The following is a 57,671-nucleotide window of genomic DNA, read 5'->3' as shown; positions in this document are numbered from 1 at the left end:
AGCCCTTTGCAAGCAAATATACCCCTCGGCCGCCCGCTTGGGCTGCAAAGGGGTATATCGCAATAACCGAATAGTGCCGATTACTTCCAGAATCGGTTGATGATCTGTTCGCGATCGGCGCCGACGCCAATGAACGTCACGCGGGTGTGTGCCAGATCCTCGATAAACGCCACGTAATCCTGAGCCTCCTGCGGCAGCTCGTCAAAGCTGCGGCAACCGGTGATATCGCACTTCCAGCCCGGGAGCTCCTCGTAGATGGGCTTGGCATGCTCAAAGCGCACCTGATGCTCGGGCACGCTCGTGTAACGCTCGCCGTCGACGTCATAGGCCACGCACACCTTGATGGTGTCGAAGGCCGAAAGCACGTCGAGCTTGGTCAGGGCGATATCGGTGAGACCGTTGACGCGCGAGGCATAGTTGGCAATAGGGCCGTCGAACCAGCCACAACGACGACGGCGACCGGTGGTCACGCCGTACTCATAGCCTTCCTCGGTCAGCGTGTGGCCGGCCTCGGACTCATAGGAAAGCTCGGTGGGCATGGGGCCCGAACCGACGCGGGTGATATAGGCCTTCATGACGCCCAGCACGCGGTCGACATTCTTCATGCCGACTCCGGAGCCGGTGATGGCGCCGCCAGCGGTGCAGTTAGAAGACGTCACGTACGGATAGGTGCCGTGGTCGATGTCGAGCAGCGTCGCCTGGGCACCCTCGAACAGCAGGTCCTTGCCCTCGTCGATCATGTTGTTGAGCAGCAGGCTCGTCTCGGTGATGTAGGGGCGCAGGCGCTCGGCCATGGGCAGGTACTCGTCGCAGATCTGGTCCACGGTGTAGGTGGGCAGGTGGTAGATGAGCTCGAGCTCGGGATTCACGCGGGCAAGAGCGGTCTCCAGCTTGTCGCGGAACAGCGTCTCGTCCAGCATGTCCTGCATGCGCAGGCCGATGCGGGCCATCTTGTCCTGGTAGCACGGACCGATGCCGCGCTTGGTGGTACCGATGTTCTTCTTGCCGAGCTTCTGCTCAAAAGCACCATCCAGATCGATGTGGTACGGCATGATGATGTGCGCGTTGCCACTGATCTTGAGGTTCTTGGTGGTGATGCCGTCGGCCTCGAACATGTCAATCTCTTCAAGGACAACCTTGGGGTTGACGACGCAGCCGTTACCGATCACCGACACATGGTCGGAATACATGATGCCGGAGGGCACCTGGTGCAGGCCGTACTTCTTGCCGTTGACGACGATGGTGTGGCCGGCGTTATTACCGCCCGAATAGCGCACGACGGCATCGAAGTCGCCAGCGACCAGGTCGCAAATCTTACCCTTGCCCTCATCGCCCCACTGGGCACCGACCAAAACGGTTGACGGCATGTTTACTCCTTACATTCATGGACTGTCTACGTGCCACGCCGGCACGCAGAAGCACAAAACATTCCCAGTATACCCGTGCAACGGGCGCCTGTCCTACTCCTCGGTATGCGCCCCATCAAGCTCATAGAACTTGGTGGATGCCGGCAGGAACATCAGGTCGACGTCACCGATCGGGCCCGAACGGTTCTTGGCCACGACGATACGCGTAACGCCCTCGTCGGGTCGATCGTCACGCGAGGCCTCGGCCTCATCGGCGGAGCGGTCCAAGAACATAACAATGTCAGCGTCCTGCTCGATGGAGCCCGATTCACGCAGGTCGGACAGCTGCGGGCGCTTGCCGGTACGGGATTCAACCTGACGCGACAGCTGCGACAGCGCGATCAGCGGAATCTTGAGCTCCTTGGCCATAATCTTCAGACCTCGCGACATCTCGGAGACCTCGACGGTGCGGCTCTCGGAACGACGTCCCGGCGGAGGACTCACCAACTGCAGGTAGTCCAGGATGATGATGGCCTTCTCCTTGTTGTGGAGCATGCGGCGGCTCTTTGCGCGAATCTCAGTCACTGTGGTGCCGGGCGTATCGTCAATCAGAATGTCGAGCTTAGACAAGGTCTGCGTGGCCTCGTTGATATTGGCCCACTGCTCGGGGCTAATGCGGCCCATGCGGAAGTCACTGATCGAGATCATCGCATAGGCGCAAATCAGACGCTGGGCAATTTCCTTACCCGACATCTCCAGCGAGAAGAAGCCGACGGTATAACCGGCAGCGGCAGCGTTGAGCGCCAGATTCAGGGCGAACGACGTCTTACCCACAGCAGGGCGAGCGCCGATAATGATGAGCTGACCCTCGCGGAAACCCATGAGCATGCGGTCGAGCGACGGGAAGCCCGTGGGCACGCCCGCAGCCTGGCCACCGGCCTGGCACACTTCCTCGGCCTCGTTATAGGCCTCGACCATAAACTCGGTCAACGTCTTGTAGCTCGACTTGACCTCGCGTGCCGTGACCTTGAGCAGCTTGCTCTCGGCCAGCTCCACGACCTCTTTGGTGTCGGTAGGGGCGTTATAGGCCAGCGCGTTGATCTCGTTGGTGGCACCGATCAGCTCGCGCAGCATCGAGTCGCGGCGAACGATGGCGGCATGGTGCTGCCAGTTCACGAGCGACAGGGTCTGACCCATCAGCTCCAAAATGTAGGCCTCGCCGCCCACGGCATCAAGCTTGTTGATGCTGCGCAGGTAATCGATCAGCGAGATGGAGTCGATGGGAATGCGGCTGTTGTACATATCGACCATCGCGGTGTAGATGGTCTTATGAATGGGCCGGTAGAAGTCATCGGGCTGCAGCTCGACCTGGGCCTCCTCGACCACCTCGGGCGACAGCAGCATAGCGGCCAGTACGTTGGCCTCTGCATCTTGGTTTTGAGGGAGACCCAACTTGGAGCCGCGGTCCTCAACCGTCAGCCCCGTCTCCCTATCGTCGTATGCCATGAGCATCCTCATTCATATCGCTTGCGAGCATCCATAGTATCAGCCACGGTCCCAAAACGGGCCACGCGCCGCCAATCATCACCGAACGAAACGGATGAACGGTCCCGTATATAGGACTTCGACGCAACGTTCACCATGACACTCACTCAGCGCAAAAAACAAAAAGGGCGCCCCGGTTTCCCAGAGCGCCCTTCTTAGAACAAGATTGTTGCGTTGCAGCAAATGCTACTCGGCAGCAGCCTCAGTCTCGACCTCGGCGGTCTCGGCCTCGGCGACCTCAGCGGCCTCCTCGACCTCAGCCTCGGCAGCGAGCTCCTCGGCGGTAACGCCGACGAGAACGACAACCTCGGCCTTGATCTCGCGGTACAGCGAGATGGCAACGGTGTGGGCACCGGCAACCTTGATGGGCTTACCGAGCTCGACGCGCTTGCGGTCGATGTCCATACCGAGCTGAGCCTTGATGGCGTCAGCGATCATAGCGGCGGTAACGGAGCCAAAGAGGATGCCCTCGTCGCCGACCTTGACGTCAACGGTGACCGTCTTGCCCTCGAAGGCAGCCTTGGTCTCGTTGGCGGTAGCCAGACGGACGGCCTCGCGCTTGGCGATGTTGTTGCGACGCTCGTCAAGCTGCTTGAGGTTGCCCTTGGTGGCGGCAACAGCGAGCTTCTTGGGGAACAGGAAGTTCTCAGCGTAACCCTGAGCGACCTCTACGACGTCACCCTCGCCGCCCTTGCCCTTGATCTCATCGAGAAGAATAACCTTCATGATGCGTCTCCCTTCTTAGCCGCGGTCGCGGTTGCCACGAGAGGAAACCACGGGGACGGTGTACGGCAGGAGAGCCATCTCGCGGGCGCGCTTGATGGCGTTGGCGATGTCATGCTGATGCTGCGTGCAAGCGCCAGTGACGCGACGGGGCTTGATCTTGCCACGGTCGGTCATGTACTTACGGAGAAGCTGAGTGTCCTTATAGTCGATGAACTCAGTGTTCTCCTTGCAGAACTGGCAGTACTTACGACGCGGCTGACGTGCAGAATAATCATTAGCCATGTCAAAATACCTTTCATTTGGCAACTTCGGCGAGCCGAAGCCGCCTCTCACTCAAAAATAGGTGAACAGCCCTTAGAACGGGATGTCCTCATCGTAGACGTCGACCGCGGGCGGCGTAGCCACCGGTGCGGCAGGACGTGCTGCGGGCGCGGGAGCTGCGGGGGCGTAACCGCCCTGATCGTAGCCACCCTGGCCACCACGGGAGCTCATAAACTCGATCTCATCGACGATGACCTCAAGCTTGCTCCGGCGCTGGCCATCGCGCTCCCAAGAGCTGTAGCGCAGCTTGCCCTCGATCGCGACCTTGTTTCCCTTTGCCAGGAAACGGCTCACGGCCTCGGCGCGCGTGCCGAACATAGTGCAGTCGACAAAGTTGGGATAGTCCTCCCACTCGCCAGTCTGCGGGTTGCGGCGACGATCGTTCACGGCGACGCCAAAGGACAGAACCTGGGTTCCGCCGGCGGTGGCGCGCAGCTCGGGATCACGCGTGAGGTTACCGGTGATGTTCACTCGATTGATGCTCATAACTCACTACTTCCTCTTGGGGCACAAGCCCAGTCCAAAACGACAGTCTTACTCCTGGTCGTCGCGACGGACGATCATGTGGCGGACCACAGCGTCGGTGATGCGCAGGACGCGATCAAGCTCGGCAATCTGGGTAGGATCTGCGTGGAAGTTGATGAGGGTGTAGTCACCATCGGTGAGGTCGTTGATCTCGTAGGCGAGCTTGCGCTTGCCCCACTCGTCAACGGAGTCGACCTTGCCAGCGCCCTCAGCGATCGTGGTATCGATACGCTTCATAACGGCGAGACGAGTCTCGGGGTCGAGCGACGGGTCAACAAAGAACAGCAGTTCATAAGCCTTCATATTGTCACCTCCTCTGGGCAAATGTGGCTTCAGGTCGTGAAGGTGCGCCTGAAGCAGGAAAAGACTTGGTAATAATATCTTTCAACCTCCTAGGCTGCAAGAATATGCAGCTACAACCTCATGACCTCCACATATGTCCATGCTCACACGGCACTTCATGCGCATTCCAACCAAATGCTGACCAAATGCTTGACGGATCTGTGTTCAAGATACGGTGCCGTGGGGACAAGCTGAGCCAAGCCGCAGGTCAGCGGGCACAAGGCTGTGGTCGCAAAATGCATACCAGTGGCCCACAGCACCACCCAAAGATTTTTAAATTCATTGCCAAGTCGCTTATGAATACCCTTTTTTGAACAATTGAGTTGATCAACCACGCTGGTCGGAAGCCGTTTTTTGGGACCTCAAGCCCCACTGCAGCGCCAAGCACGGCCAAGCGTTTTAAAAAATGCCAACTTTTCTGTTTGCACTTTGCGATTCCTCGTGTATACTGACTTTCGCATTTAACGGAGAGTTGTCCGAGTGGCCGAAGGAGCACGATTGGAAATCGTGTAGGCGTCAAAAGCGTCTCCAGGGTTCAAATCCCTGACTCTCCGCCAGTTAATTCCAAAGCAGGCCTTCGAGCCTGCTTTGTTTTTACCCCACGCGGAGGGGTGGCAGAGTGGTTGAATGCGGCGGTCTCGAAAACCGTTTGGCCTGTATAAGGTCACGAGGGTTCGAATCCCTCCTCCTCCGCCATTTTGGTTGAGAAAGCTCCCGAAAACGGGGGCTTTTTTGTTTAGAGTCCCTTACAAGCAAATACGGCGGAGGAGGAGGGATTCGAACCCGTCAGGACGCGGAGCGTAAAGAAAACGCGCCAGTGGCGCGTTTTTAGCGCAGCGCGGTCGGCGTAAGCCGACCGGATAAATTTTGAGCGCTGCTCAAAATTTAGACATCCCTCCTCTTCAACCCACACCCCCATCACGTTCAATCCCAACCCAACATCCCAAACATGTACATCACCCTCCAAAGATGTCAAAAAATGTCGTTTTTGGAGGGTGGTGTACACGTTTGTATATGACACACGCCGTGCATGAGTCGGCTTACTCGCATTCGGTATATTTCCCCACCTCAACGGACATAAGAGTTGGGTATCGACTCAGAGCGAGAGGTCCCCAATGGATACCCCTGTTCTCATTTCGCATAAAACTGCATGGCTCGTCCATCACGCGCCGCAAGGCCGGGTTCAAGCGGTCGCGCAACACGACTACCAGATAGGCGCAAGAGGTCTCTCCACCCAGCAACGCATCGCGCGCATACGACAGGCCCTCACCGACTGCGGCATTCCGCCCGATATGTTCAAGACTATCGATATCTCCGTAGTGTTTGCTTTCGAGCGAATTCGCACCAACGGCGTCACTTGCCATGTTCTCGGCCAAAGCCTACCCTATGGCCATATTGACGAGCTTACGCCCGGCATCTTTATCACCGACGAAGCCTTCACCTTCGTGCTCGCCGCCGAGTGGATGGATAGAATCGAATACCTCGAGTATGGCTACGAAGTTTGCGGCGACTATCGCATGGGCCTTAATCCCTCTGACCCTTATACCGAGCAACCAGCAACCACCTCCAAGGACGAAATTGTCGAACTGCTCGATCAACACCCTGGCAAACCCGGTGCCACACGCGCGCGACTCGCGCTCAGACATGTCTACGACCACTCGGTCTCGCCTATGGAGGCTGCATCGGCAATCGCACTTTCACTTCCAACAAGCGAAGGCGGCGTTGGCATTCGAGGCATCGAGCTCAACCGACCGCTCGAGATCCCTCAACGTCTTTGGCATTGCACCAAAGCCCGAACACTCAAAATCGATGCCCTCATTACCTATAAGCGCAGAGAGCTCGGCATCGAATATAAGGGTGGCTTTCACGACGAGACTGGCCGTAAGGGAGCAGATGCGGAACGCGAAGCTGTGCTCGCCCAAATGGGTTATCGCATTGTCACACTCACCTCAGCGCAATTTGCCAGTCAACTCGCTTTTCACCGTGCCATGAACAATATCCGCGAAGCACTCGGTATGCCCCGCTGCACGGATGCCGAGCATCAGCGAAAGCAAAACGAACTGCGAAAGGCACTTATCCGCAACTGGAAGGGCACGAAGGACATAGAGACGCCCTCCGAGTAACGTCACCCGCTCGGCGCGCGCCAAAACATGTACACCATCCTTCAAAAACGACATTTTTCGACATCTTTGGAGGCTGATGTACATGTTTGGGACCTATGGCCGCGCCCAGTCCCTACCGTTTGCCGAGCAATGGGGTCGCAATCGCCGCCAACCATGTACTATGTACGGGCATTGTCTAAACTCGCAATCAGAAGGATTCCATCTTGCCCGTCGTCGCCGCTATGACCGTTACCTCACATGCCTCGGATGCCATGGTCGCTATCCCCTTTTGGCTCGAGATGTTCGCTGTTGTCGCGGCATCGATCTCGGGCGTGCTGGTCGCGCGCGAGCATAAGCTCGACCTGGTGGGCGCGGTCGCACTCGCCGTGGTCTGTGGCCTGGGCGGCGGTCTATTACGCGACATGACACTGCAAGTGGGCAACGTCTACATCCTCAACCAGCCGATGGCACTACCACTTTCCATTGCCACGGCGGCCATCATCTACATCTTCCCGGCAATCGTCGATAAACCCGAGAAACTCATTCCCCTGCTCGACATCATCTCGGTCGGCATCTACGCCGCCACCGGAGCGGACAAGGCACTGGTCTACGGCTTTGCGCCGGCCGTATGCATCATGATGGGCTTTTTCACCGCGGTGGGTGGCGGCATGTTGCGCGACGGCTTTATGGGCGTGGTTCCGGGCATTTTCCAACGCACCAACTTTTATGCCATCGCGGCCATCGCCGGATCGGCAAGCTATGTAAGCCTCGTTATGAGTGGCTTGGTCAGCAATGTCGCCGCGCTAGTCGTATGCGTTGTCGTGACCATGGGTCTGCGCTGGCTCTCGCTGCGCTTTGACATCAAAAGTCCCACCGAGGACGACATCGCACGTTTTTTGCATCGCAAAAAGTAGACAGCACGGCACAGCCCTCCGAAATGCAACCGAGAGGTTCTTTTAGAGCACCCGCGCGTTGGGTACCCTGTTAGATACATGTCGAGTATCTAACGAAGGATTCACTATGCCTTGCAACCTAGCACCGTCGTCGCGGCGCCGTAAAGCGCGTGGCCGCATCACCCTCCTATTCGCACTGATTGTGCTTGCGCTGACCGTACTTCCCACGGCTTCGTTCGCCGGCACAGACACCGCCGGCAACGTACTCACGACCGACGAAGGCTCCACCCCGTCCGGGGTCGAAGGCGACCTGTACTGGGCCGGTCAGAGCCTCAACCTGGACGACACCTCCATCGGCCGCGATATCATCGCGGCGGGCGAGACCCTCTCGATTCGCGACTGCACCGTGGGTGGCGCCGTTCGTCTTGCGGCACGCACCATCGACATCGCCAAAACCACGATCGATGGCAGTGTTACAGTGGCCGGGCAGCACGTTGTACTCAACGCCGACAGCACCGCCAGCTGTTTCTATGCGATAGGCGAGACGGTTGCCCTGCGCGGTTCTACCAAGTCGGCAGTGCTCGCGGGCGACACCGTGACCATCGATGGCACCGTCGATGGCGATGTTGAGGTCTGGGCCGACAAGCTCATCCTGGGCAAAAACGCCTGCATCACCGGCACGGTGAGCGCCCACGTCTCACAGGATCCCGAGCGGGCAGAGGGTGCCCGGGTCGGAGCCCTCAAGATCGACCGAACCGAAAACGAGAACACCTCTACGGTTAACGACACCATCGGCGGCATCGTCGCCGCAGCGCTCTCGACCTGCCTTATCGCCCTGTTGCTCGAGCTCGTCTTTCCGCGTGCGACCGCCAGCGCCGCCGGAATGCTCCACCAACGTCCCACGCCCCTGTGGGTGAGCGGTCTTTTGGGCACGATTGCTATCGTCCCCACCGTCCTACTGCTGATTATCTCTATCGCCGGCCTGTCGCTTGCCGGAACCCTCATGTGCGCCGTGATCGGCATCGCGCTGGTCTCCACCGCTTTTGCTGGCTGCGCGATCGCCCGCATGGTCGGACACAACCAGAACCGCTATGCCATGGCAGCCGTCGGCGGTGTGGCCGCAGGCGTCCTCACAGGACTCCCCCTCATCGGCGACTTCATCAGCGGCGTGGCCTTCGTCTTCACGCTCGGCTACGTCATCCAGATCATCTGGCGCAACGCCCACCTCAAGCCGCAGCAGCCGGCTAACACGCCAGGACTCCCCACCGCCTAACCACCAATCACCGCAAAGGGGACAGGCACCTTTGTGGTTGTGAAGGCCTTCTCAATCCCCGTGCACCAAAAAGGGCGCCGACCATTGCGGTCGACGCCCTTTCTTATTGGCAGTTATAAGCCCCAGCGCTTATTTGTTGACCTGGCCGGCGCGAACGGCAGCCTTCTTGCGGTCGGTGGCGTTGAGCAGACGCTTGCGCAGGCGGATGTTCTTGGGAGTGATCTCGACCAGCTCGTCGTCGGCGATGTACTCCAGCGCCTCCTCCAGCGAGAAGGTGCGGGGCGGCACCAGCTGGACGGAGATATCGGAGGTCGAGGAACGCTGGTTGCCCAGGTTCTTGGTGCGGGCGATGTTGACGACCATGTCGCCAGCCTTGCTGCGCTCGCCCACGATCATGCCTTCGTAGCACTCGGTACCCGGCTCAACAAACAGCTGACCGCGCTCCTGCAGCGTGCCCAGAGCGTAGGCAACGGCCTTCTCGGTGGTCATGGAGATCATGGCGCCGTTCTGGCGGTTGCCGATCTCGCCAGCGTAGGGGCCATACTCCAGGAAGGTGTGGTAGAACACGCCCTCGCCGTGGGTGACGTTCATGATGCGGTTCTTAAGACCCATGATGCCGCGCGTCGGGATCTTGAACTCAAGATGGGTCACGATGCCCGAGGTGTCCATGCTCGTCATGATGCCACCGGAGGTACCGAAGACCTCGACGACCTTGCCCGAGTACTCGTCCGGGCACTCGACAACAGCCTGCTCGACGGGCTCCAGCTTGTTACCGTTCTCGTCCTTCTTAAACAGAACGCGGGGACGGCCGACCTGGAACTCAAAGCCCTCGCGGCGCATGGACTCCATCAGGACGGACAGGTGCAGAATGCCGCGGCCAGAGACCTCGACGCCGCTCTTGTCCTCGAGCTCCTCGATCTTCATGGTCACGTTGTTCTCGGCCTCGTTGAACAGGCGCTCCTTGAGCTGACGGGCGCCCACAATGTCGCCATCACGGCCGACGAGCGGGGAGGTCGAAGCCTCAAAGACGATGGACAGGGTCGGCGGGTCGATCTCGATGGGCTCGAGCTCGACGGGATTCTCGGGGTCGGTGTAAACATCGCCGATATCGGTGCGGTCAATACCCACGACAGCAGCGATATCGCCGGCACCGACTTCCTGGCACTCGGTGCGGCCCAGGTAGTCGAAGGTAAAGAGCTGCTTGACGGTAGCGGTAGCGCTGGAGCCGTCGTTCTTGACGACCAGAATCTGGTCACCCTGGTGAATGGTACCGGAGTACACGCGACCGATACCGATGCGGCCAACGAAGTTGGAGTGGTCGATGGTCACACACTGCATGGCCAGGGGCGCGGTCTCGTCAACCTCGGGCGCGGGCATGTCGTCGATGATCATATCGAGCAGCGGGTACATGTCCATGTTGCCGTCCTCGGGATCATGGCGGGCAAAGCCGTTGACGCCGCTGGCGTAGATGACGTGCTCCATGGCAAACTCGAGCTGATCGTCGGTAGCGCCCAGGTCGGCCATAAGGTCCAGGCAGTCGTTGTAGGCCTTCTCGGGGTTGGCGCCCGGACGATCGATCTTGTTGATAACGATCATGATCTTAAGGCCGGTGTCGATAGCGTGACGCAGCACGAAGCGGGTCTGGGGCATGGGGCCCTCAAAAGCGTCGACCAGCAGCAGGGCGCCGTCGGCCATACGCAGCACGCGCTCGACCTCGCCGCCAAAGTCGGCGTGCCCCGGGGTGTCGATGACGTTGATCTTGACATCCTTGTACTCGATAGAGATGTTCTTGGCGAGAATCGTAATGCCGCGCTCGCGCTCCTGGTCGTTGGAATCCAGGACACGGTCCTCGACCTGCTGGTTGGCACGGAAGGCGTCCGTGGCACGCAGGAGCTTGTCGACCATCGTCGTCTTGCCGTGGTCGACGTGGGCGATGATGGCGATGTTCCTCAGATTGTCTACGCGCATGTAGTTCCCCTATCTTCTATCCATATACAAACGGCACGCGTATGCGGCCCGCCCAGCGACACAACGCTCAGCGGGAATATTGAGCCTTTTACCGAAAACTCGTTTATTTTAGCGATTTTAGATGAGAGGGGTTTCCTCACCTGCAGGTTCAGGGTCGCTCCACATAAAACCATCGCCGGCACCCATGCCCTCATACAGCACGTATGCCGAAAAACCGCTCTCGAGCGTGGTTTCGAAGAAGCTCACGAGCAGGGCGTCGTGATAGCCGCCGTCAATTTCGACACAACCGGTGTAGCCGATGGCATAGCGGGCGATGCGGCCCAGGCCCTCGTCCTTAAGACCCATCTTGTGCTCGGAGATAAAGTTGGTGGCCGCCTCGAGGCACGCCTCCTCGCCATCCTCATCGAGCGCCGCCAGATAACGGTTGGAAGCAGCGTCCTCGATCGCCACAACTACACCCGGATTCTCGCCGGCGGCAAGGTCGTCCAAGAACGCACCAATCAGGTCACACACCATGGCGTCGAGCTCGGCGGAGACGTTACCGGCGTCCTGCATATCCTGTGCCATCTTTAGACCTTCCCATCGAGTCTGGCGTCGTTACAGTTCTTGTGCCTCGGCAGCGATCTTGGCGGCAGCGTCGCGGGCGCGCATCATATCCATCGCGCGCTTGTCGAGCACCTTGATCTGGTTGGTCAGCATTACTGCATCGACCACACCCCAGATTACCAAGCCTGTTGAAATCGAAAACCCAAGCGCACCAACTGTACCACGAAGGCGCGAGCAGATTGCCGCGACAAGGGCGGAGACGACAACCATCTTGATAAACGAGCCGCGGCGCTCGCGAAGCGTGCGGGCCTGCGTCACATAGGCAATGCGTGCCGCCTCAGAAGCCTCCGAGCGCATCTGGGCCTCGCGCGCAATGGCCGCCGCCTCAGCCGACATACCGCCGGCCATCAGCGAACACTCCGCAACTCTGCCGCCCCGCATTTAGAAGTCATCGGGGGAGAGCGTATGGACGAACTCGTCGAACTTCTCGAACTCCTGCTCGTCGTCGACATCCTCGGCGTGGGTGGAAACAGTGCCCAGGCGATTCATGATGTCGTCCTCCACAAACATGGGGGCATTGCTGCGCACGGCAAGGGCAATGGCATCACTGGGGCGGGCGTCGATCTTGCGTTCCTCGCCATCGGCCAGTACGACGATCGTCGCGTAGAACACCGGCGACTCGGCGCGAACGATCTCGATGCGCTCGAGTTTGGCGCCCAGGGCGTCAACGGTATCGAGCAGCAGGTCATGGGTAATCGGGCGCTCGGCGCGGCCGCTATCGATGCCGCGGCTGATGGCAGCAGCTTCAAACGAACCAGTCTGAATGGAAAGGGAACGCAGCGGCGCGGGCGAGTCCGATTTGCTGCTGCGCTCACGAAGCACGATAAGCGATGGCACGGGACCGGCGGCCATGACGATGGTCTCTATGTCGACACGAACCATGGAACACCTCCGGTACGTAGCGGTTAACACGCGGCAGCCCGCCGCATTGAATAGCTATACTACCCAAACTTTCGCACAGCACACAAAATCAAAGTAGTTAATTTGGGACGGGGCTTTTTGACTACTTTCAGTAGGTAAGAAAAAAGCCCCGAGGCAACGCCCCGGGGCTCTTCACAGTTTTGATGGTGGACCTGACAAGATTCGAACTTGTGACCTCCCGGTTATCAGCCGGACGCTCTAACCAACTGAGCTACAGGTCCATCATGGTGGAGGTTAGGGGGATCGAACCCCTGACCTCAGGCTTGCAAAGCCCGCGCTCTCCCAGCTGAGCTAAACCCCCACGGAGACAGTAATAAACACCCCAGCGGCGACTCGGCTCTCGCTGGGGTGTTTATTGCGAAAGAAAGTGGTGGACCTGACAAGATTCGAACTTGTGACCTCCCGGTTATCAGCCGGACGCTCTAACCAACTGAGCTACAGGTCCATCGCGCAAGGGATATATTAGACGAGTCGTTACGCGCGCGTCAACAACTTTTTTGAAAATCTTTGAGAGGGGTGGTCGCCGGGCTGACGAGATGGTTTTGGTTTGCTGCTCGGACAGTCCTGCGCAAGACGAAGGCCACATTAAGTGGCCTTCTTTGCGTGCGGAACTCGCGACAAACCAAAACCATCTCGTCAGCCCGGCGACCATGGGGTCCCAAGGTTTTCAAAAAAGCGGTCGGCGCGCAGGTGCGCCGACCGCCGATATATGGGGTCTGATATTTTCTATCAGCTAGGGCCTCTTACTCGTCGAGGAGATCTTCTGGCATGTCGTTGCCGTCGCCTAGATCGACAGGGGTTTCTTCGGGGGCAGAGCCGTCTTCTGTGGCTTCGGCTTCGGGCTTCTCCTTGGCGGCTGTCATGCGGGCTACCGCGCATACGCGGTCGTTGTCGTCGACGGTCATCATCTTGACGCCCTGGGTAGCGCGGCCGGTCTGGCTGATCTCGTCGGTCTTGACGCGAATGACCGTCGCGCCCTCCGTCACGATGAACAGCTCGTGCTGCGGGCCCACCGTCTTCATGGCCGCGAGGTTGCCCTTACGCTCGGTCATTTGGATGGTGTAGACGCCCTGGCCGCCGCGATTCTGCTCCGGGTAGTCCGCGACCGGCGTGCGCTTGCCGTAGCCGCGCTCGGTGATGACGAACAGATCGCCGTTGCCGTTAGTGACTTCCATGCCCAGAACGCTCACGCCGTCCTTCATACCGATACCGCGAACGCCGCTGGTATCGCGGCCGGTGGCGCGCACCTGTTCCTCGGAGAACATGATCGCCTTGCCCGCGGTGGTGGCCAGGATAATCTTGTCGCCCTCGCGCACGCGGCGCACGTTCAGCAGCGCGTCGTCGTCACGCAGGTTGATAGCGATCAGGCCGTCGCGACGGCTGCGGTCATACGCGCTCATCACGGTCTTCTTGACCATGCCGCTCTTGGTGGCAAACATCAGATACTCGTCGGCAGGGAACTCGCGGCAGCTGATGACGCTCGCGATCTTCTCGCCCTCCTCGAAGGGCAGCAGGTTGACGATCGCGGTACCGCGTGCCTGGCGCGTACCCACCGGCAGCTCGTGCACCTTCAGGCGATAGACCTTGCCCTTGTTCGAGAAGAACAGCACGTACTCGTGCGTGGACGCGATGAACATCTCGTCGATGACATCGTCCTCTTTGAGGTTGACGCCCGACACGCCCTTGCCGCCGCGCTTCTGGGCGCGGTAGGCGGCAACCGGGATGCGCTTGACATAGCCGGTGTGGGTGATGGTCACGACCATGTCCTCGTCGGCGATGAGGTCCTCAACATCCAGGTCCTTCTCGACATGGCTAATCTCGGTGCGGCGCTTATCGCCAAACTTCCTGGAGATCTCGCGCATCTCTTCCTTGATGACGCCCAGAATCTTCTCCTCGTGCGCCAACAGGTCCTCGTAGTAGGCGATGGCGCGGCGCAGGCCGTCCAGCTCTTCCTGAATCTTGTCGCGCTCCAGGCCGGTCAGGCGGCGCAGCTTCATCTCGAGGATGGCCGTGGTCTGCTCGGGCGTAAAGCCAAAGCGCTCGATCAGGCGGCTGCTGGCCTCAGAATCGGTCTGCGAGGAGCGAATGATGCTAATGACCTCGTCGATATGGTCGAGAGCCATCAAGTAGCCCTCAAGGATATGCGCGCGGGCCTGGGCCTTCTTAAGGTCGAAGCGGGTGCGGCGAGTGACGACGTCGACCTGGTGGTCGATGTAGTGCTGCAGCATCTCGCGCAGGCTCAGGCATTTGGGAACGCCGTTGACAAGCGCCAGGTTGTTGGCGCCAAAGGTCGTCTGCAGCGAGGTGTACTTATACAGGTTGTTGAGCACGACCTGCGGAATGACGCCCTTCTTGAGTTCGATGACCAGACGGATACCCTTCTGGTTGGACTCATCGCGCATATCCGAGATGCCCTCGATGCGCTTGTCGTTGACGAGCTGGGCGATCTTCTCCTGCAGGGTGCCTTTGTTGACCATGTAGGGAATCTCGGTAAAGACCAGGCGGCTGCGGCCGGTCTTGGTGGACTCCACGTGAGCCTTGGCGCGCACGGTAATGGAGCCGCGGCCGGTCTCGTAGCTCTGCTTAATACCGGCACTGCCCATGATGATGGCGCCGGTGGGGAAGTCCGGACCGGGCATGATCTGCATGAGCTCGTCGACAGTGGCGTCGGGATTATCGATCAGGTAGCAGGTTGCCTCGATCGCCTCGGTGAGGTTATGCGGGGCGATATTGGTGGCCATGCCGACGGCGATGCCCTGGCTGCCGTTGACCAGCAGGTTGGGGAAGCGCGCGGGCAGCGCCACGGGCTCGGCGAGCGATTCGTCGTAGTTGGGCTGCCAGTCGACGGTATCCTTCTGCAGGTCACGCAGCAGCTCCATGGCGGGCTTTGCCAGGCGGCTCTCGGTGTAACGCATGGCCGCCGCGCCGTCGCCGTCGATGTTGCCGAAGTTGCCGTGGCCGTCGATGAGCGGCGTGCGCATGGAGAACCACTGCGCCAGGCGAACCATTGCCTCGTAGACCGCGGAGTCACCATGCGGGTGATACTTACCGATAACTTCGCCGACCGTCCAGGCCGACTTCTTGTGTGGACGGTTGGGGTAGATGCCGCTCTCGTTCATCGCGTACAGGATGCGGCGGTGCACCGGCTTTAAGCCGTCGCGCACGTCCGGCAGGGCGCGCGCCGTAATGACCGACATCGAATACTCGATAAATGACTGCTTCATCTCGCGGCCAAACTCCGAAATCTGGAGCTGGCCGCCGTTGATATCCTCGCCGGCCGAGGCGCCACGGTCGACTTCGCCAAAGCTCTCCTCGAGCTCACCGTCGTCGTCCTCTTCCTCATCATCATCGGCATCGGGGTTATAGGCGTCCGGATCGCCGTCCTCGCCCTGCTCAGCACGGGCGAGCAGGCGCTTCAAATCGTCGGGCATGCCGGCATCGCCGGCCTCGCCCATACCCTCGTTATTGCTGATATCGTCTGCCACGTTACCTCCTCATGGTTTGCGTGGTCCATTAGTTCCCTGCCACGGAGACGAATTACCGGGAACACCGGATAACCCTCCTAGGTTTTCCAGGTGCCCCAGGTTGCCCTGAAGGATGAGGGCGCGCGCCTTGCGTGCGGCGCCCGAAATCCTGAAGGGCAAGATGGGGTGCCTGGGAAACCTAGGCGTCTAAGAAGCGCGCATCGTGCGCGTGTTTTTCAATGTACTCGCGGCGATAGCCGACCTCGGAACCCATCAGCTCGCGCACGGCGCGGTCTGCCACCACGGCATCCTCGATCGACACGCGCTGCAGGATGCGGGTCTTGGGATCCATCGTCGTCGAGGCGAGCTGCTTGGGGTCCATCTCGCCCAGACCCTTGTAGCGCTGGACGGTATAGCCCTTGCGCTTCTTGGTGATCTTGCCATCCTTGGCCTTGCCGTCTTCGTCGTTATCGTCGGGGTTCAGGCCCAGACTCTGGATGGTGTCGCGCAGGATCTCGTCTTCGGGCTGGCGGCCGTTGGGATACACGTAGTGGATCTTGTTGCGCACCTTAATGCCAAAGATGGGCGGACAGGCAACATAGACGTAGCCGGCATCGATCAGCGGACGCATGTACTTGTAGAAGAACGTCAGCAGCAGGATGCGGATGTGCGCACCGTCGACGTCTGCATCGGTCATGATGATGATCTTGTGGTAGCGCGCCTTGGTGATATCGAAGTCGCCGCCGTCGCCGGCACTCGTCGTGACGCCGCAGCCGATCGCGGTAATCAGCGACTGGATGGTGTCACTCGAGAACGCGCGATGGTCACCAACGCGTTCGACGTTCAGAATCTTGCCGCGCAGGGGCAGAATCGCCTGAATGTCTCGGCGACGGCCGTCCTTGGCCGAACCGCCTGCCGAGTCGCCCTCTACGATGAAGAGCTCGGTCAGCTCGGCATCGCGCACCGAGCAGTCAGCGAGCTTACCGGGCAGGGACGCCGTCTCGAGCAGGCTCTTGCGGCGGGTCGCCTCGCGCGCCTTGCGGGCGGCATTGCGCGCCTTGCAGGCCTGTTGCGCCTTCTTGACGATCTCGCGGGCAGGCTTGGGATGCTCCTCCAAGTAATCGGCAAGGCCGTCGGTCACGATCTTGAGCGTGAGCGCGCGCATATAGGAGCTGCCGAGCTTGGCCTTGGTCTGGCCCTCAAACTGCGGATCGGGCAGCTTGACCGAGATAACGGCCGAAAGGCCCTCGCGCACATCGTCGCCGGTCAGATTGGCGTCTTTTTCCTTGAGCAGGTTCTGCTTGCGCGCGTAGTCGTTGATCACGCGGGTGAGCGCGGTGCGAAAGCCCTCAAGGTGCATGCCGCCCTCGGGAGTGTAGATGTCGTTGGCAAACGACATGACGTTCTCGCCGTAGCCGCTGTTCCACTGCAGGGAAACCTCGACCTCGCCCATCTTGGCCACGGGCGCATCCGGGTCCGATTTGCCCTCGATGTAGATGGGCTCCTTAAAGGCCTCGGGGACGTCCTTACCCTCGTTGAGGAACTTGACGAAGTCGATGATGCCGCCCTCGTAGCAAAACTCCTCCACGTGGGGAGTCGCCTCGCGCTCGTCGGTCAGCACGATTTTGAGGTTCTTATTGAGGAACGCCGTCTCCTGCAGACGGTTGTGCAGCGTATCGAAATCGTAGATGCAGGTCTCGAAGATCTCGTCGTCGGGCCAGAAGGTGACGGTGGTGCCCGTCGAATCCGAGGTGCCCACGACCTCCATCTTCTTGACGGTCTTGCCGCGCGAGAACTCCATCTCGTAGGTGTTGCCATCGCGACGAACCTGAACGACCACGCGCTTGGACAGCGCGTTGACGACGGAGATGCCCACGCCGTGCAGGCCGCCCGAGACCTTATAGGCCGAGTTATCGAACTTACCGCCGGCGTGCAAGATCGTCATGACGACCTCGAGCGTCGGGATCTTTTTAACAGGGTGCTCGTCGACGGGGATGCCGCGCCCGTTGTCGACGACCGTGATGGAGTTGTCGGCGTGGACCGTCACCTGGATCTCGGTGCAGAAACCGGCCATGGCCTCGTCGACGGAGTTGTCAACGATCTCCCACACCAGGTGATGCAGACCGCTGGCGCTCGTCGAGCCGATATACATGCCCGGGCGCTTACGAACGGCCTCGAGACCTTCGAGAATCTTAATCTCGCCGCCATCGTAATCGTTTTCGTTTGCCACACGTCCTCCTTCAGTCAAGAAAATGTGTACAGCCTTACTAGTTTATCGTAAAAAAATACCCTCGGGAACGAGGGTATTTGGCTCTACAAGGCCACCAGATGCGATTTAAGGCTCTTTTTTGCTTTGCACGCCCTTGGCCCACTCGGCGCTGGCTCTCATGGCATTCTCGAGGGCCTCGCGCAGTTTTTGGTCTTCGATGGGCGCCACCTGGCGCTCGATCTCGGTGCGCTCGGCCTCACTTAGGTCGGCGTGCGGGGCCGGCGGGCGCTCGGTCGGCACCGGGCGCAGGCGTTTCTTGGCGGCGGGCGGCGTGTGACCGGGCGCGGTGGTTTTGAACGCCAGGCCGTCCACATGCGCGCCGGCGCGCTCCATGCGCGCGCGGATGATCTCGCGCAACAGCGTCATTTCCTGCGTCCACGAGGGCGAGTCGAGATACACCAGCAGCTCATTGGACTCGGGCAGGTAGCGCAGTCCCGTCACATGCCGTCCCTCGCGCGTGCCCGAGCACACCGCGTTCCATGCGCGATAGACCGTACGCGACTCCTCGGCGGCCTCCATCTGCGCACGGCGCTTAGGCGTTGCAGCCGCCAGGATGCGCTGGCGCTCTGCGTTCAAAAATCCGCTGAAGGCGACTGTCTCGCTCTCTCGCTCGTAATTAGCACGTCTCACCCATGCTCACCACCTTGGCTCGATCAAGCAGGTCATCGGTAAAGTACCCCAGGTTGGTCGTAGTTATGACCGTCTGGATATCATCGCCGATCAGCCGCAGGAAAGCGCCGCGACGCTCGCCGTCGAGCTCGCTCATCACGTCGTCCAGAAGCAGCAGTGGGGCGGTGCCCAGGACATCGCGAGCCACGGCAACCTCGGCCACCTTCCAGGACAGCACCAACGTTCGCTGCTGTCCTTGGCTGGCAAATGAACGGGCGGAGCGACCCGCCACGGTAAATTCAATCTCGTCGCGATGCGGTCCCACCAACGTCACGCCGCGGCGAATTTCCTCGTCGGCATGCTCGTCAAGGGCGGCCAGCATGCGCTCGTACGCCCAACCCTTCAGCTCTTCGCGATCCTCGACCTGGGGCAAAGCCCCCAGCGTGGACGCATAGGTCACGTTGGCGGCCTCACCTGACGCTACTTGCCCGTAGGCAGTGTGCACATGGCCCGCCAGCCGGTCGAGCAGGGCCAACCGGTGCACGAGCAGGGCCGAGCCCGCGCGGGCAATCGATTCGTTCCACGCGCCGAGCATCTCGCGGCAGCACCAGGTCTCCTTGAGCAGGGCGTTACGCTGGGTCACGCAGCGCCCATAGGTGTTCGCAAGATCGGCATAGCGTGCGCTCAGTTGCATGCCAAAGTCATCGAGGGCGGCGCGGCGCACACTGGCGCCCCGCTTAACCATGTCCAGATGGTCGGGGCAAAACAGCACGCTCGGCAGAACCCCGCGCACACCGGCGGCAGAGCATCTCTTGCCGTTGCGGCTAAACGAGCGCTTACCGTCCTCCGCGCTCAGTCCCATATCAAGCACGCGGCCGTCGCCCTCGAGTCTCAGCTCGACCTTGCACGAGCCCACGCCGTCATGGACGAGCTCAGCTGCGGTCGGATGCCTAAACGAGGCGCCGCTCGTCAGCAGCTGCAGCGCCTCTATGAGATTGGTCTTTCCCGCCGCGTTGGGTCCCGCAAGTATCGTCACGCCCTCGTCCAGGGCAAGGCGATAGCTATCGAAGCTGCGGTAGTGCGCAACGGAAAGATCGCGGGCGAATATGGTCATGGCGCAGCGCTAGATGCGGACCGGCATGACTAGGTACAGGTAGTTGATCTTGTCGTAGGACTTGAAGATGCCCGCCTGCGAGTAGCTCTTGAGCTCCAGCGTGATCTCCTTCTCCTTGGACAGGGCATTGAGGCAGCCGAAGATGTAGTGGTAGTTGAAGGCGATGGTACCCGACTCGCCCTCGGCCTCGACATCGATCGTCTCCTGCGCAAGGTCCTGGTCATTGGAAATGGAGGACAGGCCCATCTGCCCGTTCTCGACATCGATCTCGAACTTGACGGCGGGGTTGGCGCTCGCGATAACGGCCACGCGCTTGAGGGCGGCGTTAAAGGCGGCGACGTCGATCTTGACGCTCGTCACGCACGAATCGGGGATGAGCTGCTTGTAGTTGGGGTACACGCCCTCGATGCGGCGCGACACGTAGGTAGTGTTGCCGGCCTCGAAGACGACCTGGGTGTCGGTAGCCCCGATCATAATGGTCGCCTGGCTGGCCATGATGTTCAGCGCGTCGTTAAAGGCGTCGGCTGGAACGTTGAGCTCAAAGGAGCCCTCGAGGGTCGAGGTCTCGACCTGCGTATCGCACACGGCCAAGCGGAAGGAATCGGTCGCCACCAGGCGTACGGTGTTGTTCTCGACCTTCATGTGCACGCCGCCCAGGATGGGGCGGGCCTTGTCGGTCGAGGTGACGCGCCACACGCGGCCGACCATTTCGGACAAGATATCGGTCGGCAGCTCCACGGCGCTCTCGATGGCATAGGCCGGAAACTCGGGGAAGTCATTGGCATCGAGCGTGTTCAGGCGGAACGAGCTCTTCTCGCAACCAATCAGTACCTGGCGCTCGGACAGCTCAAAGGTGACCGGGGCATCGGGGAGGGTCTTGGTGATATTGGAGAGCATCTTACAGGGGATAACCATCTCGCCCTCTTCTTCGACATGCGCCGCGATGCGATGACGGATCGAGATGGTGTAGTTAGAGGTTTGGAATTCCAAGATGCCGTCTTGGGCCTTAACGAGCACGCCCGACAGGATGGGAAGGGTGGATGCCGAAGCGACACCCTTCATAACGACGCCGATGGCTTGTGTAAGCGAGCTCTGGCTGACGGTGAACTTCATCTTTTAATACCTTTCTATAGATATAAATATCTTAATAATAGTAATAGCACTGACGAAACTGTTGATTACTCCCAAAGACGCAGGTCAGACTTAGAAAGAGAATCGACAGCAACCTGTGTGCAACAGGGGTGGTTTTCCACGTTCAAAACCTGCGCAAAACTTTTCATCACCGCGGGTTGGGTTTTAGACACCTTATGCCCGTGGTTTCGACAAGTTTTCAACAGGTGTCTCTATTTCCCTACGAGCGCAGTGTAATTTTATCGCGCAGCGACTTGAGGTCTTCGGTGACGGTGCGGTCTTCCTGGATCATCTTCTGGACCTTTTTGTAACTCGTGCTGACGGTCGAGTGGTTGCGATTGCCAAATTCGGCGCCCACCGCCGTGGTCGTCATCTCGCACATCTCGATGGCCAGATAGATGGCAATGTGGCGTGCTTTGGCGATATTGGCGTTGCGACGCGGGCCGATGAGCTCCTCGTGCGTCACGCCGTACTGCTCTTCGATGACGGACTGAACCGTCTGGACGTTGATCTTTTTGGCCGATGTGTCGAAGTACTGGCTGGCGATGGCGTCGATATCGTCAAAGGTGAGCTCCCCGCCCTCGCGCTCGCGGTCGCCCGCCTCGCCGGCGCAGCGCTCGCAAAAGCTCTCGAGTTCGCGGATGTTGGTGCCCGACACCTCTGCCATGTGTTTAAAGTGCTCGTCGGTCAGGTGCCCGCCGTCGCCCCCATAGGCCGCCAGCAGCGAGTCGTCGCCTGCCTCGGGAGCGGCGACGATGGTGTTCTCGTAATAGCGCTGCAAGATCTTGTATTTCATCTCGTAGCTGGGCTCTGCGACCAGGCAGAGCATGCCGGCGTTGAAGCGGCTGGTCAGACGCTCGTCCATGCTCAGGTCCTTGGGGGCGCGGTCTGCCGCGATGACGACCTTCTTGTTGTTGCGGATGAACTCGTCCATGAGCTGGAAGAAGTAGTCCACGCTCGCGCGTTTGCCGATGATGTTTTGGATGTCATCGATGATGAGCACGTCCACGCCGTGGTACGCCTGCATGATGGGGGCGTTGCTCTTCTTTTGGCGGTCGAACTCGGTCATCAGGTCGTCCAGATATGCCTGGGAGTTGGCATACTTGACCTTGATCTCGGGCGACTTCTCGGCGAGCTCGTTTTTGATCGCAAGCAGCAGGTGCGTCTTGCCCAGGCCCGATTTGCCGTAGATGAACAGTGATGTGCACGTGCCGCGTTCGTCCGCGAGGGCGGCAAACTTGAGTGCCGAGCGATAGGCATGGCTGTTCTCGGGGCCGTAGACAAAGTTCTCAAAGGTAAATTTTGAGTTCGCGGCGAGTGGGGCTCCATCCGTATTCTGCTCGGCCGGCGCGGTCGGTGCTGGCATGGGTGAAGCGGGGGTCGCAGCCTGCGTGGATTTAGTCGGCGCTCCGCCCTTCATCTGGTTCATCATGCGACGAAAATCATCGGCCGAGAGCGTGTTCTTGATTGCAATGCCCGAATCCGCGCCCGCCGCTGCGTCGTGAGCGATGGGCATGTGCGTGACGGGCGCGTTCGTTGACGTCGCCGCCGCGGTCGGCAATGGTGTCATGGTTTCACGGGAAACATCGCCGTGCTGGTGCTCGATTGTCGGCACGTCGCCCGCGGAGGCCGGCGCCGCCGGGGAAGCAGCGGGAGCCGTGGCGGGCGCCGTCGCGGCAGCGGATTCCGTCGCGGCGCCTTGCGGTGCCACGATGTCGAGCGCAATCGGTGCAAAGGCGATTTCTTCCAGATAAGCCTCAATAGTCGGCTGATGCTTTTTGAGCTGCGCGATGGCAAAGCGCGAGGGCGCCTCGATCGTGAGCGTGTCTTCGGTCAGGCTTATGGCGCGCGATTGCCCCAGCATGTTGATGAGGCGTGCATCTTGGCCGTCGCGCTGGCAAAAGGCGATGGCATCCCCCAGGATGATGCTTGCTTCCTCGTCCACTGTTTCTCCCGTTCCTTAGCTTTGGGCTCGCACGCGAGCGCTGCCTATTTCGGTCAGATGATATTTCTGGCCATGTTTGATTACCAAGCCGGCCTGTGCCAAGTCGTTGAGCGTTCGCGACCACGTGGGCGCTGAGTTTCCAAACGCTCGTGCCAGGTCGGTTGCGCCACACTCTTGGTTTTGAGCCAGATAGCCCAGCGCCGCTTCGCCGCGCTCGCTCACAAATACGTTTTGCTGTGGCTGTGCATATTGATTCGCCGCATTAGGATACATCATTTGAGCTGCTGGTTGTTGAGAACTCTGCATAGGCAGCGGCTGTTGTTGAAAACTTTGCGGCCACTGTTGGTAAGGCTGCGGAGGCATCTGCTGGGCCCATGGGTTGTACTGCGCCTGGGGCATTTGTTGGTACGGCTGCTGGTACCCCTGAGGATACTGTTGGGGATACGGCTGGGCGTATCCCTGCTGCGGCATATATTGGGGAGGATACCCTTGCGGGTACGGTTGATAGCCCATTTGCGGGGCGTTTGGCATGGCCGCTGCCTGCTGCACGGTGCCTGTGTCCAGATCTGCCGAGCCTATGCTCTCCGGCATGTTTTGCATTGCGTTGCCCAGCGGTGCCTGGGAGTCTTGCATGGGGAAACTTCCAGGCTGCTGCATCTGCTGCGCCGCAGGCTGCTGTGCAAACGTGTTGGTTAGGGGATATGCCTGCTGCTCTGCTTCGGGTCGCACGGCTGCCCCGCGCCCGCCGGCACGCTCGATTTCCTGCACGCGCTTGGGGTTTAGACTTACCGTCACGACGGTGCCGTTGCCCATGTTGTCCTCGATGGAGACGGCGCCGCCGGCGTTTTCCAAGTACTCCTGTACCATGGGAAACCCGGCGCCGGTACCGCGGATATACCGTTTCATCTTGCTGTTTGCGCTGGTTACGCCAAAATCGAAGGCACGCTCTTTGTCGTCGATGCCAGGACCCTGATCGGCAAAGCGGATGGTATCGCCACCGTCGAGAATCGAGATGATGGGCTCTGCAAAATGAGCGTGGATAAAGTTTTCGACAATCTCGCGGATAACCATCAGCGAGATGCGTCCTCCCTGTTCTTTCATGCACTGGTAGACGGTGTTGGTCGTCTCTTCCAAATACGTGCGGACATCTTGCGGATCAATGACGATCACACGCGGTGTCGACAGCATGTCGTCATAGACGGCGATGCGCGCGGCGTACATGGCTTTTGGCGCCTGCGTGGTCGTCTGCTCGCCTTCCTCACGCTCTTCGCGCACGCCGGTGATGTGCTCGTTGTCGGGTGCCGGGTCTCCGGAATCGACCATGGTGTAAAAGTCGTCAGACATGCCGCTCGCAATCTTTCAAAAGGTTTCGAACAAATAGTAGCTCACCGTGCAATGTTTCTCATCTTTCGACAACTTTTCAAAACCTGTTGAAAACTTTGGAAAACGGACAAAAAGTTCTCAACATTGCCAACATGACCTGTTGAAAACTCGATGAAATATCGTGAAAAGTTGCCATGCACCGCTAAATCGAGCTCGGCTTATGGGGGAACCGTGTGAACTGCGCAACCTTTTACCTTTGATTTCTTGACATTTGAACATTGATTTCCCTACAATCTTCAAGCTCACGTGTCTATATCTGCGTCCGCGCCCCCGCGGACACTCGAAATGCAGCAGGAGGAACTTAAGATGAAGCGTACGTATCAGCCTAATAAGCGTAAGCGTGCCAAGACCCATGGCTTCCGTGCCCGTATGGCCACTAAGGGTGGTCGTGCCGTGCTCGCCCGTCGTCGCGCCAAGGGCCGCAAGCGTCTCACTGTCTAGCAGCGATACACACATCTCGCATGAAGACTATTAAGTCTCGGCAAGATTTCGAGCATGTGTTCAGTCAGGGGCGTCGTTTCAATCACCCTCTGATTCGAATGACCATATGTGAATCGGTTGGCGAAGGCGACTCCGGAAGGGTCGCCTTCGTTGGTGCTAAACGGCTCGGTTGTGCTGTCGTGCGCAACCGTTCTAAGCGTGTGATGCGCGAGGCCGCCCGCAGCTGTGGATTTCCCGTTGCGGGTTATGACATCATCTTGTTCGCAACTCCCAAGACGAGGGTTTCCTCGCCACAGGAGATGGACAATGCATTGCGTTCGCTTATGAAACGCGCCGGCGTTGCCGGGGAGGAGCGATGAGCAATCACGTTTTGCGACGTGTTGCCATCGCTCCTATTCGCATATATCAACAGGTTATTTCGCCCTTATTGCCTGACGCCTGCATTTATTACCCAACGTGCTCGCAATACGCCGTCCAGGCGATTGAGAAGTACGGTGTTTTGAGAGGCTGCTGGCTTGCCGTGAGGCGCATCGCTCGCTGCAATCCCCTGCACGTCGGCGGTTATGACCCTGTGCCCTAGCGGGCACTCGCTATCGGAGGAAAACTTACATGTGGGATTGGATCGTTAACATCCTTTTCGAGCTGCTCAAGCTCATCCAGACCTTTGCGGTCGACTGGGGCCTGTCCATCATCATCCTGGTGGTCATCATCCGTCTGCTGCTGACGCCGCTTATGCTCAAGTCGACCAAGTCGACGGCTCGCATGCAGGTGTTGCAGCCCAAGATGCTCGAGATCCAGGAGCGCTATGCCGACGATCCCCAGCGTCAGGCCGAGGAAATGCAGAAGTTCTACAGCGAGAACAAGTTCAACCCGATGGCTGGTTGTCTGCCGCTGTTGATTCAGATGCCTGTCCTGTTCGCCCTATTTACGCTGCTGCGTAACCTACCGGACTACTTTAACGACGGCACGTTCTCGTTCTTTAATATTCTGCCCGACCTGACCACCACGCCGAGTGCCTCCTTTGCCGATGGCTTTATGGTCGCGCTGCCTGCGCTGGTCTGCCTGATCCTGTTCGCTGTCCTGACCCTGATTCCGCAGCTCTATATGTCGCGCAACCAGACCGGCCAGCAGGCTCAGAGCATGCGTATGATGGCCGTTGTCATGACGGTCATGATGCTTTGGATGGGCTGGAGCCTTCCCGTTGGTGTTCTGCTGTACTACGACGTCTCGTCTGCTTGGCAGGTTATCCAGCAGATTTTTGTGACGCAGAAGGTCATCGACAAGGCGAAGGCCGATGAGGAGGAGCGCCTTAAGAACGCGCCGCTGCAGGTTGAGGTCACTCGTCGCGAGAAGAAGCCGCGCCCGCACAAGAAGAAGTAGCGGGATATCAATCTTATTTAGGTACCTAACTTTTGGAGTACGTTATGTCTGAAGAGATCATCGAGGATATGCTTGAGGAGGTTGCCCCGCAGGTCGCGGGCGATTATCCCGAGATTGCACAGCGCTATAAGGCTGGTGAAGAGCTGACCGACGAGGAGCTCGACACCATTGCCGATGTCGCGATTTCCATCCTGCGTTCCATCCTTTCGCACTTCGATGCCGCCAACTCTCCTATCGATGAGTATGAGGGCGACGAGGGTGAGCTGATTCTGGATGTAGCGGCTCCCGACCTTGCTGTTCTCATTGGCCGTCATGGTCGCACCCTTGATGCCCTTCAGGTTATGTTCTCATTGCTGGTGAGCCGCAAGCTCGGCTTTAGGTATCCGGTTGTAGTGGACGTCGAGGGATACAAGAGCCGCCGTCAGGACAAGGTTGCCTCCATGGCTCAGTCTGCTGCCGAGCGTGCCATCCGCACTCATAAGAGTGTTTCGCTTCCGCCCATGAATGCCTACGAGCGCCGACTGGTTCACATTGCACTTCGTGGCAATGACGCCGTCGATACTCATTCTGAGGGTTCTGACCCCGATCGCCATGTGGTGATTGTTGCTCGATAATCTACTCGAGCTTATGCTAAGGGGACGTGGTTTCCACGTCCCCTTTTTTTGTCAAAAGTTCTCGATACACTGATTTTTGTCAGAAAGGAGCTTTCGTTGTTAGTACTTACTGATCAGCAGGCTGACGAGATGTTGAGTCGTCTAACTTCCTATTGCAAAGAGTATTCCTTGAGCTTAACTGATACTGAGCTGAGGAAATGTATTCAACATTTGGATTTGGTTCTGGAAACAAATAAGACAACCAATCTCACCCGTATTCTTAACATAGAAGATGCTGTGGTACTTCATATCCTCGACTCACTTGTTTTGCTCCCCTATATCAATAAGGCTCCTGAGGGAGCTTTGCTCGATATGGGAACAGGTGCGGGCTTCCCTGGTATTCCGTTAACCATAACCACGCATCGTAAAGCTACTTATATTGACTCTGTTGGTAAGAAGGTTGATGCTGTCAATTCTTTTGTTGATGTTCTTGGATTGAAACATGCTCATGCGGTTCATGATCGCCTTGAAGAATATGCTCGAAGCCATAAGAAGCAGTTTTCTGTCGTAACCGCCCGCGCACTTGCCCCTCTACCGATTCTTGTTGAGTATGCTGCTCCGTTCCTCAAAGACGGAGGGCTATTTGTTATCACCAAGGGTAATCCTTCGGATGAGGAGCTTGCTTCCGGCATGTCAGCAGCTAAGATTTGCGGCTTCACTTTGCTTCTGAATGACGCAATCGATTTGCCTGAGGGCTTGGGCCACAGGGAGTTCATTGTTCTTAAAAAGAGTCATCCGGCATCCGTTTCATTGCCTCGTGCAAATGGCATGGCAAAGAAGAATCCGCTTGCCTAGATGTTTCACGTGAAACATAATGGATACTAACAACTTGCAGTGTTTCACGTGAAACATGGCGGTTGATATCGAATCGGAATGTTTCACGTGAAACATCCTCCGTTTGACAGCTTTAATACACACCAGGAGGGACCGTGGGATTTCGCGACGTTAAGCGTTCTAAGAGCGCAAAAGACACGCGTATCATTGCAATCATCAATCAAAAAGGCGGCGTCGGTAAGTCAACGACGGCTGTGAACCTTGCAGCAGCACTGGGTGAGCAGGGTCGTAAGACACTGATTGTCGATTTTGATCCGCAGGGAAACAGCACCAGTGGATTTGGAATTGAAAAAGAAGACCTTGATCACTGCATCTATGATGCATTGTTGAATGATGTGCCGGCAGAATCGCTTGTTCTTGATACAAATTGCAAAAAGGTATTCGTAATTCCAGCTACGATTCAGCTAGCAGGTGCCGAAATTGAGCTCGTAAGCGCAATTGCTCGTGAAACACGCCTCAAAGATTTGCTTGAGCCGATTCAGGACGAGTTCGATTTTATTTTCATTGACTGTCCTCCTTCGCTCGGCCTGCTTACTATCAATGCCTTGACCGCAGCAGACAGCGTTTTGATTCCAATCCAGTGTGAGTACTACGCACTCGAGGGCGTTACGAAGCTGCTTGAGTCAATGAAGATGGTCAAATCGCGTCTGAACAAGGGCTTAGACACCTATGGCGTGCTTATGACCATGTATGACTCACGTACTTCTTTATCGAATCAGGTTGTTGAGGAAGTTCAATCGTACTTTGGTGATAAGGCGTTTAAGACGCTGATTCCCCGTACGGTTAAAATCTCTGAAGCTCCGTCTTTTGGAGAACCGGTAATTACCTATGCACCTCAAAACAAGGGTGCAAAAGCGTATATGAACCTTGCAAAAGAGGTGATCAAGCGTGCCTAGTGCAAAGAAACGTGGTGGATTGGGACGCGGACTCAATGCTTTGGTCTCAGAGGCTGAGTATGAGACCGGTAGTTCTGCTGCATCTGCTTCAAATGCCGCATCTGAAACAAAACTACCTATTGAGGATATCGTTCCCAACCCTAATCAACCGCGAATTCACTTTAATGAAACTGAACTTCGCGAGTTGAGCGAGTCAATCCAAGAACATGGTGTTTTGCAGCCGCTCTTGGTTCGCAAGCATGGAAACGGCTATGAGATCATCGCTGGTGAGCGTCGTTACCAGGCGTCAAAGCTTGCTGGTCTTGAGGAACTGCCTGTCATCATTAAAGATGTTAATGATGAAGAGATGCTGGCTCTTGCTCTTATCGAAAACCTTCAGCGTTCTGATCTGAATCCCGTCGAAGAGGCTAAGGGCTATCGACAGCTTATCGATGCCAGCGGCATGACCCAGGAGGCATTGTCGAAGGCAGTAAGCAAATCACGCTCTGCAATTACAAATTCGTTGCGCCTTCTTGATCTCCCCGAAGTAGTTCAGCAGATGATTTTTGAGGGTACACTTACTGCTGGTCATGCACGTGCGATTCTTGCAGTTCCCTATGAGGATGCTCGAGTTAGACTTGCAGAAAAGGTTGTTGCAGAGGGCCTTTCCGTAAGAGCGACAGAAAATCTTGCTCCGTTGTTTTCTGCCGGAGAGACGCCTAAGACGCCGAGGCCTGCAACGCCTCAGTCTTTTAAAAAGGCTGCCCGTGTGCTTCGCCAGGTATTTAATACCAACGTGCGTGTGAAGAGCTCGCGTGGAAAGAATAAGATTGAAATTGAGTTTAAAGACGAGGAAGAGCTCTCTCGTATTCTTGGTGAAATGATTCAGTTTGACCAAGGAGGCCAAGATGAGGAATAAGATTTTTACTGCGATTGCATTGGCGACGACTGTCGCAGCTGGTGCCTTTGCTGGCTATAAGATCGCGACAGACGATGAACTTCGAGGTCGTTTGCTTCGTGGCGCGCAAGATGTCGTTGATACGTCCAAGAAGAAAATGGATGTTATGACAGAAGATGTTGCCATGCGCACTGCTCAGGTAACGAAAAATCCTAAGATTAATCAAGGTTGGGTTAGCAACCAATGGGAAAATGTAGGCTATTAGGTACCTAACAATTACCCTGCATATTTTAAGGGGCCCTTGTCTGATTCATGAGACAAGGGCCCCCTATTTTGTCCGTAAAAAATGGGAAAGGTGGCAGCTGCTCCAAAATTGAGGTCAATAAATGAAACGGCCCCGGTTGCAGGATATGCAACCGGGGCCGTTCGATGTTTCACATGAAACGTTTTGGAGTGCGACTCCCCTATGCGTTCTTCTGAACTTTAAAGCGCTGTTTCAGCTGTCCGCAAGCGGCGTCAATATCGTTACCACGGGAGTTACGAATCGTGGTCTCGATGCCACGGGACTCAAGACGACGCTGAAGATCCTCAACCTTATGGATCGGCGACGGCTTGAGCGGGCTGCCCTCGATGTCGTTAAGTTGAATCAGGTTAACGTGGCACAGCGTTCCCTCGCAGAAGTCGCAGAGTGCCTGCATCTCGGGATTCGTATCGTTGACGCCTTCGATCATGGCATACTCATAGGTCGGGCGGCGACCAGTTTTCTCGGTGTAGAGCTGAAGCGCCTCGTGAAGGCGAAGCAGCGTGTACTTCTTAACACCGGGCATGAGCTTATTGCGCGTCGACTGGATGGCGGAATGCAGGGAAACGGCAAGGGTGAACTGCTCGGGGATATCGGCAAATTTGCGAATACCGGGAATAACGCCGCTGGTAGAGACGGTGAGGTGACGAGCGCCGATACCGATGCCATCGGGGTCGTTGAGGATACGCAGCGCCTTGAGAACCTCGTCGTAGTTGGCAAACGGCTCGCCCTGGCCCATGAAGACAACGCTTGTGGCACGCTCGCCAAAGTCGTTGGATACATGAAGCACCTGGTCGACGATCTCTTGAGCGGTCAGAGAGCGCTTGAGGCCGTTGAGACCGGTAGCGCAAAAGGCACAGCCCATGCCGCAGCCTGCCTGGGTGGAAACGCAGACGGAAAGCTTGTTACGACGGGGCATGCCGACAGTCTCGACGGAAATGCCATCGTGGTACTCGAGCAGATACTTGCGCGAGCCATCTTTGGAAACCTGCTTGGTGAGTTCAGTCGGCGTATCAAAGGCAAAAGCCTCTTTAAGCTGCTCACGGAAAGCCTTGGGGAGGTTGGTCATATCGTCAAACGAACAAACGTTCTTCTCAAAGACCCATTCGATGAGCTGCTTCGCGCGGAAGGTGGGCTGGCCAAGTTCGGCCACGAGCTCGCGAATATCGTTTTGGCTCAAGTCGCGAATGTCCTGAGATTTAGTCCTGGGATTCATGGAAGCCTTTCGATTTTGGGGAAACGTAGAGGGTATCGCTACAATATGGTATCAGCTGCAGAAATTATAGAGGAGGAGTCTGCCCATGCCGGGTAAAAGCCTAGAGAACATGCACGTAGCGGTCTTGGCGGGCGGTCATTCCGCTGAGCGCGAGATTTCGCTCAATTCGGGAAAGAACGTCGTGGCGGCCTTGAAGGAGGCCGGCTACACTTCGGTGGAGCTGCTCGACACGGCTGCCGATGATTTTATGGTAACCATGGCGACCGGTGGTTTCGACGTGGCATTTATCGCCATGCACGGCGCCGGCGGTGAGGATGGTGCCATGCAGGGTGCCATGGAGACCCTGGGTATCCCCTACACAGCCTCGGGCGTGCTTGCCAGCGCCTGCGGTGCCGACAAGGAGGTCTCTAAGCTCCTGTACGCCAAGGCAGGCATTCCCATTGCCCTCGGCCTCGCGCTCGAGGTGGGCGATGAAGTCGATATCGATCATATCGTCGAGGTTTGTGGCGAGCGCTGCTTTGTGAAGCCGGCCGTCAACGGTTCCAGCTATGGCATTTCCCTGGTCCATGAGCCCTCCGAGCTGCCCGCGGCAATCGCCAAGGCGTTTGAGTACGGCGACAAAGTGCTGGTTGAGAAGTGCATCGAGGGTACCGAGATCACCGTCGGCGTATACGGCGAAGATGACGTGCGCGCCCTGCCGATTGTCGAGATTCGTAAGCCCGAGGACTGCGAGTTCTATGATCTGGACGTGAAGTATGTCGACCCTACGGATATCCATCGCATTCCGGCGCAGATTTCACCCGAGAATTACGCTCGCGCTCAGGAACTTGCCTGTGCCGCTCACAAGGCCCTCGGTTGCCTGGGTATCTCGCGCAGCGACTTTATTGTGAGCGAGGACGGCCCCGTTATCCTCGAGACCAATACCATTCCCGGCATGACCGATACGTCGCTGTATCCGGATGAGATCCGCCACACCGACGACATGACGTTCCCGCAGGTCTGTGACAGCCTGATCCGTATGGGCCTTCGTCGAGCGGGCATTGCATGCTAATCAAGGACGCGGTTTCGTCAGGAACGCCGCAGTTTGTCATCGACTCCTATGCCACGCTTGCCGACCGCGCCAAAACCCAATCGTTTGGTCTCATCGAGGAAGATGTTATCGTCCTCGATACCGAGACCACGGGTCTTTCGGTGCAGGACAACGAGCTTATCGAGATATCAGCGGCCCGCCTTTCGGGCCGCGAGGTTGTCGATCGGTTCGATACCTTCGTGCATCCCAAGCAGCTGATTCCCGCCGAGATTACCGAACTCACGAGCATTACAAACGCCGATGTGGTGGATGCCCCATCGGCCGTCGAGGCCGTGGCCGCTCTCGCCGATTTTGTCGGCGGCTGCCCGGTGATTGCGCATAACGCCACCTTCGACCGTTCGTTTATCGAGTCGGTCAAGGGCGGTGTCAACGTCAGCGACATCTGGATCGATTCGCTGGCACTGTCGCGCATCGCGCTTCCGCGCCTGGCCTCGCATAAGCTGTCTTTCATGGCCGACCTGTTTGGCTGCGACTCGGTGTCGCACCGCGCCAACGCCGATGTCGACGCCCTGTGTGGTGTGTGGCGCGTGTTACTCGTGGCGCTCACCGACTTGCCTCAGGGCTTAATGGCGCGCCTGGCCGACATGCACCCCGACGTACCCTGGTCCTATCGTCCCATCTTCTCCTTCTTGGCGGGACAGAACCCCGGTTCCATCTTCTCTCTCAGCGCCGCCCGCGCCGACGTACTCAAGGCCGATCGGGCCGATGATCGCGTTGATGCGGACGAGCTGCCGGTCCTTAAGATGCCGAGCCGCGAGGAAATCGAGGCGGACTATGCGCCGGGCGGCCTGGTTAATCGCATGTATCCCACGTACGAGCCGCGCGATGAGCAAATCGCGATGGCGCTCGAGGTCCGTGACGCACTCGTTACGGGAACGCATCGCGTGATTGAGGCGGGGACGGGCGTCGGCAAATCGATGGCTTACCTAGTGCCTTTTGCCGAGGCCGCGCGCCGCAACAACATCACGGTTGGTATTGCGACCAAATCGAATAATCTTGCCGACCAGCTCATGTATCACGAGCTGCCCAAACTTGCCGAGCAGCTGGACGGCGGCCTATCGTTTTGCGCCCTTAAGGGCTATGACCACTATCCATGCTTGCGCAAGCTTGAGCGCATGAGCCGCGGCCAAGTCGAAATTACGACTAAGCGTGATCCCGCCGACACGCTTACGGCAGTCGCGGTCATCATGGCGTACGTGTGTCAGTCGGCCGATGGCGACCTCGACTCGCTCGGCATTCGCTGGCGCAGTGTCAACCGTCCCGACTTTACGACGGCGTCGCGCGAGTGCGCCCGTCGCCTATGCCCGTTCTTCCCCGATAAATGCCTGGTCCACGGCGCTCGCCGTCGTGCAGCGCATGCCGATGTGGTGGTCACCAACCATTCCCTGCTGTTCCGCAATGTTGCGGCCGAGGGCAGAATCTTGCCTCCGATTCGTCACTGGGTGATCGATGAGGCCCACTCCATCGAGCGCGAGGCACGCCGTCAATGGGCGCGCGTGGTGTCGGCGGATGAATCGCGCGTTCTGTTTGAGCGCCTGGGTGGCTCGAGCGCCGGTGCGCTGAGCCAGGTTTCCCGTGATTTGGCAACCTCCGAGGGCTCTACGCTCTATCTGGGCCTTACTGCCAAGGCGACGTCGACGGTTGCGCGCGCGAGCATGGCGATCGCCGACGTGTTCGATGGAGTACGCGAGCTCGGCCGCCGTGCGCGTGGGAGTTATGACAATGCCAATCTGTGGATTGGCCCCGAGCTGCGCGAATCTGACGACTGGCATGATTTCTTACAGTCGGCCTACACTGGCATCGACGCATTGGAACAAGCTGACAAGAGCGTCGACGCGCTGGTGCAAGCCGTCGCCGCCGACAAGCCCGAGGTTGTTGTCGACCTGGGTGATATCTCGCGCCGCCTGCACGAGCTGGCCGAGAACCTCAAACTCATCATTGATGGCACCGATGAACACTACGTGTATTCGCTGCAGGTCAATCGCAGGCTGCGTGCCGGCGGAGAGTCGATGACCGCAGAGCGCATCGACATTGGCGAGGCCTTGGCAACCGAGTGGCTGCCCGAGGTTCACACGGCTATCTTTGCCTCAGCGACCATGACGGTGTCCAAAAGCTTTGAGCACTTCAACCATGCTGTCGGGCTCGATCGCATCGGTGCTTCAACATCTTCATCGCTGCACTTGGACTCGAGCTACGACTTCGATTCGAATATGGCCGTGGTTGTGGCTGGGGATATTCCCGATCCACGCGACCGCGAAGGCTATCTTTCGGCGCTCGAGCGTGTGCTGGTCGACGCTCATCTTGCCATGGGCGGCTCGGTGCTCACGCTGTTCACCAACAGGCGTGATATGGAGGAGCTGTACGCTCGCGTCGAGCCCAAGCTTGCCCGTGCGAGTCTGGAACTCAACTGCCAACAGCGCAACTCATCTCCTCGTCGCCTGCGCGACCGGTTTATCAACGAACCGACCTCGTCGCTTTTTGCGCTCAAGGCCTTCTGGGAGGGGTTTGACGCCAGCGGCGAGACGCTGCGCTGCGTCATCATTCCCAAGCTGCCGTTCTCGAGCCCCACGGACCCGCTCTCGTGCGAGCGCAACCTGCGCGAAGACCGCGCTTGGGCGCGCTATTCGCTGCCCGAGGCGGTGCTCGAGGTCAAGCAGGCGGCCGGCCGCCTTATCCGCTCGTCGACTGATTGCGGCGTGCTGATTCTGGCCGACCCTCGCCTGGTGACGAAGGGCTACGGAAAGAAGTTCTTAACGTCGCTGCCCACGAGCTCCTACCAGCGCATCGAATCGGCACAGATCGGTCACTATCTGCAACTGTGGCGTGCACGCCACGAGCGGCGGCGCTAAAGCGGACAGACGAGGGTTTTTGCCATATCGCACAGACGCTTTGACAGGGCGGGGTCATCCAAGATGCGGATGGCTCCGCCCGCTGCGATTATCTGGCTCAGCAGCCAACGCTCGGAGCCGTAATGTACGGTTACCGTTGCCATGTCTGTCCCGCTGCGCTCGATGAGGGTGATGCCGGCCCAGTCCAGATGCTCCGCCATATCGAATGGCATCAAGAGCTTTGCGCTACGCTGCGTCCGGGCAAGGGAATCGTGGAGGGATGCAACGTCCGGTACGTGAGGCACGACGGAGTCTTCCGTCAAGGCGAGTCCCTCGATTTTATCCATGCGATAGGTGCGCTGCTCATCGACCGCGATGTCCCAGGCAATCAGATATGTTTGGTCGCCGTTTGCTGTAATGCGCAAGGGGTCGACCAGACGCTCGCGTGGCCGCGCATCGTCCATCGAGCGATACGAGATACGACAGCGAACGCCGTCCTGAATGGCGCAGCTCAGCTGCTGCCAGTGCGACCCGTGGTTGACGGTGTCAGAGACGTGCTGGTTATAGCCGAGCTCTTCGGGTAGAAGAGCATGTCGAATTCGAGCCGCCGCCTGGGGCTCGATCCCCAACGATTCAAGTTCGTGGTTGAGCACAGCGCCCTCGGCGGCACTCAGGCGCAGCGGTAGTACACGCCCGGCGTCACCGGTGAGGACCACGCGCTCGCCGTGGCATTCGCAGATGATGCGCGCACCCGATTCTCGGTCCGCGAGCGTCGAGACGATCTCGAGAATCTCGTCGAGCGACGCCCCCGTGATGTCAAAGCGACTGCAAATCTCGTTTCGAGTCATGCCGTTCTCGCCGGCGGCGTAGAGGGCCTCCATGATGTCGATGGCGCGCGAGAGCCTCTGCTCGCTGGTGAGTTTACGCACGGGCATGCTCGTGCACCGTCCTTTCAATGAGGTGGTTCCACGCCTGCTTGAGCGATTTGGGGGCCATGGGCCTCATGCCGTCCATGGCGTGGGCCATGCAAAATGAGGCGGCGGCTTCAAGATCGCGCACGTCAACGGTCCAAGTCCATCCCGAATCGGTGTGTGCGAGCTCACCTCGCCCGCGCGTGAGGCCGTTGATCATATCGATCTGCGTCTGCGGGGCGAACGAGAACGTAGCCGCAACGGGCGGGCGGTCGGCAAAATCGAATTCAAAGAACAGGTAGTCGTTGAGATTGAAGTCTGCAGGGATGGCGTAGGCCTTCGAAGGACGCCAAGCGCGAACGATACGGTCGCAGCGGAATGTCCTGATGTCGTCGGTGGCATTGTCGAGGCCGCAGAAGTACGCAACGCCCTCGCGCTCGAACATGCCGTAGACGCAGACGGTACGCTCTTTCTGCTCACCGCGTCCGTTCTGATATAAAAATCGCAGCGCGCATCGCTCGGCAAAGGCGCTCCATACCGCATCGACGGTGGGAGAGCGGCGGATCGGTGCTTCGTCCGCCGTCGTCCTGCCGGTGAGGTAGGCAATCTTGGAACGAATATCGGCAAGCGGCGCGGCAAAAGTGGATGAGCCGGCCGCTATTGTCTGGTCGATAGCGTTGAGCAGGATATCGGCGTCGTCTGCGGTGATGAGGCCGCCTGCCGCAAACGTGTGCTCGCGGTCGATTGTCCATGAGCTTTCCTCGGTCTCCTGCGCGCCGGCGGGGCGAACCTCCTTGATTAAGATGCCGCGTTCGAGCAGTTTGTCACGATCGCGCCGAAACTTGCGCTTATCCGAGTCGATATTGCCCGAGCCATATCCCAGGTCAGAATCCAAGACGATCTGCTCGGTCGTCAGCGGTTCGGGGGAGCTGTTGAGCACAAAGAAAAGATTGAGGATGCGCTGAGCCGTTTTATCGAAACTGGGCTCCGAATTCCCCTTTTTAATTGTCGCGGTCGCGTCGCTTGCCGTCATAGAGTCCTCGCATGAGAAGGTGGTTTGCTGCCATGATTTTAGTCCGATATGGAGATTAGGCTATATCCTTGTCCGCTCGGGGCGTTAAGATGGCCCGAATTCGGTCGTTTGCGCTCGCTCGGGGTATACTTTCGACTATATACGGTTCTAATGTGCATGCATTGGGCCTATTTGTCGGATTATGGATGTGGAGCGCACATGGCGAACACCCAGAACTATATTAACCACCTGCTGCAGAACACCGGCATCACGCCGGCATGCAGCGAAGAAGAGCGCTTGGCTGCCGAGGATATCGCTCAGATCTTCCGCAACCACGGCTTTGATCCCGAGGTTCAGGAGTTCAATGCCCCGGCGCCCAGCAGGTTGGCATTTGCCGTTACCGGTATTCTTGCGTTTGCCGGCGCCCTGCTGATGGGCATCGGTGGCGGCATCGGCTTGGTCGGCACCTTGCTGGCCATTGTCGGCGCCGTTCTTTACGTGCTCGAGCGCACGGGCCACCCCGTGGTTTCGCGCCTGGGCAAGACGGGCGTGAGCCAAAATGTCATCGCCTACCACAAGGCCTCGGGCCCGCTCGCGTCTCCGCGCAACCGCCCGGTGGTCGTTGTCGCACACTACGACTCTCCCCGTGCTGAGCTGCTCGCCCGCGAGCCCTATGCTTCGTATCGTGCGCTCATCGCCAAGCTGTTGCCCGTTGCCACGGTTGCCCCTGCTGCCGTTGCCATCTTGCGTATCCTGCCGCTCCCCGGCGCGCTCAAGGTTCTGCTGTGGATTGTCGCGATCCTCGCTTCCCTCGTTGCGCTCGCCAACGCGGCAAACATCATTTCTAACCGTTTTGTGCTTCCCTATACGTCCGGCGCAGTGTGCAACAAGTCTTCTGTCGCCGCTATGCTCGGCGTTATGGACAACGTTGCTCCCTTCCAGGGCGAAAACGAGTTTCCCGACGATGTTCCGTTCGATACCTATTTTGGGGAGCAGAAGCGTCGTGCCGAGGAGATGGCGCGCGCAGCAGCGGAGTATGCCGCGGCCCAACAGCAAAACGACTACGGCAACACCATCGAGTATGAAGAGCCTACCTACGCCGAGGACGAGTTCGGTCAGCCGATTGCTCCCGACGCTCAGACCGAGCCCGAACAGGGCGAGGCTTTCGACGAGCAGATCGAGGGCTTTGAGGGTGCGTCTGCCGACGAGACGCTGATTGGCGCCATCGTGCCCGAGGATCAGAATCAGGCTGTCCAGGCCGAAGAGTTCAATGACGAGGTTCCCACTGCCGAGCCGGCGGAGGAGCCTGTCGCGGCCGAGCCCGAGCCCAGGCTCTATCGCAATGCCGCCGGCAACATCCGCTTTGGTTCGGATGCCATCCGTGCACTCGGAATGCTTCCCGAGTCCTGCACGCTCGATTACGAGGAAGGCGAGGAGCCGACGTTTGAGCCCGAGCCTGCCCCCGTCGTGACTGCATCTGCGCCCGTTGTCGCCGTGGATGATGAGTCTGCCGCGGTTGCCGCTGCCGTTGCCGAGCCCGAGGCGGTGTCCGCGATCGATCCCGCGGCAGGACTGGACATTTTGGCTCCCGCCGCGCCGGCGCAAGACGTTAGGGACGAGCCTGACGACGATTACGCTGAACAGCCGAGGCGCGTGTCTTACGAGAGCGATACTGATTTCTCGGCCGAGATTCCCGCGGCAACGCCCCATGCCGATATTGCATCCGCGTTCTCTTCGATTGGCGCCAGCGCTTCCAACTTCTTTAAGGGTGCGCTTGCAAAGGGCAGGAAATTTGTCGACGATTTCGAGGGGAAGCGCGTTGCCGCACGCGAGGCTGCCGAGCAGGAGGCTATCGCTCAGCAGCAGGCAGCCGAGGCGGCACGTGAGCGCGCGGCGCAAGAGTTCGAGCAGAACGAGGCTATGCAGTCCGTGCCTGTCGACGCCGCCGAAGCTACAACGTCCTTTGAGGCTCAGCAGCACGTCGATAGCACCATGTCGTTTGATGCCGCGCAGTTCGATTCCACGATAACGTTTGAAAAGCAAGGCACCGCGATTGCCGAGCCCCTTCCTGTTTCCGATGAGCAGGGCGACGCGGCAGACGATGACGAGCCTATTGATGCTGCCGAAATCCAAGATGCCGCCGGGCACGAGCCCGTCGAGGTCAACTGTGACGAAGAGCAATACGCGGCAGCCGATCAAGGTGATTCGACCGAGGTCGAGCAGGAGGAAGTGCCTGCGGTTTCCGAGGCTCCCGAGACAGATGAGTCGAGGCCTTACTCCACGCAGATTTTCACCATGCCGACCCCGAGTGGTTCCGGTGCCACGGTTGCCGATGTTGCTCCCACCCAGGACGAAACGGTCGATTCCCTTATGGCCCAGATTTCCTCCCAGGCATCACCGCGTCCGCAGGTGAATGTTCCCGATCCGGCGTCGGCTCCGTCGCCTGCACCTTCCTCGTCACCGCTGGCTTCGGTCCCCGATCCGTCGCTGCCGTCGATGAAGCAGGCAAACGTTGCGTCTCGCACGTCGCTGTTCGACCTTCCCGACCCCTCCGCACAGGTCAACGACCCCTTTGCTACCGCTCAGGGTCCCGAACCAACATCGGCACCCGTTGCGCCTCCTAGGCCCGTTGCGTCGGGCGCTCAGCCGATCGAGACCATTTCGGCTCCCGCCCCGGCGACGCCCAAGTCTCGCAAGCGCGGCCTGGGCGGCCTGTTCGGTCGTAAAAAGAAAAACGAACAGGACAGCATGAGTGATTGGCTGGGCGTCGAAGACGATTACGATGCCAAGAAGTCCGGTCGCGGCATCGGTTCGTGGGATAATTTCGAGGACGATAACGATGGCTGGAAGGGCGGCGCTACGTCTTCCGACGGCGCTTCTTCCGAAGATATGCTCTCGGCTGTCGCCTCTATGGGCGACGATGAGCTGCTCGGTCACGATATCTGGTTTGTGGCAACGGGCGCCTCGGATTGTGATGGCGCCGGTATGAAGGCCTTCTTGGCTTCGCATCGCGATAAGCTCCGCGGCGTCTTCTTCATCAATCTTGAATCCGTCGGCGCCGGTAGGCTTTCGGTGGTGACGGTTGAGGGCGAACAGCAGCTGCTCAAGGGCGATCGCCGCATCATGAACCTGGTCAGCAAGGTGTGCAAGTCGTTCCATGTCGATTGTGGCGCGCTCGAGATGCCCTATGCCAAGACCGATGCCTACGCCGCCCTCGAGGCGAGCCGCCGAGCCCTCACCATCGCCGGCGTGGACGGCACGCGTCTGGCTTGCGCTCGTACCGAGGACGACCTGCCCCACAATGTCAACCCGACGAACATTGCCACGGTATCCGAGGTCGTGACCGAGGTTATCCGCCGTTCGTAGACGGAGCTCTAAGGAGTCAACGTGTTTTCGTATATTAAGCGCCATTGGCCTGTCTACGTGATTTTGACCTTGATTGCCATTGCGTTAGGGTTTGGAGCTGCCTACATCGTGGGCGCGAAGGGCTCGACCCCCGCCTCCGCAATCAGCGAAGAGGTGGAGCAAGAACAGAGCACGGGTGCCGATGGGATTCCTGAGTCCGAGCAAGCAATCGTTGATGGTGGATCTTCGTCTGCAGAGTAGATGCGGCGATTTAAATGATTGAAAGCGGGCGAGCCGGGGGACTGGCTCGCCCGCTTTTTCATCGCTCTAGCGCTTCTTTGGGATTGACCTAAGGCGAGCGAGCCATAGGGCTGCGGCACCCGAGGTCAGGAGCGCGGTGATGCAAGCGGCGATGGGAGCTGATCCTGTTGCCGGTAGGTCCTGCGGTAGGGTACAGCGTTGAATGACACTGTCCTCGTCATGTGACTCAAGTTTATCGCCGCCGCCGTTGCGGCAAAGATCGACGCGTGCGCTGTTGGTGAGTGCAGTTTGGGGTGTGTAAGCCGACGTTGCCTGCATGTGCACGACTGCGCCCCGAGCATCTGTGCCAAGGATTGCTTTGGCATCGTCAAGGTCGTCGTGCTCATCTTTGAGATCATCACGGGTCCAAGAATCCGTATCGCTTCGAGTCGTAAAGTCGGCGGCTACCGCACCGTATTCAATGCGAATGCCCGTCACGACGGTATTGGATGCAAGGTCGAGTTCTTTCGCCTCGAGTGTGGCGGATTCCGTGGTCGAGACATCCGCCTTCCAGAGGTGCCAGCCGTCGTAATCGACGAGGCGGCAATCTTCACCCAGACTCTCTTTTACTTCGTCGGACTCAAGCCAAGGATTTTCGTGCCCATCGTCAAGCGTCGCGTTTGCCGGCTCATCGACGTCTGTCGAGTCCAACGGCGTCGTGCGATACCACACGTTGCACAGACCGTTGAGGTCGCCGATGGCGACGGGGGTTTCGATTGAGACGAATCTCGCCGTGCCGTCTTTGGCGCACTCAAGATCATCGGTAATCGTAAACTCATCAACCCAAGTAGCGGAATCGTTTCGAGCATCGATGGTATAGGAGAAAAGCCCATCCGTATTGGTTTGCATCGCGGCGCGGTTTTTTCCATCGCCGTTAGCCAACAGACCCTTCCCGATAGGTTGGACAAGTTCCTGACGCTTGTCGACCTGTCCTTTGATCTCGATGGGCGCATCCTTCATCGCGACGGATTGGACTTCTCCCGTATCCTTTATTTCAAACGTTATCTCCTCGGCAAGGTCATAGGTCCGCGGAGACATCGTTTCGCGCAACGAGTAGGTGCCGGGTGCAAGATGTTCGATGCGGTGCGGCTTGTCGGATGAGGTCCAGGAGTCTATTTCGGTTTTATCGGGACCATATAAGGTGAGCTGTGCGCCTTTCACTTCCTGCTCTCCGCTTGCATCGACCTTGGAGATATCAACCTTGGTGTAATCGTCGGATACGTTAAGCCGTGCTTCCACAACGGGTGTTTTCTGGTCGGCATAGGTAAGGTCGACGATATGGTGCGTCCGGTCGAGTAAGAAGCCGGTCGGCGCTTGAGTCTCGACAACCTCGTGGCGTGCGGTGCCAGATCCCAGCGGGAGGTCGTCCGCGCGTGCTTCTCCAGTTTCATCCGTCGTGACGGTAGCGACAGTCTCACCGTCGAGCGCGGCAATGCTACCGTCGGGGCGCACGATATCACCTGAGGCACGGATCTCAAAGGTGGCGCCCGCGAGGCTGCTGCCGTCTACGGCATCGGTTTTAACGATCCTGATGTTTCCGGTCGCGGCGTGGTTATAATACGAGACGATTGCAACGGGCGTTAGGTTTATATCGGCGGGTATGTTTACCTCGATCTCTCCGCCGACAAGATAGGGCTCTTTGGCCGAGGTTTCGCGTACATAATAGGTGCCCGGCATGAGCGATTCGGGCAGTGTGACGGTGCCGGTCGCGTCAGTCGTAAAGGTGTCCATTACGTTATATGCTGGATACCAGCATGTTTGTGAGACAGGTTTGTGATTGCTATCGAGGAGTTGGAAGGTGAATCCGGCTAGGGGAACAGAGGCGCCTGTTTGGGCATCGCGTTTTACAATCTGGAGATGCGTCGACAGGGCGTGGTTGTCCACGATATATTGAAGCTCGGCGCCGTCGGAAATCTGATTGGCCTCGACGGTCCATTCCCCCGCACGTTTAAAACCCTCTGGGACGGTTTCCGGAACCTCACGAACGGTGTAGCCGGCGCGGTCGTATGGGATGGCTCCGTGGACACCGGCGGGTCGCTTGCCTGCGCCAAACCATGCTTCGGGCTGATCTTTGGTGGAGGCAAAACCATAGATGTTTGTGGTCAGTGTGCCAACAACCTGCTGAGAGCTGTTACTGACAACCTCAAAGACAACATCTCCTGCCGGCTGCTCCAGGCCGGATTGATCGCTATTGCCGTAGTCCTTGAATTTTGAAATCTCAAGGTCAAACGCAATGGGGATATCGGAAATGCGCGATTCGATCTCGACCACGCCTGAATCACCGAGCTGGTCGGCTCCAACGGTATAGGACCAGCTGTCGTTGGCTGGCAGGTAGCCCTCGGGGGCTTTTGACTCATAGATGGTAAAAGTTCCCAGGGGGACATCGGTGAGGGTGGCCCGACCGCTTTCGTCAGTCGTGAGAATTTGCGACCATCCAGGGGTTGATTGCGACACACACGTGAACTCTGCTCCTGCGAGTGAAGATCCCACCTGGGGGCCGGCATTCGTCGCGGCATCGAGTTTTACGACATGCAGGGTGATGGCGCCGGGTTGTTCATCGATGGCGACCTGCCCGCCGTCATTCCCCGTGGTAAAGGCAACGCGATCGGGGCGGGGGACATAGCCGGCCGGCGCCTTCGTTTCAACTAGGTAGTATGCCGTGTTGGGTAGGAGTGTTGCCTGTGCTCGACCGTTGCCGTCCATCTGGATGGTGCCGACACGTGCGTCGCTGGCGCTCTCAAAAATATCGAATGTTGCCCCGGTAAACTGATAGGTATTGTTTCCGCTGGTAATAACAGTGTTCGCAGACTGCTTTTGGAAGGAAACAGAGACCGTTGGCAGTACATAGAGCATGTCTTGACGTCTGCTGCCGCCCGATACGGTTCCTAGATAGCGCCGCGCGCGGTGCGGAGCGGCTTTGATGCTTCCTGATTTTGCGCTGTCGTGGAGCCACCGCGCAGCCGCCACGACTTCATTGTCGGCGGTAAAGTGCCCGCTCTTGGTTTTGCCCTGAGCGGTCGTGTAGGAGTAGGTGCCGTCGACATGGGTAGTGCCGTTGAGCATCCATACGGCAAGCTGGGTGGCGGCGCGGGCGCGATCGGGTGAAAGATGGTAACCGCCAAACGACGTGGCGGTAGGATATCCGTGACAAACGATTGCTGCGAACTCGTCGTCGAGCCACACCCAGCCTTGATCAAAGTTGAGCCATGGGCCGCCCGGCCTGGTGGGGCCGGGACGCTCCTGGTTCATGCAGTAGGCAATCGAGGCGTCTTGAGCTTCATACTTGCCGATAAAGAAGGGCCCACAATCATCGCTGATAGTGCGGAAGCCGAGCTGGTCGTAGCCATCGACGGCAAATGCGGCTCCCGGTGCCAGGCAGCCGAAAAGCAGGAAGAGGAGCAGGAGCAGCGGACCTGTTGCGATTGCGCTGTGGACAGAGTGCGTGGGTGCGTTGGACATGGCTGCTCCTTATCCCTCGTGCGCCGCATGAGGAGGTTGCGACGCGTAGGATGAGGCTACCCCCGAGGTTCATGCGGGTAAGTACCGGAGCCTGACCAAAAGCTTGCCCAATTCCTGACAAATTGAGCTCAAATACAACAATCAGGCAAAAGCGCAGGTAGAAGATAAGGAGAACAGGAGGCCAAAGGTCCTCGTCTCCACAATTGATGCGATTTTCAAACGAATCTCCACAGCTAAAACAAGCATCGCCACCCTTGTATCGAACAAGACAACCGCGTTATACTAGCCAACACATAAGCGGGCATCGCCAAGTGGTAAGGCATCAGCTTCCCAAGCTGACACTCGCGGGTTCGAGTCCCGTTGCCCGCTCCAGTAAAAAGCACAAGCACGGCGCCATCACGGTGCCGTGCTTTTTTCAATAAAGTGCCGGGACTCGAACCCGCCAGGGTGCGAGCGTTAAATAAACGCGAAGCGTTTATAGCGAGCAGGCAAGGTCGCCGATAGGCGACCGCAGCCGGTGCGGATTTGCGAAGCAAATACGCGGATGTCCCGTTGCCCGCTCCACCGAGCACGGGAGACAGCCGGGAGCGTCAGATTCAACCCGTTTTGCCCGCGCGTGTGCGTAGGGCCAAGTTTTTCCGCCTGAAGCCGGTGCGGATTTGCGAAGCAAATACGCGGACGTCCCGTTGCCCGCTCCATCGAGCGCGGGAGACCTTGGGACGGCCAATTCAACAAAGTCTTCCCCATCGTCTCCGTGAATCCGAGGAGATCGATCGCAGCCGGTGCGGATTTGCGAAGCAAATACGCGGATGTCCCCATGCCCGCTCCAATTCCAAAATGTTAGGTTAATGCCTGCTGCCCATACTCGCACCCGCGCACGGTACAATGGTTGAGTTACGACCAACGTGCCAATAACCAAAAAGGAGCCGCTATGATCGATCGCTATACCCGCCCGGAGATGGGACATATTTTCTCCCTCGAGAACAAGTATGCCATTTGGCAGGAGATCGAGGTTCTGGCCTGCGAGGCCCAGGCGGAGCTCGGCAAGATCGGCATTTCTAAAGACGAAGCCCAGTGGATCCGCGACCATGCCAACTTTGAGAAGGCGAAGGTCGATGAGATCGAGGAGGTCACGCGCCACGATGTCATCGCCTTCCTGACCAACATGAAGGAATATATCGACGCCGATGTTCCCGAGGGCGAGCCCAAGCCTAGTCGCTGGGTTCACTACGGTATGACCAGCTCCGACCTGGGTGATACTGCTCTGTGCTATCAGCTTACTCAGGCGTGTGACCTGATTATCGAGGACGTCAAGAAGCTCGGCGTGATCTGCAAGCGCCGCGCCTTCGAGGAGCGCAATACGCTCTGCGCCGGACGCACCCATGGCATCCATGCCGAGCCGATGACCTTCGGCATGAAGTTTGGCTCTTGGGCATGGGAACTCAAGCGCGACCTTGATCGTCTTGAGGATGCTCGCAAGAACGTTGCCTTCGGTGCCATCTCCGGTGCCGTCGGCACCTACAGCTCCATCGAGCCGTTCGTCGAGGAGTACGTCTGTGAGCACCTGGGTCTGGTTCACGACCCGCTGTCCACGCAGGTCATCAGCCGCGATCACCACGCCTATCTTGCCGGCGTGCTTGCCACTACAGCGGCCACCTGCGAGCGCATCGCGACCGAGGTCCGCAACCTGCAGAAGACCGATACACTCGAGGCCGAGGAGCCCTTCCGCAAGGGCCAAAAGGGCAGCTCCGCCATGCCGCACAAGCGCAACCCCATCACCATGGAGAAGGTCTGCGGTCTGTCGCGCGTCGTGAAGTCCAACGCCCAGGTCGCCTTCGACAACGTCGCCCTGTGGCACGAGCGCGACATTTCGCACTCTTCCGCCGAGCGTGTCGCCCAGGCCGATAGCTTCATCGCGCTTGACCATATGTTCCAGTGCCTCATTCGCGTTATCGACGGCCTGCAGCTGTATCCGGCCCGCATGATGGCCAATCTCAACAAGACCCGCGGCCTCATCTTCTCCTCCAAGGTCCTGCTTGCCCTCGTCGATACGGGTATCACCCGCGAGGATGCGTACGCCATTGTGCAGGAGAACGCCATGGCCACCTGGCACGAGGTGCAGGATTGTGTCTCTGGCCCCACCTTTAAGGAGCGTCTCGAGGCCGATCCGCGCTGCACCGTCAGCCAGGAGAAGCTCGACGAGATTTTTGATCCGTGGGACTTCCTCACCCGCATCGATACGGTCTTCGATCGCCTGGAGCAGCTGAACTTCGAGTAGGGTTAACCTAATTCGACCGCTTGCGGATGCATTTCAACCTTTGGCGCCTTGCCCGTCTTGGGCGAGGCGCTTTTTTTACTGTCGCATATGCGCCCGGGTAATAAAATGAACTCCGACTGCTGTTTCGATGAAAGGGGGCACGTGCCCAGACGCATCAAGCGGGCCACCATCGTCTCGTTTACGCTCATACTCCTTGTTGCCGTCTGTGCGGGCGCCCTGACGTATACCGTTCGAAGCAGTTCTTCCTCCTCGAATGAAGCCGATAGAGATCTCCCGGTGCTCAAAATCGGCGTTACGGATAACGACCCCTATGTGTATGTCGATACCACGGGTGATTACGCCGGTATCGATATCGACATCGCCCGCGAGGCCTGCAAGCGTGCGGGGCTCAAGCCACAGTTTGTCGATATTGACTGGAACGATCGCGACCGGCTGCTCAAAAACGGTGATATCGATTGCCTGTGGTGTGACTATTCTCCCTGTTATCGCGAGGATAAGTATTACTGGACCGAGCCGTATCTAACCGTGACGGTCTCGGTTGCCGCCAAGAAAACGAGTGGCATCAAGTCCTTGGCACATCTCGATGGAAGTAAGACCATTGCGGTGATTGCGGGTTCGGTGAGTGAACGCCGATTGCTTGCGGGGGATCTGGGGGTCTCGTCGGACGTTCAAATCAAATCATATGGCTCTGCCGAACTCTGCAAAGCCGCTCTAGTCAAAGGGTACGTTGACTGCTGGATGGCGGATGTCCAGTCGCTTGACCGACTCGTTGCTCAGTATCCCGGCGTTTACCGTGTGTTTGCCGACAATGTTATGACGGTTGACCTGGGCGTCGCGTTTGATGACAGCTATGAAGGATCGGTCGTAAAGGATCTCAATACCGCGCTGTTCGACATGGATCGAGATGGCACGATTGACCGTATTGTGGGCAATTACAAGACAGGAGCGACGACGGGCGGGCAAGGAGGAAATTCATGACAACTGATGAGCACCGCTTGAGTCGAAAGACTCTGAACGTCATAGCTGCCAGCGTTATTGTCAGCGCCGTCTTGTTAGGCCTGTTGTATACGGTTGGAACCCATCGCTGCCTCGAAAAAACGCTTGGGTTTGGCCAAGAAACCATGGTGTTTTTGGAGAACGCTTGCGAAAAATATGACCGCTACGAACAGGGGAGAAAAACCGAGGCGACGCACGATTTGCTCGCCGCGGTCGAATCGTTTGCGACGTTCCTGTCCTCTGATCGCGTTGAGGTTAACGACGATCTTATCGAGCGATTTGTCCATGCCGAGAACCTTTCGGGGCTGATGGTCATGGACTCCGATGGCCATATGGTTGCCCACTACGACATCGATGGTCGCGATCCGCTTATGTTGTGGCGAGATGAGTTGGCCTGTTCGCCGGTCGCATCGATGTATCAAGGTTCCAAAGTGACCTACTCAACTGTCGATGAGCGCCGTGGTGTCGTTTTTGCCGTCTGTGCTGTTCCGTATGGCGACGGCGTTGCCCTGGCATACCGCTCACTTGTTTCCGATACGGCGGACGACTATTCATATGCCATAGCCGACGTGCTTTCGAACAGTACCTTCCACCAGGGTCCCACGGTGCTTGTTATGGAGGATGCGGAGATTGTCTCATCCAACAGTGCCGATGCTGACGTGTCGCTCGCCCGACTCCTCACCAGCGTAGGAGTTGAGTGGAAAGACGACGGCCTGACGCGCATCGAATATCGAGGAGACGAATGGTATGCCGTGCGTGCGGCATATAAGGACTACCGCCTGTTTGCGCTATATCCCAAATCTGAGGTCATGTCTGACAGGATTTCATTTGTCGCTGCTGGCGTCTTGGTGAGCCTTGCGTTTTGGGTCGTGGTGCTGTTGGCTCGAAATATCGTTAACCACCGCAATTTGGTCGAAAAGGATAAACAGCTCGGCATTATCAATGCCATAAGCGCCATCTACGATTCGACCTTCCTTTTGCATCTCGACACCCTCGAGATCGAGGGGATCAATATGTCGCCGGCGATAGCGAAGATATTTGCCGAGCACAGCGAGGCATATGACTTTATGGACACGGTCTGCCGGGATATCGTGAGCCCCGAAAGCCGCGAAGCGGTCGTGGGGCTCGTAGATATAAGCACTCTTCGTGAACGTATGGAGGGCGTACCGTACTTGGCTGCCGAGGTGCGAGATTGTCGAGGCGCTTGGTACTCGCTACAGGTTGTCCCCCAGCATCGCGATGAGCAAGGCCGGCTGGAGTCGGTCGTCGTGGCGACGCACAACATATCGATGGTCAAGCATGCCGAGGAGCTGTCATACCAAGATAAACTGACGGGGCTTCGCAACCGCAACTATCTTGAATCGCGCGGAGATAGCCTGGTAAACGAGGACTTGCCCGTGAGCGTGATTATGTTGGACTGCAATTATCTCAAGCGGACCAACGACATCTATGGTCACGAGATGGGGGATGAACTGCTGCGACGGACGGCGTCCGTGCTGCGGCGGGTGGCTGGTGCGGATTATCTGCCGATGCGCCTTGGCGGCGACGAGTTTTTGCTGGTTTGCCCCCATACTGACAACGAGTCTGCGCTCGGGCTGGAACAGGATCTTCGTCTCGGTCTTGCCGCGGTAAGCGATGAGGCCCTGACGGTCAGCGCATCGATTGGCGTGGCGACCGTCGAGACGGCTGGAAATACGCTGGCCGATGTATATCGTGCCGCCGACCACAATATGTATCGGGAGAAGCGCACGGTCCACGCACAGGGTGCGGACTGCTAATCTTGCCCCCACGAGTCCACGCATCGTAGGATGTTGAATCGGTGCTTGCGATCATAAGTCGGCTCAGGCGGGGATAATAGACGTCTGAAATTTCTTTCTGAGAGGGGATCTCAATGATTAGTTTTGACTACAAGCCGCAGGGTGTATGCTCTCGCAATATTCACCTCAATCTCTCTGACGATGGCAGCAAGGTGCTGGGCGTTGAGTTTACCGGCGGCTGTGACGGCAATCTCAAGGCAATCTCCAAGTTAGTCGAGGGTGCTCCTGCCGATCGCGTCATCGAGGTTCTCGCTGGTAACACCTGCGGTATGAAGAAGACTTCTTGCGCCGATCAGCTCACGCGCGCTATCGAGGCCGCTCGCGCCGAGATCGCCTAATGAGTATCGCCGACCAGATCAAGAACGGAATATCGCGCCGCGGCTTTGTGCTCGGAGGGGCTGCCGCGGGCGCTGCCACGGTGCTTGCCGGATGCTCAAAGAAAACGGGTACCAGCGATGACGCCGCTGGCGAGCCACAGGTTATCAAGGACGATTCGAAGATTGTCTCGATCACTGATGAGTACGAAGCTGTCGATATCGATCTTGAGCCCGCGGCCTCGTGGACGCTGCCGCTGGGCACGCTGCTGTACTACTGCGATGGCGACTATGCTGCCGCGATGATGGCGCCTGCTTCTGCCCTGCATGCCAATACGCTTGGTGTGCTTAACCTGGGCGATGGCTCGCTTACCACACTTATCGAGGATCCCGTTGAGGGAACCGGTTATGCGTTTTACGACGTTCGTGCGGGTGATGGCGTGTTCGCGTGGGTCGAGATGAACTTTGCCAATGCGTCTTGGAAGCTCTATGCGCAAAACCTTGCAGGCTCCTCCCTTACCGGCAACGCTGTCGAGCTCGATCGCGGTGGCGATAATTACGATCCGCCGCTCTTCACAGCGTATGGGTCGTCGGTCATCTGGTATAAAATGCCTTCGGCAGGCGGCAATAAAACGAGTAGTGATTCGTTTTGCTATCGTCGCTCGCTTGATGAATCCAAGGCCGAGGTAATTTGGAAATCGATGGGCCGCTTTGCATCGGCCCCGCGCGCGAGCGACGGCATTTTGACCATCTCGCCGCGTGTCCGCAACGACGAAGGCGTCTACTATGGCATAACGGCAATCGATCTGACCGATGGCAACAACACCAAACGTGCCCAGCTAGTCCTTCCCTCGTCAGTCTCGCCTTTCGAGGCCGTATATATGGGCGATACCTTCGTGTTTTCTATCGAGGCGACCTATAGTGGCGTGGGCAGCCTGGGCAACATGGGCACGTATATCGGTAATGAGGGAGGGCCATACCTCTTTCTGTCCCGCGAGCCGCTCGCATGTGCTGCCGGCAAGAAGAATAAATATCTCGTTAAGGTACAGGCATCGCATTTTCTCATCGACACCTCTGCCAAGACCTATGGCTCGCTGTTGTCGCCCGACCGCGCTTTGGAATATGGCGATTATCCAGCTACGGCGGGAAAATCGGACTCATTCCTTACGTACGCCACGGTGCGCAACAGCCAGGGTATACCCGAGACGGTCACCGCACGCCTATTCTCTCTTTAAGCTTAGAGGGGTTAAAAAGGCGCCAACAGGGGAATAAACGCGTTGTAATTGTGAGTACCGCCCGCCGAGCTGCCGCGTCATAGTGGCATCCGGCGGGCTCAGGTGCGTTAAAATGGGCTTGTTCTTAGCTAATTGAGACAGGGGGGCCGTGTTATGGCTTCAGATGCAAAAAAGATTCTGCTGGTCGAGGATGAGAAGGCAATCCGTGACGCCGTCGCTGCCTATCTCGAGCGCGAAGGCTACTGGGTTGTGGGTGTCGGCGACGGCCAGTCCGCGATCGAGGAGTTCGAGAAGCATCAGTTTGACCTGGTCGTGCTCGACCTTATGCTCCCCAAGATCCCCGGCGAGCGCGTTTGCCGCACCATTCGCGATACCTCGGATGTCCCCATCATCATGCTGACTGCCAAGGGCGAGATCGAGGACCGTATTATCGGTCTTGAGCTCGGCGCCGACGACTATCTGATTAAGCCGTTCTCGCCGCGCGAGCTTGTCGCGCGCGTACGCGCCTTGTTCCGCCGTGCCCATCAGGCCGACGAGCCAGCCGTCGAGGTACTCGACTTCGGCGATCTGGTCATCGATATCTCGGGCCACAAGATTTTGGTCGAGGGCAAGGAAGTCGACCTGACGGCTTCCGAGTTTAAGCTGCTCACCACGCTTGCCCGTCACCCCGGTCGCGTCTACAACCGCATGGAGCTGGTCGAGAAGGTGCTCGGCTACGACTTTGAGGGCTATGAGCGCACCATCGATAGCCACGTGAAGAACCTTCGCGCCAAGCTGGGCGATGATCCCAAGAAGCCCAAGTGGCTCTACACCGTCCACGGTGTCGGCTATCGCTTCGAGGCTCCGGCCAAGACCGATAAGTCGGACGAGAAATAGGGAAATCATATATGACACCTGCGCGCTTTGAAATCGGACAAAAGCACAAGCAGGAGAGCGAGGCGGGTTCCAAGGCTAGTTGGAACACGCCTCGTTCCGATTCACGGCCAACGATGAGCTATCCCTCGCGCATGGCACTTGCTTTTGCTCTGACATCGCTCATGACGGTATTGGTGCTGGTGGGCGTGGTCTCTGTTGTGTGGGGCACGGTCTTTTCGGATTACACGCGCTCCAATATCGTTGAAATCGCCAATTCCGCAGCCGAAAAGCTTGCGACGTCGTACGAGGAAAACGGCAATTGGACCGCGGGGGAGTTGCGTGCGGTCGCGACATCGAGCTTGGTGTCCGACGATCTTGGCATGCAGGTCGTCAATAAAAAGGGCGTCATCGTCTACGACGACTCGTGGCCCTCGGCAAGCGCTACTGCCGATGTGCGCGAAAATCAGGCGACGACCGACGGTACGAGCGGAAAGAAGGCATCGCACAGCCCGGTCTCGTCTGCTCCCACCGATTCCAATAGTGTTGCCAACGTTGAGATCGTGACGTCCTCCGGCGAGCACGTGGGTCAGGTCAAATTGTGGGCGATTGGCTCCGATGCCCTGCTCACCAAGGCAGACTCAGCATTCAGAGAAAAGACCTTTAATGCCATGGCCCTTGCTGCGGTTGTGGCCGTCTGCATTTCGGTCGTTATCGGATCGCTCGTGTCGCGCATGCTCACCAAGCCGATTCATCGTATTACGAGCACGGCCAAGCAAATTCGCGATGGCGATCTGTCCGCTCGTACTGGTTTGCGCGGTGATGACGAGATTGATCAGCTGGGTGAGACCTTCGATGAGATGGCCACTTCGCTCGAGAAGGATATGAAACACGAGAAGCGCCTGACCTCAGACGTGGCTCACGAACTTCGTACTCCGCTTATGGCCATGCTCGCGACAGTCGAAGCCATGCAGGATGGGGTGTATCCCACCGACGACGAGCATCTGGAAACCGTTGCATCCGAGACACGTCGCCTGGCCCGTCTGGTGCAGCAGATGCTCGATCTATCGCGCATGGAAAACAGCACAGCGCCGCTCAACCTTGAGCCGGTGGACATGGTTCCCTTCGTGCGTTCCATCGTCAACGCTCAGGAGCGCCTGTTTGTTGACCGCGATCTGCGCTTGCGCTTTGCAGATGAAACCCAGGGTCACGACGATGTCGTCGAGGCCGATCCCGACATGATCACACAATGCGTCATCAATCTCATGAGCAACGCCATGCGCTACACCCCCGAGGGGGGTTGGGTCGTGGTGTCGGTGCTCAGCGACCGCAAGCACGTCGATATCGCGGTTTCGGATACGGGCATCGGTATCGCCAAGGACGATCTGTCGCGCATCTTCGGTCGTTTTTGGCGCGCCGATGCCAGCCGCGCCCGCGAAGCTGGCGGCCTGGGCGTTGGCCTCGCCGTGACCAAGCAGATCGTCGAGCGTCACCATGGATACATATCCGTGGAGTCGGAGCTTGGAAAGGGTACGACTTTTACAATTCATCTGCCCCGCGAGCACACGGCAGACGCAGCATCTACTACAATGGAGCACTAGCTTTTCGCTATTCGGTGAAGGAGGGGTTTCATCCCTGCCGCTCCGAGTTTGCGAAAACGTGCGGGAAAGAACCCGCATTACTGTCGTATTTTGGTAAGGAGTGACTCACGTGACAACGATGGAGCGTCGTCCGGATTCCCGTGGCAAGGTTCGTGATATCTACGATGCCGGTGAAAACCTGCTGATGGTCGCCACCGACCGCATTTCTGCGTTCGACTTCATTCTTCCCGACGAGATTCCGTTTAAGGGAGAGGTGCTCAACCGCATCTCGGCATTCTGGTTCGATAAGTTTGCCGACATCGTTCCCAACCACCTCGTTTCCATCGACCCGGCGGATTTCCCTGAGGAGTTTGCTGAGTATCGTGACTACCTCGCCGGCCGCGCCATGCTGGTTAAGAAGGCCCAGACGATTCCTATCGAGTGCATCGTCCGCGGCTATCTGACCGGTTCGGGCAAGAAGACCTACGACGAGAACGGCACCGTCTGCGGCATCCAGCTGCCTGAGGGCCTGACCGAGGCTTCCAAGCTTCCTGAGCCGCTGTTCACGCCGTCCACGAAGGCCGAGATCGGTGACCACGACGAGAACATCTCGTTCGATCGTTGCTGCGAGATCGTGGGCGAGGACATCGCCACGCAGATTCGCGACCTTTCCCTCAAGATCTACAAGGCCGCTGCCGAGTACGCCGCGACCCGTGGCATCATCATTGCCGACACCAAGTTCGAGTTTGGTGTCATCGATGGCAAGGTCACGCTGATCGACGAGTGCCTCACGCCCGATTCCAGCCGGTTCTGGCCTGCTGCCAGCTACGAGGAGGGCAAGATCCAGCCCAGCTACGACAAACAATTCGTCCGCAATTGGCTCAAGGCCAACTGGGATATGACGGGGGAGACCCCGCACCTGCCCGCCGAGGTCATCGATGGCACGTCCGAGCGCTATCGCGAGGCCTTCCAGATCATCACGGGCTCCCAGTTCACAAGCATGAAGGAGAACGCATAAGTGAGTACCCGTAGCGCCACGAACAAGCGCACGCAATCCCACGAGGTTACCGGGGTTGCGCGCAAGTCCGCCGCATCCGCTAAGCCTGCCCGTCAGGCAGCGAGCTCTGTCCGCGTCGTGCCGGCTTCGTCTAAGGCACGCCGCAAAGAGCTCGAGAAGGGCGAGAACCTCGAGGGCCTCTCTAAAGAGGAGAAGCGCGCCCGCAAGGCTAAGCAGCGCGCCAAGGAGGATCGCATCTACACGGTGTCGAATATCCTTCTCAAGCAGGATGAGGACTACACCAAGCGCCGCCGCATCTGGTGGGCCGTGCTCACTATCGGCATGGTGCTCGTCGTGGCCATTTGGGCTTCGCTGTACTTCGCTCCCGCTGGCATGGTGTCCAGCCCTGTCCAGATGGTCGGCATTGTTTTGTCCTACGTCGTCATTTTGGGTGACTTCATCTACGACTTCGTTCGTATTCGTCCCCTGCGCAACATGTACCGCACGCAGGCCGAGGGCATGTCCGAGAACAAGCTCAACGCCCTTATCGAGCGCTCGGCTGCCGAGGAGGACAAGAAGGACTCCAAGAAGAAGTAGCGTTTGCATGCATACTTATCGCTAAGATATAAGGCGCGTCGTTTTTGCGGCGCGCCTTTTTACTGTTCTATAGATAGATGGAGTGGCACATGATTCGAGCTGCCCTGACGGTCGAAGAGGCTCTGGAGGGCATGAAGGCCCTAGAGTCCAAGATTAAAAACTATGCGCGCCTGGTTGTCCGCAAGGGCGTAAACGTCAAGCCCGGTCAGGAGGTTGTCGTTCAGTCTCCGGTCGAGTGCGCGCCGTTTGCGCGCGTGGTGGTCGCGGAGGCCTATGCCTCCGGTGCCGGTCACGTGACGGTTATTTGGGCCGATGACGCCGTGACGAGGCTCACGTACGAGCATGTCGAGAAAAGCTATTTTGAGCAGACGCCCGAGTGGAAGCGCCTGCAGCTTGATTCACTGGCCCAGGATGGTGCCTGCTTTATCTTTATCGAGGGTGCGGACCCTGCCGCTCTTAAGGGCATCGATCCCGCTAAGCCTGCTGCAGCTTCTAAGGCAAGGAACACGCAGTGCAAGGTCTTCCGCCGCGGACTGGACTACAACATCAACCCGTGGTGCATCGCCGGCGCGCCGGTCGTTGCCTGGGCGCGCGAGGTGTTCCCGGGAGACGCCGATGAGGTTGCAATCTATAAGCTGTGGAATGCGATTCTGCATACCGCTCGCGCCGATGGCCAGGACCCGGAGAGCGACTGGGAACTCCATGACGCCGCATTCGAAAAGAACCTGCGTTTCCTGAACGACAATCGTTTCGACTACCTGCATTACACCTCGGCAAATGGAACCGATCTGACGATTGGCATGACGAAAGGTCACGAGTGGGCCGGCGGCAAGGGCAAGACGCCCGATGGGCACCCCTTCTTCCCCAACATTCCCACCGAGGAAGTCTTCACCTCGCCTGATCGTATGCGTGCCGACGGTATCGTGTATTCGGCTATGCCGCTCATTCACCACGGTAACAAGGTTGACGATTTTTGGATTAAGTTCGAGGCGGGCCGCGTAGTGGACTACGATGCCCGCGTGGGTAAGGCGACGCTTGCGAGCATTATTGACACCGATGAAGGTGCCGCTCATCTGGGTGAGGTCGCGCTTATCTCCAAGAACACGCCGATCCGTGAAAGTGGCGTTCTATTCTATGACACGCTCTATGATGAGAACGCTAGCTGCCATCTCGCGCTGGGTGTCGGTTTCCCCGAATGCATCGAGGGTGGGTATGACATGTCCAAGGAGGAGCTCCTGGAGCATGGCGTTAACGTCTCGAGCACGCACGTCGATTTTATGATCGGCACGGACGATATCGATATTACGGGCATTACGCCTGATGGACGTGAAGTTGTGATTTTCCAGAACGGCCAATGGAGTTGGGAATAGCCCCAGACCGTGGTACAATGCCACCCGCGGGCCGTTAGCTCAGCTGGCAGAGCAGGGGACTTTTAATCCCAAGGTCCAGGGTTCGAACCCCTGACGGCCCACCATAGAATAGAAAAGCGACTGGCGGATGCCGGCCGCTTTTTTGTTGCCGCGACATGGGTTCGAACCCGAAAGGGCGCGGAGCTGAGTAAACGCGTGAGCGTTTGCCAGCGCAGCGCGCAAGGCGCGAAGCGCCGCAGCGGCCGTCTGCAGAGCAGGCCGAACCTCTGACGGCCCACCCAAAGAAAGGAAAACGAAATGAAAACAGATAGATACGGAATTAGCGGCAGCACATTAAAGATAATAGCGGCCATTTCGATGGTTCTCGATCATGTAAGCAGGATCGTCCTGACCAATGGAATCATGACTCACGCATCGTACAATCAGATATCAGACGAACAGTGGGCGATTCTAAGCGAGGCTTCGGATGTGCTTCATGTTCTTGGCAGAATTGCATTTCCCTTATTTTGCTTTTTGATAGTTGAGGGATTTTTGCATACTCATGACATAAAGAGGTACCTGCGAAATATGCTTGTCTTCGCAATCATTGCGGAGCCCATATACGATTTCGTTCAAACCGGGCAACTATTTGACCTTCGGCAACAAAATGTTATGTGTGAGCTCCTGCTTTGCTTGGTCTTCTTGATAATTCTGGAAAAGATACAAAGCCTTTCAAAATGGAAGAGGTACATCGCAGAAACTGCTCTGATTGTTTTGACAGCACTGGCAGCTGAATACACTAAACTAGATGGCGGTGTGTATGGCATTCTGCTTGTGGCTGCATTCTATTTATTCCACGACAGCAAGGCCAAGATGTTCTTTGCTGCAGTATGCGCAGTGCTCCTTTCGTCATGCCATATAGTTGGCGGCGGATTTGAGTTTGCTACAGCTAATATATTTAATCCTGATGTTGCTGCCGCGGTCGTTTCGTTGCTGCTTATCAATCTTTATAATGGCAAGCGAGGGCTGAAGCTCAAATATTTCTTCTACATTTTCTATCCGGCTCATCTTGCTCTGCTTTATGGTGTCTCACTTATTGTTTTGAACTGTCTTTAAAAACTCTCAAACAAGTCTCTGAAAGCAGAACTAAATTGACCCTAAGACTGCTTGTGAATTTCCGGAAGACCTGTGAGATACGAGGATAGACAACGAGGGCTGTAGAAAGATGCTTCGAAAGCATGAATGGCAGCGAGAAAATGAGTTCGGAAGAACCCCTCTGGATGCTCCAGCATAGAATAGAAAGCGATCGGCTCCGGCTGGTCGCTTTTTTGTTACCGATGCACGGTTCGAACCCGAACTTCTATATATAGGAACGCTTGGCGAACAAAACCTGCCTTTTACCGACGGGAAACAAATAACCGATGCTTTTGGAGTAAAGTGGCGCTCCAGAGATGACCGATGCCTCAACATCTATAAACCAGCTGGTCACCGCCAATATCAGAAGCTGATGCTTCAGTTATAACCTCAGTGACGTGACTGAGGGACCTATTCATTTGTGAACAAAATATGGAGTGCGCGATTCCCGCCCCCGGCGCCCCTCCGGTCTGGCAATATATCTCCTTGCCGCGCG

General features: G+C 58.0%; 48 protein-coding genes and 7 tRNA genes. 31 read left to right on the top strand and 24 right to left on the bottom strand.

What is annotated here, in order from left to right:
- Positions 1–80: 80 nt before the first annotated feature.
- From DW943_RS08235 to rpsF, 6 genes are all read right to left on the bottom strand, one after another.
- Positions 81–1,367, bottom strand: coding sequence for an adenylosuccinate synthase (locus DW943_RS08235; RefSeq protein WP_117862727.1), 1,287 nt, complete (start codon positions 1,365–1,367; stop codon positions 81–83).
- A gap of 93 nt (positions 1,368–1,460) precedes the next feature.
- A complete protein-coding gene (gene dnaB, locus DW943_RS08230; protein WP_117634693.1) occupies positions 1,461–2,858 on the bottom strand; it encodes a replicative DNA helicase in 1,398 nt (465 codons plus the stop codon).
- 219 nt (positions 2,859–3,077) lie between these two features.
- Complete coding sequence (gene rplI / locus DW943_RS08225; protein WP_022094073.1) at positions 3,078–3,617, bottom strand: 50S ribosomal protein L9; 540 nt, start codon at positions 3,615–3,617, stop codon at positions 3,078–3,080.
- A 15-nt stretch (positions 3,618–3,632) separates the two neighbouring features.
- Positions 3,633–3,899, bottom strand: a complete 267-nt coding sequence (rpsR, locus tag DW943_RS08220; RefSeq protein WP_117778657.1) for a 30S ribosomal protein S18 — start codon at positions 3,897–3,899, stop codon at positions 3,633–3,635.
- Between the two features lie 72 nt (positions 3,900–3,971).
- Positions 3,972–4,424, bottom strand: coding sequence for a single-stranded DNA-binding protein (locus DW943_RS08215; protein ID WP_055310294.1), 453 nt, complete (start codon positions 4,422–4,424; stop codon positions 3,972–3,974).
- 48 nt (positions 4,425–4,472) lie between these two features.
- The gene (gene rpsF / locus DW943_RS08210; protein WP_006235831.1) at positions 4,473–4,766 is read right to left on the bottom strand and encodes a 30S ribosomal protein S6; all 294 of its coding nucleotides are present in this window, start codon (positions 4,764–4,766) and stop codon (positions 4,473–4,475) included.
- 505 nt (positions 4,767–5,271) lie between these two features.
- Here rpsF and DW943_RS08205 point away from each other — a divergent pair.
- From DW943_RS08205 to DW943_RS08185, 5 genes are all read left to right on the top strand, one after another.
- Positions 5,272–5,362, top strand: a tRNA-Ser gene (locus DW943_RS08205).
- A 48-nt stretch (positions 5,363–5,410) separates the two neighbouring features.
- Positions 5,411–5,501, top strand: a tRNA-Ser gene (locus DW943_RS08200).
- A gap of 419 nt (positions 5,502–5,920) precedes the next feature.
- The gene (locus tag DW943_RS08195) at positions 5,921–6,928 is read left to right on the top strand and encodes a hypothetical protein (protein ID WP_117862726.1); all 1,008 of its coding nucleotides are present in this window, start codon (positions 5,921–5,923) and stop codon (positions 6,926–6,928) included.
- A gap of 203 nt (positions 6,929–7,131) precedes the next feature.
- Positions 7,132–7,821: a trimeric intracellular cation channel family protein gene (locus DW943_RS08190; RefSeq protein WP_233502688.1), complete on the top strand. Its 690-nt coding sequence runs from the start codon at positions 7,132–7,134 to the stop codon at positions 7,819–7,821.
- 106 nt (positions 7,822–7,927) lie between these two features.
- A complete protein-coding gene (locus DW943_RS08185) occupies positions 7,928–9,073 on the top strand; it encodes a polymer-forming cytoskeletal protein (protein WP_117862725.1) in 1,146 nt (381 codons plus the stop codon).
- 129 nt (positions 9,074–9,202) lie between these two features.
- Here DW943_RS08185 and typA read toward each other — a convergent pair whose 3' ends face one another.
- The 14 genes from typA to DW943_RS08115 all read right to left on the bottom strand — a co-directional run bounded on the left by typA (position 9,203) and on the right by DW943_RS08115 (position 24,444).
- Positions 9,203–11,041, bottom strand: coding sequence for a translational GTPase TypA (gene typA, locus DW943_RS08180; RefSeq protein WP_117640652.1), 1,839 nt, complete (start codon positions 11,039–11,041; stop codon positions 9,203–9,205).
- Between the two features lie 117 nt (positions 11,042–11,158).
- Positions 11,159–11,608 (bottom strand): hypothetical protein, encoded by a 450-nt coding sequence (locus DW943_RS08175; protein ID WP_089572580.1) that lies wholly within the window; start codon positions 11,606–11,608, stop codon positions 11,159–11,161.
- 30 nt (positions 11,609–11,638) lie between these two features.
- Positions 11,639–11,995: a hypothetical protein gene (locus DW943_RS08170; protein ID WP_117735835.1), complete on the bottom strand. Its 357-nt coding sequence runs from the start codon at positions 11,993–11,995 to the stop codon at positions 11,639–11,641.
- 33 nt (positions 11,996–12,028) lie between these two features.
- Entirely contained in the window at positions 12,029–12,529 is a 501-nt protein-coding gene (locus DW943_RS08165; protein WP_117862724.1) for a bifunctional nuclease family protein, read from the bottom strand.
- Positions 12,530–12,712: 183 nt separating this feature from the next.
- Positions 12,713–12,789, bottom strand: a tRNA-Ile gene (locus DW943_RS08160).
- A gap of 4 nt (positions 12,790–12,793) precedes the next feature.
- Positions 12,794–12,869: transfer RNA gene (locus tag DW943_RS08155), tRNA-Ala, on the bottom strand.
- Positions 12,870–12,936: 67 nt separating this feature from the next.
- Positions 12,937–13,013 (bottom strand) — tRNA-Ile (locus DW943_RS08150).
- A 298-nt stretch (positions 13,014–13,311) separates the two neighbouring features.
- Positions 13,312–16,023, bottom strand: a complete 2,712-nt coding sequence (gyrA, locus tag DW943_RS08145; RefSeq protein ID WP_199572852.1) for a DNA gyrase subunit A — start codon at positions 16,021–16,023, stop codon at positions 13,312–13,314.
- Between the two features lie 208 nt (positions 16,024–16,231).
- On the bottom strand, positions 16,232–18,262 hold the full coding sequence (gene gyrB, locus DW943_RS08140) for a DNA topoisomerase (ATP-hydrolyzing) subunit B (RefSeq protein WP_117769723.1): 2,031 nt from the start codon (positions 18,260–18,262) through the stop codon (positions 16,232–16,234).
- 105 nt (positions 18,263–18,367) lie between these two features.
- Positions 18,368–18,931, bottom strand: a complete 564-nt coding sequence (locus DW943_RS08135; protein WP_117862723.1) for a DciA family protein — start codon at positions 18,929–18,931, stop codon at positions 18,368–18,370.
- Positions 18,918–20,024 carry a DNA replication/repair protein RecF gene (locus tag DW943_RS08130; RefSeq protein WP_117862722.1) on the bottom strand — a complete coding sequence of 369 codons (1,107 nt, stop codon included), beginning with the start codon at positions 20,022–20,024 and terminating at the stop codon, positions 18,918–18,920. The genes DW943_RS08135 and DW943_RS08130 overlap by 14 nt, the downstream gene beginning before the upstream one ends.
- Before the next feature lie 9 nt (positions 20,025–20,033).
- Positions 20,034–21,137, bottom strand: a complete 1,104-nt coding sequence (gene dnaN, locus DW943_RS08125; RefSeq protein ID WP_022094338.1) for a DNA polymerase III subunit beta — start codon at positions 21,135–21,137, stop codon at positions 20,034–20,036.
- Positions 21,138–21,375: 238 nt separating this feature from the next.
- Positions 21,376–23,100 (bottom strand): DnaA ATPase domain-containing protein, encoded by a 1,725-nt coding sequence (locus DW943_RS08120; RefSeq protein ID WP_117862721.1) that lies wholly within the window; start codon positions 23,098–23,100, stop codon positions 21,376–21,378.
- 15 nt (positions 23,101–23,115) lie between these two features.
- Positions 23,116–24,444: an ATP-binding protein gene (locus tag DW943_RS08115; RefSeq protein ID WP_117862720.1), complete on the bottom strand. Its 1,329-nt coding sequence runs from the start codon at positions 24,442–24,444 to the stop codon at positions 23,116–23,118.
- Positions 24,445–24,789: 345 nt separating this feature from the next.
- Between DW943_RS08115 and rpmH the strand changes: the two genes are divergently transcribed.
- From rpmH to DW943_RS08070, 9 genes are all read left to right on the top strand, one after another.
- On the top strand, positions 24,790–24,924 hold the full coding sequence (gene rpmH / locus DW943_RS08110) for a 50S ribosomal protein L34 (protein WP_019127408.1): 135 nt from the start codon (positions 24,790–24,792) through the stop codon (positions 24,922–24,924).
- 20 nt (positions 24,925–24,944) lie between these two features.
- Positions 24,945–25,283 carry a ribonuclease P protein component gene (gene rnpA, locus DW943_RS08105; RefSeq protein WP_082435526.1) on the top strand — a complete coding sequence of 113 codons (339 nt, stop codon included), beginning with the start codon at positions 24,945–24,947 and terminating at the stop codon, positions 25,281–25,283.
- Entirely contained in the window at positions 25,280–25,504 is a 225-nt protein-coding gene (gene yidD, locus DW943_RS08100) for a membrane protein insertion efficiency factor YidD (RefSeq protein ID WP_022093804.1), read from the top strand. The genes rnpA and yidD overlap by 4 nt, the downstream gene beginning before the upstream one ends.
- Positions 25,505–25,533: 29 nt before the next feature.
- Complete coding sequence (locus DW943_RS08095) at positions 25,534–26,304, top strand: YidC/Oxa1 family membrane protein insertase (RefSeq protein ID WP_055251326.1); 771 nt, start codon at positions 25,534–25,536, stop codon at positions 26,302–26,304.
- A 44-nt stretch (positions 26,305–26,348) separates the two neighbouring features.
- Positions 26,349–26,918, top strand: coding sequence for a R3H domain-containing nucleic acid-binding protein (locus DW943_RS08090; RefSeq protein WP_117862719.1), 570 nt, complete (start codon positions 26,349–26,351; stop codon positions 26,916–26,918).
- A 96-nt stretch (positions 26,919–27,014) separates the two neighbouring features.
- On the top strand, positions 27,015–27,752 hold the full coding sequence (rsmG, locus tag DW943_RS08085) for a 16S rRNA (guanine(527)-N(7))-methyltransferase RsmG (protein WP_233540033.1): 738 nt from the start codon (positions 27,015–27,017) through the stop codon (positions 27,750–27,752).
- Between the two features lie 134 nt (positions 27,753–27,886).
- The gene (locus tag DW943_RS08080; RefSeq protein WP_022093800.1) at positions 27,887–28,687 is read left to right on the top strand and encodes a ParA family protein; all 801 of its coding nucleotides are present in this window, start codon (positions 27,887–27,889) and stop codon (positions 28,685–28,687) included.
- Positions 28,680–29,585, top strand: coding sequence for a ParB/RepB/Spo0J family partition protein (locus tag DW943_RS08075; RefSeq protein WP_199572844.1), 906 nt, complete (start codon positions 28,680–28,682; stop codon positions 29,583–29,585). Before DW943_RS08080 ends, DW943_RS08075 begins: the two co-directional genes overlap by 8 nt.
- A complete protein-coding gene (locus DW943_RS08070; RefSeq protein ID WP_117862718.1) occupies positions 29,575–29,829 on the top strand; it encodes a hypothetical protein in 255 nt (84 codons plus the stop codon). The genes DW943_RS08075 and DW943_RS08070 overlap by 11 nt, the downstream gene beginning before the upstream one ends.
- Positions 29,830–30,028: 199 nt before the next feature.
- On the opposite strand, the gene rlmN is transcribed toward DW943_RS08070, so the two are convergent.
- Entirely contained in the window at positions 30,029–31,081 is a 1,053-nt protein-coding gene (gene rlmN, locus DW943_RS08065) for a 23S rRNA (adenine(2503)-C(2))-methyltransferase RlmN (protein WP_117862717.1), read from the bottom strand.
- A gap of 85 nt (positions 31,082–31,166) precedes the next feature.
- On the opposite strand from rlmN, the gene DW943_RS08060 reads away from it, so the two are divergent.
- Together DW943_RS08060 and DW943_RS08055 are read left to right on the top strand one after the other, a co-directional pair.
- Positions 31,167–32,132 carry a D-alanine--D-alanine ligase gene (locus DW943_RS08060; protein WP_117862716.1) on the top strand — a complete coding sequence of 322 codons (966 nt, stop codon included), beginning with the start codon at positions 31,167–31,169 and terminating at the stop codon, positions 32,130–32,132.
- Complete coding sequence (locus DW943_RS08055) at positions 32,126–35,020, top strand: helicase C-terminal domain-containing protein (protein WP_117862715.1); 2,895 nt, start codon at positions 32,126–32,128, stop codon at positions 35,018–35,020. Before DW943_RS08060 ends, DW943_RS08055 begins: the two co-directional genes overlap by 7 nt.
- Here DW943_RS08055 and DW943_RS08050 read toward each other — a convergent pair.
- Both DW943_RS08050 and DW943_RS08045 read right to left on the bottom strand, forming a co-directional pair.
- Positions 35,017–35,934 carry a YafY family protein gene (locus tag DW943_RS08050; RefSeq protein WP_117862714.1) on the bottom strand — a complete coding sequence of 306 codons (918 nt, stop codon included), beginning with the start codon at positions 35,932–35,934 and terminating at the stop codon, positions 35,017–35,019. The two genes, DW943_RS08055 and DW943_RS08050, sit on opposite strands and share 4 nt — an antisense overlap.
- Entirely contained in the window at positions 35,921–36,943 is a 1,023-nt protein-coding gene (locus tag DW943_RS08045; RefSeq protein ID WP_117647825.1) for a YafY family protein, read from the bottom strand. Before DW943_RS08045 ends, DW943_RS08050 begins: the two co-directional genes overlap by 14 nt.
- Before the next feature lie 198 nt (positions 36,944–37,141).
- Here DW943_RS08045 and DW943_RS08040 point away from each other — a divergent pair, with 198 nt between their 5' ends.
- Complete coding sequence (locus DW943_RS08040) at positions 37,142–40,288, top strand: hypothetical protein (protein ID WP_117862713.1); 3,147 nt, start codon at positions 37,142–37,144, stop codon at positions 40,286–40,288.
- A 21-nt stretch (positions 40,289–40,309) separates the two neighbouring features.
- Positions 40,310–40,528 (top strand): hypothetical protein, encoded by a 219-nt coding sequence (locus DW943_RS08035; RefSeq protein WP_022094153.1) that lies wholly within the window; start codon positions 40,310–40,312, stop codon positions 40,526–40,528.
- Positions 40,529–40,594: 66 nt separating this feature from the next.
- Here DW943_RS08035 and DW943_RS08030 read toward each other — a convergent pair whose 3' ends face one another.
- On the bottom strand, positions 40,595–44,026 hold the full coding sequence (locus tag DW943_RS08030; RefSeq protein WP_117862712.1) for a SpaA isopeptide-forming pilin-related protein: 3,432 nt from the start codon (positions 44,024–44,026) through the stop codon (positions 40,595–40,597).
- Between the two features lie 297 nt (positions 44,027–44,323).
- Here DW943_RS08030 and DW943_RS08025 point away from each other — a divergent pair.
- The 13 genes from DW943_RS08025 to DW943_RS07965 all read left to right on the top strand — a co-directional run bounded on the left by DW943_RS08025 (position 44,324) and on the right by DW943_RS07965 (position 57,157).
- A tRNA-Gly gene (locus tag DW943_RS08025) sits at positions 44,324–44,398 on the top strand.
- A 559-nt stretch (positions 44,399–44,957) separates the two neighbouring features.
- Positions 44,958–46,304: an adenylosuccinate lyase gene (gene purB, locus DW943_RS08020; RefSeq protein ID WP_117646134.1), complete on the top strand. Its 1,347-nt coding sequence runs from the start codon at positions 44,958–44,960 to the stop codon at positions 46,302–46,304.
- A gap of 141 nt (positions 46,305–46,445) precedes the next feature.
- Positions 46,446–47,282 carry an ABC transporter substrate-binding protein gene (locus DW943_RS08015; RefSeq protein ID WP_158551316.1) on the top strand — a complete coding sequence of 279 codons (837 nt, stop codon included), beginning with the start codon at positions 46,446–46,448 and terminating at the stop codon, positions 47,280–47,282.
- Positions 47,279–49,078, top strand: a complete 1,800-nt coding sequence (locus DW943_RS08010; RefSeq protein WP_117862711.1) for a GGDEF domain-containing protein — start codon at positions 47,279–47,281, stop codon at positions 49,076–49,078. Before DW943_RS08015 ends, DW943_RS08010 begins: the two co-directional genes overlap by 4 nt.
- A gap of 113 nt (positions 49,079–49,191) precedes the next feature.
- Complete coding sequence (locus DW943_RS08005) at positions 49,192–49,455, top strand: TIGR03905 family TSCPD domain-containing protein (protein ID WP_089572560.1); 264 nt, start codon at positions 49,192–49,194, stop codon at positions 49,453–49,455.
- A complete protein-coding gene (locus DW943_RS08000; RefSeq protein WP_117862710.1) occupies positions 49,455–50,666 on the top strand; it encodes a twin-arginine translocation signal domain-containing protein in 1,212 nt (403 codons plus the stop codon). The genes DW943_RS08005 and DW943_RS08000 overlap by 1 nt, the downstream gene beginning before the upstream one ends.
- 153 nt (positions 50,667–50,819) lie before the next feature.
- Entirely contained in the window at positions 50,820–51,542 is a 723-nt protein-coding gene (locus DW943_RS07995) for a response regulator transcription factor (RefSeq protein WP_006236208.1), read from the top strand.
- Positions 51,543–51,553: 11 nt separating this feature from the next.
- Positions 51,554–53,119 (top strand): HAMP domain-containing sensor histidine kinase, encoded by a 1,566-nt coding sequence (locus DW943_RS07990; RefSeq protein ID WP_117862709.1) that lies wholly within the window; start codon positions 51,554–51,556, stop codon positions 53,117–53,119.
- A gap of 118 nt (positions 53,120–53,237) precedes the next feature.
- Positions 53,238–54,116 (top strand): phosphoribosylaminoimidazolesuccinocarboxamide synthase, encoded by an 879-nt coding sequence (locus tag DW943_RS07985; RefSeq protein ID WP_117862708.1) that lies wholly within the window; start codon positions 53,238–53,240, stop codon positions 54,114–54,116.
- Positions 54,117–54,692, top strand: coding sequence for a hypothetical protein (locus DW943_RS07980; RefSeq protein WP_055251296.1), 576 nt, complete (start codon positions 54,117–54,119; stop codon positions 54,690–54,692).
- A gap of 89 nt (positions 54,693–54,781) precedes the next feature.
- Positions 54,782–56,062: an aminopeptidase gene (locus tag DW943_RS07975; protein WP_117862707.1), complete on the top strand. Its 1,281-nt coding sequence runs from the start codon at positions 54,782–54,784 to the stop codon at positions 56,060–56,062.
- Positions 56,063–56,090: 28 nt separating this feature from the next.
- Positions 56,091–56,166 (top strand) — tRNA-Lys (locus DW943_RS07970).
- Positions 56,167–56,359: 193 nt separating this feature from the next.
- Positions 56,360–57,157, top strand: a complete 798-nt coding sequence (locus DW943_RS07965; protein ID WP_117563997.1) for a TraX family protein — start codon at positions 56,360–56,362, stop codon at positions 57,155–57,157.
- Positions 57,158–57,671 lie beyond the last annotated feature (514 nt).

The sequence above is a fragment of the Collinsella sp. AM44-11 genome (assembly GCF_003467145.1).
In the GTDB taxonomy this organism is placed as follows: Bacteria; Actinomycetota; Coriobacteriia; order Coriobacteriales; family Coriobacteriaceae; genus Collinsella.
This window is presented reverse-complemented; position numbering and strand designations above follow the sequence as displayed.

Bases quoted from the DNA above. Each gene is read 5' to 3' on its own strand.
- DW943_RS08235 (WP_117862727.1), bottom strand. From the start codon at position 1,367: ATGCCGTCAACCGTTTTGGTCGGTGCCCAGTGGGGCGATGAGGGCAAG.
- dnaB (WP_117634693.1), bottom strand. From the start codon at position 2,858: ATGCTCATGGCATACGACGATAGGGAGACGGGGCTGACGGTTGAGGAC.
- rplI (WP_022094073.1), bottom strand. From the start codon at position 3,617: ATGAAGGTTATTCTTCTCGATGAGATCAAGGGCAAGGGCGGCGAGGGT.
- rpsR (WP_117778657.1), bottom strand. From the start codon at position 3,899: ATGGCTAATGATTATTCTGCACGTCAGCCGCGTCGTAAGTACTGCCAG.
- DW943_RS08215 (WP_055310294.1), bottom strand. From the start codon at position 4,424: ATGAGCATCAATCGAGTGAACATCACCGGTAACCTCACGCGTGATCCC.
- rpsF (WP_006235831.1), bottom strand. From the start codon at position 4,766: ATGAAGGCTTATGAACTGCTGTTCTTTGTTGACCCGTCGCTCGACCCC.
- DW943_RS08195 (WP_117862726.1), top strand. From the start codon at position 5,921: ATGGATACCCCTGTTCTCATTTCGCATAAAACTGCATGGCTCGTCCAT.
- DW943_RS08185 (WP_117862725.1), top strand. From the start codon at position 7,928: ATGCCTTGCAACCTAGCACCGTCGTCGCGGCGCCGTAAAGCGCGTGGC.
- typA (WP_117640652.1), bottom strand. From the start codon at position 11,041: ATGCGCGTAGACAATCTGAGGAACATCGCCATCATCGCCCACGTCGAC.
- DW943_RS08175 (WP_089572580.1), bottom strand. From the start codon at position 11,608: ATGGCACAGGATATGCAGGACGCCGGTAACGTCTCCGCCGAGCTCGAC.
- DW943_RS08170 (WP_117735835.1), bottom strand. From the start codon at position 11,995: ATGGCCGGCGGTATGTCGGCTGAGGCGGCGGCCATTGCGCGCGAGGCC.
- DW943_RS08165 (WP_117862724.1), bottom strand. From the start codon at position 12,529: ATGGTTCGTGTCGACATAGAGACCATCGTCATGGCCGCCGGTCCCGTG.
- gyrA (WP_199572852.1), bottom strand. From the start codon at position 16,023: ATGGGCGAGGCCGGCGATGCCGGCATGCCCGACGATTTGAAGCGCCTG.
- DW943_RS08130 (WP_117862722.1), bottom strand. From the start codon at position 20,024: ATGACCATATTCGCCCGCGATCTTTCCGTTGCGCACTACCGCAGCTTC.
- dnaN (WP_022094338.1), bottom strand. From the start codon at position 21,137: ATGAAGTTCACCGTCAGCCAGAGCTCGCTTACACAAGCCATCGGCGTC.
- DW943_RS08115 (WP_117862720.1), bottom strand. From the start codon at position 24,444: ATGTCTGACGACTTTTACACCATGGTCGATTCCGGAGACCCGGCACCC.
- rpmH (WP_019127408.1), top strand. From the start codon at position 24,790: ATGAAGCGTACGTATCAGCCTAATAAGCGTAAGCGTGCCAAGACCCAT.
- rnpA (WP_082435526.1), top strand. From the start codon at position 24,945: ATGAAGACTATTAAGTCTCGGCAAGATTTCGAGCATGTGTTCAGTCAG.
- yidD (WP_022093804.1), top strand. From the start codon at position 25,280: ATGAGCAATCACGTTTTGCGACGTGTTGCCATCGCTCCTATTCGCATA.
- DW943_RS08095 (WP_055251326.1), top strand. From the start codon at position 25,534: ATGTGGGATTGGATCGTTAACATCCTTTTCGAGCTGCTCAAGCTCATC.
- DW943_RS08090 (WP_117862719.1), top strand. From the start codon at position 26,349: ATGTCTGAAGAGATCATCGAGGATATGCTTGAGGAGGTTGCCCCGCAG.
- DW943_RS08070 (WP_117862718.1), top strand. From the start codon at position 29,575: ATGAGGAATAAGATTTTTACTGCGATTGCATTGGCGACGACTGTCGCA.
- rlmN (WP_117862717.1), bottom strand. From the start codon at position 31,081: ATGAATCCCAGGACTAAATCTCAGGACATTCGCGACTTGAGCCAAAAC.
- DW943_RS08060 (WP_117862716.1), top strand. From the start codon at position 31,167: ATGCCGGGTAAAAGCCTAGAGAACATGCACGTAGCGGTCTTGGCGGGC.
- DW943_RS08055 (WP_117862715.1), top strand. From the start codon at position 32,126: ATGCTAATCAAGGACGCGGTTTCGTCAGGAACGCCGCAGTTTGTCATC.
- DW943_RS08050 (WP_117862714.1), bottom strand. From the start codon at position 35,934: ATGCCCGTGCGTAAACTCACCAGCGAGCAGAGGCTCTCGCGCGCCATC.
- DW943_RS08045 (WP_117647825.1), bottom strand. From the start codon at position 36,943: ATGACGGCAAGCGACGCGACCGCGACAATTAAAAAGGGGAATTCGGAG.
- DW943_RS08040 (WP_117862713.1), top strand. From the start codon at position 37,142: ATGGCGAACACCCAGAACTATATTAACCACCTGCTGCAGAACACCGGC.
- DW943_RS08030 (WP_117862712.1), bottom strand. From the start codon at position 44,026: ATGTCCAACGCACCCACGCACTCTGTCCACAGCGCAATCGCAACAGGT.
- purB (WP_117646134.1), top strand. From the start codon at position 44,958: ATGATCGATCGCTATACCCGCCCGGAGATGGGACATATTTTCTCCCTC.
- DW943_RS08010 (WP_117862711.1), top strand. From the start codon at position 47,279: ATGACAACTGATGAGCACCGCTTGAGTCGAAAGACTCTGAACGTCATA.
- DW943_RS08005 (WP_089572560.1), top strand. From the start codon at position 49,192: ATGATTAGTTTTGACTACAAGCCGCAGGGTGTATGCTCTCGCAATATT.
- DW943_RS08000 (WP_117862710.1), top strand. From the start codon at position 49,455: ATGAGTATCGCCGACCAGATCAAGAACGGAATATCGCGCCGCGGCTTT.
- DW943_RS07995 (WP_006236208.1), top strand. From the start codon at position 50,820: ATGGCTTCAGATGCAAAAAAGATTCTGCTGGTCGAGGATGAGAAGGCA.
- DW943_RS07990 (WP_117862709.1), top strand. From the start codon at position 51,554: ATGACACCTGCGCGCTTTGAAATCGGACAAAAGCACAAGCAGGAGAGC.
- DW943_RS07985 (WP_117862708.1), top strand. From the start codon at position 53,238: ATGGAGCGTCGTCCGGATTCCCGTGGCAAGGTTCGTGATATCTACGAT.
- DW943_RS07975 (WP_117862707.1), top strand. From the start codon at position 54,782: ATGATTCGAGCTGCCCTGACGGTCGAAGAGGCTCTGGAGGGCATGAAG.
- DW943_RS07965 (WP_117563997.1), top strand. From the start codon at position 56,360: ATGAAAACAGATAGATACGGAATTAGCGGCAGCACATTAAAGATAATA.